At 71.6% G+C, this 55,521-nt stretch carries 56 protein-coding genes (2 of these 56 running past the window's edge); 25 read left to right on the top strand and 31 right to left on the bottom strand.

What is annotated here, in order from left to right; genetic code table 11:
• A protein-coding gene (locus tag ACMATS_RS36060; RefSeq protein WP_414170394.1) for a hypothetical protein crosses the window boundary here: on the bottom strand, positions 1-694 show its 5' portion. Its footprint begins 461 nt before the window's first position; 694 of the gene's 1,155 nt are visible here — the first part of the coding sequence; it begins with the start codon at positions 692-694; its stop codon lies off the left edge, out of view.
• 32 nt (positions 695-726) lie between these two features.
• Between ACMATS_RS36060 and ACMATS_RS36055 the strand changes: the two genes are divergently transcribed.
• Positions 727-1,062 (top strand): hypothetical protein, encoded by a 336-nt coding sequence (locus ACMATS_RS36055; protein WP_414170393.1) that lies wholly within the window; start codon positions 727-729, stop codon positions 1,060-1,062.
• 131 nt (positions 1,063-1,193) lie between these two features.
• Here the strand turns inward: ACMATS_RS36055 and ACMATS_RS36050 are convergent, their stop codons facing one another.
• The 4 genes from ACMATS_RS36050 to ACMATS_RS36035 form a co-directional block, all read right to left on the bottom strand.
• The gene (locus tag ACMATS_RS36050) at positions 1,194-2,480 is read right to left on the bottom strand and encodes a DUF2254 domain-containing protein (RefSeq protein WP_391153422.1); all 1,287 of its coding nucleotides are present in this window, start codon (positions 2,478-2,480) and stop codon (positions 1,194-1,196) included.
• A gap of 129 nt (positions 2,481-2,609) precedes the next feature.
• Positions 2,610-3,110, bottom strand: a complete 501-nt coding sequence (locus ACMATS_RS36045; RefSeq protein ID WP_390779532.1) for a nucleoside deaminase — start codon at positions 3,108-3,110, stop codon at positions 2,610-2,612.
• Positions 3,111-3,180: 70 nt separating this feature from the next.
• Positions 3,181-3,651: a cyanase gene (cynS, locus tag ACMATS_RS36040; protein ID WP_414170392.1), complete on the bottom strand. Its 471-nt coding sequence runs from the start codon at positions 3,649-3,651 to the stop codon at positions 3,181-3,183.
• A 66-nt stretch (positions 3,652-3,717) separates the two neighbouring features.
• Positions 3,718-4,323, bottom strand: coding sequence for a carbonic anhydrase (locus tag ACMATS_RS36035; protein ID WP_414170391.1), 606 nt, complete (start codon positions 4,321-4,323; stop codon positions 3,718-3,720).
• A gap of 126 nt (positions 4,324-4,449) precedes the next feature.
• Here ACMATS_RS36035 and cynR point away from each other — a divergent pair, with 126 nt between their 5' ends.
• Entirely contained in the window at positions 4,450-5,361 is a 912-nt protein-coding gene (gene cynR / locus ACMATS_RS36030) for a transcriptional regulator CynR (protein ID WP_390779535.1), read from the top strand.
• 25 nt (positions 5,362-5,386) lie between these two features.
• Here the strand turns inward: cynR and ACMATS_RS36025 are convergent, their stop codons facing one another.
• Positions 5,387-6,553: a copper resistance D family protein gene (locus ACMATS_RS36025; RefSeq protein WP_414170390.1), complete on the bottom strand. Its 1,167-nt coding sequence runs from the start codon at positions 6,551-6,553 to the stop codon at positions 5,387-5,389.
• Positions 6,554-6,640: 87 nt separating this feature from the next.
• Positions 6,641-8,149: a neocarzinostatin apoprotein domain-containing protein gene (locus tag ACMATS_RS36020; protein WP_414170389.1), complete on the bottom strand. Its 1,509-nt coding sequence runs from the start codon at positions 8,147-8,149 to the stop codon at positions 6,641-6,643.
• Between the two features lie 237 nt (positions 8,150-8,386).
• On the opposite strand from ACMATS_RS36020, the gene ACMATS_RS36015 reads away from it, so the two are divergent.
• On the top strand, positions 8,387-8,965 hold the full coding sequence (locus tag ACMATS_RS36015) for a methyltransferase family protein (RefSeq protein ID WP_414170388.1): 579 nt from the start codon (positions 8,387-8,389) through the stop codon (positions 8,963-8,965).
• Positions 8,966-8,999: 34 nt separating this feature from the next.
• Positions 9,000-10,400: a cytochrome P450 gene (locus tag ACMATS_RS36010; protein ID WP_414170387.1), complete on the top strand. Its 1,401-nt coding sequence runs from the start codon at positions 9,000-9,002 to the stop codon at positions 10,398-10,400.
• Here the strand turns inward: ACMATS_RS36010 and ACMATS_RS36005 are convergent.
• From ACMATS_RS36005 to ACMATS_RS35980, 6 genes are all read right to left on the bottom strand, one after another.
• Positions 10,330-11,412 carry a FecCD family ABC transporter permease gene (locus tag ACMATS_RS36005; protein WP_414170386.1) on the bottom strand — a complete coding sequence of 361 codons (1,083 nt, stop codon included), beginning with the start codon at positions 11,410-11,412 and terminating at the stop codon, positions 10,330-10,332. The two genes, ACMATS_RS36010 and ACMATS_RS36005, sit on opposite strands and share 71 nt — an antisense overlap.
• Positions 11,409-12,422, bottom strand: coding sequence for a FecCD family ABC transporter permease (locus ACMATS_RS36000; protein ID WP_414170385.1), 1,014 nt, complete (start codon positions 12,420-12,422; stop codon positions 11,409-11,411). The genes ACMATS_RS36005 and ACMATS_RS36000 overlap by 4 nt, the downstream gene beginning before the upstream one ends.
• Positions 12,419-13,483, bottom strand: a complete 1,065-nt coding sequence (locus ACMATS_RS35995; RefSeq protein WP_414170384.1) for an iron-siderophore ABC transporter substrate-binding protein — start codon at positions 13,481-13,483, stop codon at positions 12,419-12,421. The genes ACMATS_RS36000 and ACMATS_RS35995 overlap by 4 nt, the downstream gene beginning before the upstream one ends.
• Positions 13,484-13,572: 89 nt before the next feature.
• Complete coding sequence (locus ACMATS_RS35990; protein WP_414170383.1) at positions 13,573-14,250, bottom strand: LuxR C-terminal-related transcriptional regulator; 678 nt, start codon at positions 14,248-14,250, stop codon at positions 13,573-13,575.
• 327 nt (positions 14,251-14,577) lie between these two features.
• The gene (locus ACMATS_RS35985) at positions 14,578-16,299 is read right to left on the bottom strand and encodes an acyl-CoA dehydrogenase family protein (RefSeq protein WP_414170382.1); all 1,722 of its coding nucleotides are present in this window, start codon (positions 16,297-16,299) and stop codon (positions 14,578-14,580) included.
• Positions 16,300-16,354: 55 nt separating this feature from the next.
• Complete coding sequence (locus tag ACMATS_RS35980; protein WP_390779551.1) at positions 16,355-16,918, bottom strand: PadR family transcriptional regulator; 564 nt, start codon at positions 16,916-16,918, stop codon at positions 16,355-16,357.
• A gap of 322 nt (positions 16,919-17,240) precedes the next feature.
• Here ACMATS_RS35980 and ACMATS_RS35975 point away from each other — a divergent pair, with 322 nt between their 5' ends.
• Positions 17,241-18,098 (top strand): geranyl diphosphate 2-C-methyltransferase, encoded by an 858-nt coding sequence (locus tag ACMATS_RS35975; RefSeq protein WP_414170381.1) that lies wholly within the window; start codon positions 17,241-17,243, stop codon positions 18,096-18,098.
• Positions 18,099-18,309: 211 nt separating this feature from the next.
• On the top strand, positions 18,310-19,620 hold the full coding sequence (locus tag ACMATS_RS35970; protein WP_391153386.1) for a cation:proton antiporter: 1,311 nt from the start codon (positions 18,310-18,312) through the stop codon (positions 19,618-19,620).
• 21 nt (positions 19,621-19,641) lie between these two features.
• Here the strand turns inward: ACMATS_RS35970 and ACMATS_RS35965 are convergent, their stop codons facing one another.
• On the bottom strand, positions 19,642-20,553 hold the full coding sequence (locus ACMATS_RS35965) for an MBL fold metallo-hydrolase (protein WP_414170380.1): 912 nt from the start codon (positions 20,551-20,553) through the stop codon (positions 19,642-19,644).
• Positions 20,554-20,654: 101 nt separating this feature from the next.
• On the opposite strand from ACMATS_RS35965, the gene ACMATS_RS35960 reads away from it, so the two are divergent.
• Together ACMATS_RS35960 and ACMATS_RS35955 are read left to right on the top strand one after the other, a co-directional pair.
• Positions 20,655-21,221: a TetR/AcrR family transcriptional regulator gene (locus ACMATS_RS35960; RefSeq protein WP_414170379.1), complete on the top strand. Its 567-nt coding sequence runs from the start codon at positions 20,655-20,657 to the stop codon at positions 21,219-21,221.
• A gap of 23 nt (positions 21,222-21,244) precedes the next feature.
• On the top strand, positions 21,245-22,159 hold the full coding sequence (locus tag ACMATS_RS35955; protein ID WP_414170378.1) for a DUF4232 domain-containing protein: 915 nt from the start codon (positions 21,245-21,247) through the stop codon (positions 22,157-22,159).
• Here ACMATS_RS35955 and ACMATS_RS35950 read toward each other — a convergent pair.
• On the bottom strand, positions 22,150-23,043 hold the full coding sequence (locus ACMATS_RS35950) for a glycoside hydrolase family 19 protein (protein ID WP_414170377.1): 894 nt from the start codon (positions 23,041-23,043) through the stop codon (positions 22,150-22,152). The two genes, ACMATS_RS35955 and ACMATS_RS35950, sit on opposite strands and share 10 nt — an antisense overlap.
• 226 nt (positions 23,044-23,269) lie before the next feature.
• Between ACMATS_RS35950 and ACMATS_RS35945 the strand changes: the two genes are divergently transcribed.
• Complete coding sequence (locus ACMATS_RS35945) at positions 23,270-23,674, top strand: cysteine/serine endopeptidase inhibitor (RefSeq protein ID WP_390779558.1); 405 nt, start codon at positions 23,270-23,272, stop codon at positions 23,672-23,674.
• 79 nt (positions 23,675-23,753) lie between these two features.
• Here the strand turns inward: ACMATS_RS35945 and ACMATS_RS35940 are convergent, their stop codons facing one another.
• Both ACMATS_RS35940 and ACMATS_RS35935 read right to left on the bottom strand, forming a co-directional pair.
• Positions 23,754-25,133, bottom strand: coding sequence for an MDR family MFS transporter (locus tag ACMATS_RS35940; RefSeq protein ID WP_414170376.1), 1,380 nt, complete (start codon positions 25,131-25,133; stop codon positions 23,754-23,756).
• Between the two features lie 9 nt (positions 25,134-25,142).
• Positions 25,143-26,129 carry an aromatic ring-hydroxylating oxygenase subunit alpha gene (locus ACMATS_RS35935; protein WP_414170375.1) on the bottom strand — a complete coding sequence of 329 codons (987 nt, stop codon included), beginning with the start codon at positions 26,127-26,129 and terminating at the stop codon, positions 25,143-25,145.
• Positions 26,130-26,258: 129 nt separating this feature from the next.
• Here ACMATS_RS35935 and ACMATS_RS35930 point away from each other — a divergent pair, with 129 nt between their 5' ends.
• Positions 26,259-27,791 carry a flavin-containing monooxygenase gene (locus ACMATS_RS35930; protein WP_414170374.1) on the top strand — a complete coding sequence of 511 codons (1,533 nt, stop codon included), beginning with the start codon at positions 26,259-26,261 and terminating at the stop codon, positions 27,789-27,791.
• On the opposite strand, the gene ACMATS_RS35925 is transcribed toward ACMATS_RS35930, so the two are convergent.
• Together ACMATS_RS35925 and ACMATS_RS35920 are read right to left on the bottom strand one after the other, a co-directional pair.
• Complete coding sequence (locus tag ACMATS_RS35925) at positions 27,763-29,067, bottom strand: hypothetical protein (protein WP_414170373.1); 1,305 nt, start codon at positions 29,065-29,067, stop codon at positions 27,763-27,765. The genes ACMATS_RS35930 and ACMATS_RS35925 overlap by 29 nt on opposite strands.
• Entirely contained in the window at positions 29,051-31,036 is a 1,986-nt protein-coding gene (locus ACMATS_RS35920; RefSeq protein WP_414170372.1) for a hypothetical protein, read from the bottom strand. The genes ACMATS_RS35925 and ACMATS_RS35920 overlap by 17 nt, the downstream gene beginning before the upstream one ends.
• A 325-nt stretch (positions 31,037-31,361) precedes the next feature.
• Here ACMATS_RS35920 and ACMATS_RS35915 point away from each other — a divergent pair, with 325 nt between their 5' ends.
• Positions 31,362-31,835, top strand: a complete 474-nt coding sequence (locus ACMATS_RS35915) for a hypothetical protein (protein ID WP_414170371.1) — start codon at positions 31,362-31,364, stop codon at positions 31,833-31,835.
• A gap of 190 nt (positions 31,836-32,025) precedes the next feature.
• A complete protein-coding gene (locus ACMATS_RS35910) occupies positions 32,026-33,816 on the top strand; it encodes an FAD-dependent oxidoreductase (RefSeq protein WP_414170370.1) in 1,791 nt (596 codons plus the stop codon).
• Positions 33,817-33,941: 125 nt separating this feature from the next.
• On the opposite strand, the gene ACMATS_RS35905 is transcribed toward ACMATS_RS35910, so the two are convergent.
• Positions 33,942-35,444, bottom strand: a complete 1,503-nt coding sequence (locus ACMATS_RS35905; RefSeq protein ID WP_414170369.1) for a carboxylesterase/lipase family protein — start codon at positions 35,442-35,444, stop codon at positions 33,942-33,944.
• A 106-nt stretch (positions 35,445-35,550) separates the two neighbouring features.
• On the opposite strand from ACMATS_RS35905, the gene ACMATS_RS35900 reads away from it, so the two are divergent.
• Both ACMATS_RS35900 and ACMATS_RS35895 read left to right on the top strand, forming a co-directional pair.
• Positions 35,551-36,147: a TetR/AcrR family transcriptional regulator gene (locus ACMATS_RS35900; protein WP_391153359.1), complete on the top strand. Its 597-nt coding sequence runs from the start codon at positions 35,551-35,553 to the stop codon at positions 36,145-36,147.
• Positions 36,148-36,280: 133 nt separating this feature from the next.
• Positions 36,281-36,685 (top strand): hypothetical protein, encoded by a 405-nt coding sequence (locus ACMATS_RS35895; protein ID WP_390779569.1) that lies wholly within the window; start codon positions 36,281-36,283, stop codon positions 36,683-36,685.
• A 79-nt stretch (positions 36,686-36,764) separates the two neighbouring features.
• On the opposite strand, the gene ACMATS_RS35890 is transcribed toward ACMATS_RS35895, so the two are convergent.
• The 3 genes from ACMATS_RS35890 to ACMATS_RS35880 form a co-directional block, all read right to left on the bottom strand.
• Entirely contained in the window at positions 36,765-37,955 is a 1,191-nt protein-coding gene (locus ACMATS_RS35890) for a serine hydrolase domain-containing protein (RefSeq protein WP_414170368.1), read from the bottom strand.
• A gap of 108 nt (positions 37,956-38,063) precedes the next feature.
• Positions 38,064-38,486, bottom strand: coding sequence for a hypothetical protein (locus ACMATS_RS35885; protein WP_414170367.1), 423 nt, complete (start codon positions 38,484-38,486; stop codon positions 38,064-38,066).
• 118 nt (positions 38,487-38,604) lie between these two features.
• Positions 38,605-39,174, bottom strand: coding sequence for a hypothetical protein (locus tag ACMATS_RS35880; protein ID WP_390779572.1), 570 nt, complete (start codon positions 39,172-39,174; stop codon positions 38,605-38,607).
• Between the two features lie 227 nt (positions 39,175-39,401).
• On the opposite strand from ACMATS_RS35880, the gene ACMATS_RS35875 reads away from it, so the two are divergent.
• From ACMATS_RS35875 to ACMATS_RS35865, 3 genes are all read left to right on the top strand, one after another.
• Positions 39,402-40,250 carry an alpha/beta fold hydrolase gene (locus ACMATS_RS35875; protein ID WP_390779573.1) on the top strand — a complete coding sequence of 283 codons (849 nt, stop codon included), beginning with the start codon at positions 39,402-39,404 and terminating at the stop codon, positions 40,248-40,250.
• 112 nt (positions 40,251-40,362) lie between these two features.
• Positions 40,363-41,817, top strand: coding sequence for a glyceraldehyde-3-phosphate dehydrogenase (locus ACMATS_RS35870; protein WP_336412009.1), 1,455 nt, complete (start codon positions 40,363-40,365; stop codon positions 41,815-41,817).
• A gap of 114 nt (positions 41,818-41,931) precedes the next feature.
• On the top strand, positions 41,932-42,939 hold the full coding sequence (locus tag ACMATS_RS35865) for a DUF1259 domain-containing protein (protein WP_414170366.1): 1,008 nt from the start codon (positions 41,932-41,934) through the stop codon (positions 42,937-42,939).
• 21 nt (positions 42,940-42,960) lie between these two features.
• Here ACMATS_RS35865 and ACMATS_RS35860 read toward each other — a convergent pair whose 3' ends face one another.
• Positions 42,961-43,695: a TetR/AcrR family transcriptional regulator gene (locus tag ACMATS_RS35860; protein ID WP_390779576.1), complete on the bottom strand. Its 735-nt coding sequence runs from the start codon at positions 43,693-43,695 to the stop codon at positions 42,961-42,963.
• A 305-nt stretch (positions 43,696-44,000) separates the two neighbouring features.
• On the opposite strand from ACMATS_RS35860, the gene ACMATS_RS35855 reads away from it, so the two are divergent.
• A complete protein-coding gene (locus ACMATS_RS35855; protein WP_414170365.1) occupies positions 44,001-44,810 on the top strand; it encodes a methyltransferase domain-containing protein in 810 nt (269 codons plus the stop codon).
• On the opposite strand, the gene ACMATS_RS35850 is transcribed toward ACMATS_RS35855, so the two are convergent.
• Entirely contained in the window at positions 44,773-45,768 is a 996-nt protein-coding gene (locus ACMATS_RS35850; RefSeq protein ID WP_414170364.1) for a GlxA family transcriptional regulator, read from the bottom strand. The two genes, ACMATS_RS35855 and ACMATS_RS35850, sit on opposite strands and share 38 nt — an antisense overlap.
• Positions 45,769-45,838: 70 nt before the next feature.
• On the opposite strand from ACMATS_RS35850, the gene ACMATS_RS35845 reads away from it, so the two are divergent.
• Both ACMATS_RS35845 and ACMATS_RS35840 read left to right on the top strand, forming a co-directional pair.
• Positions 45,839-46,207: a cupin domain-containing protein gene (locus ACMATS_RS35845; RefSeq protein ID WP_414170363.1), complete on the top strand. Its 369-nt coding sequence runs from the start codon at positions 45,839-45,841 to the stop codon at positions 46,205-46,207.
• A 234-nt stretch (positions 46,208-46,441) separates the two neighbouring features.
• Positions 46,442-46,975: an N-acetyltransferase family protein gene (locus ACMATS_RS35840; protein WP_414170857.1), complete on the top strand. Its 534-nt coding sequence runs from the start codon at positions 46,442-46,444 to the stop codon at positions 46,973-46,975.
• On the opposite strand, the gene ACMATS_RS35835 is transcribed toward ACMATS_RS35840, so the two are convergent.
• Positions 46,947-47,732 carry a class I SAM-dependent methyltransferase gene (locus tag ACMATS_RS35835; protein WP_414170362.1) on the bottom strand — a complete coding sequence of 262 codons (786 nt, stop codon included), beginning with the start codon at positions 47,730-47,732 and terminating at the stop codon, positions 46,947-46,949. The two genes, ACMATS_RS35840 and ACMATS_RS35835, sit on opposite strands and share 29 nt — an antisense overlap.
• A 116-nt stretch (positions 47,733-47,848) precedes the next feature.
• Here ACMATS_RS35835 and ACMATS_RS35830 point away from each other — a divergent pair, with 116 nt between their 5' ends.
• The 4 genes from ACMATS_RS35830 to ACMATS_RS35815 all read left to right on the top strand — a co-directional run bounded on the left by ACMATS_RS35830 (position 47,849) and on the right by ACMATS_RS35815 (position 51,342).
• Positions 47,849-48,451: a TetR/AcrR family transcriptional regulator gene (locus ACMATS_RS35830; protein ID WP_414170361.1), complete on the top strand. Its 603-nt coding sequence runs from the start codon at positions 47,849-47,851 to the stop codon at positions 48,449-48,451.
• Positions 48,452-48,734: 283 nt separating this feature from the next.
• A complete protein-coding gene (locus ACMATS_RS35825; RefSeq protein ID WP_414170360.1) occupies positions 48,735-49,385 on the top strand; it encodes a PadR family transcriptional regulator in 651 nt (216 codons plus the stop codon).
• 182 nt (positions 49,386-49,567) lie between these two features.
• On the top strand, positions 49,568-50,569 hold the full coding sequence (locus ACMATS_RS35820; protein WP_414170359.1) for an ATP-binding cassette domain-containing protein: 1,002 nt from the start codon (positions 49,568-49,570) through the stop codon (positions 50,567-50,569).
• Complete coding sequence (locus ACMATS_RS35815) at positions 50,566-51,342, top strand: ABC transporter permease (protein ID WP_414170358.1); 777 nt, start codon at positions 50,566-50,568, stop codon at positions 51,340-51,342. The genes ACMATS_RS35820 and ACMATS_RS35815 overlap by 4 nt, the downstream gene beginning before the upstream one ends.
• A 111-nt stretch (positions 51,343-51,453) precedes the next feature.
• On the opposite strand, the gene ACMATS_RS35810 is transcribed toward ACMATS_RS35815, so the two are convergent.
• Both ACMATS_RS35810 and ACMATS_RS35805 read right to left on the bottom strand, forming a co-directional pair.
• Complete coding sequence (locus ACMATS_RS35810) at positions 51,454-52,260, bottom strand: SGNH/GDSL hydrolase family protein (protein ID WP_414170357.1); 807 nt, start codon at positions 52,258-52,260, stop codon at positions 51,454-51,456.
• Positions 52,247-52,816 carry a PadR family transcriptional regulator gene (locus ACMATS_RS35805; protein ID WP_414170356.1) on the bottom strand — a complete coding sequence of 190 codons (570 nt, stop codon included), beginning with the start codon at positions 52,814-52,816 and terminating at the stop codon, positions 52,247-52,249. The genes ACMATS_RS35810 and ACMATS_RS35805 overlap by 14 nt, the downstream gene beginning before the upstream one ends.
• A 119-nt stretch (positions 52,817-52,935) precedes the next feature.
• On the opposite strand from ACMATS_RS35805, the gene ACMATS_RS35800 reads away from it, so the two are divergent.
• Positions 52,936-53,361, top strand: coding sequence for a nuclear transport factor 2 family protein (locus ACMATS_RS35800; protein WP_414170355.1), 426 nt, complete (start codon positions 52,936-52,938; stop codon positions 53,359-53,361).
• 18 nt (positions 53,362-53,379) lie between these two features.
• Here ACMATS_RS35800 and ACMATS_RS35795 read toward each other — a convergent pair whose 3' ends face one another.
• The 3 genes from ACMATS_RS35795 to ACMATS_RS35785 form a co-directional block, all read right to left on the bottom strand.
• Positions 53,380-54,129, bottom strand: coding sequence for a nucleotidyltransferase domain-containing protein (locus tag ACMATS_RS35795; RefSeq protein WP_391157102.1), 750 nt, complete (start codon positions 54,127-54,129; stop codon positions 53,380-53,382).
• Between the two features lie 24 nt (positions 54,130-54,153).
• Positions 54,154-55,083 (bottom strand): LysR family transcriptional regulator, encoded by a 930-nt coding sequence (locus tag ACMATS_RS35790; RefSeq protein ID WP_414170354.1) that lies wholly within the window; start codon positions 55,081-55,083, stop codon positions 54,154-54,156.
• 118 nt (positions 55,084-55,201) lie between these two features.
• On the bottom strand, positions 55,202-55,521 hold the end of the coding sequence (locus tag ACMATS_RS35785) for an erythromycin esterase family protein (protein ID WP_414170353.1). It continues 1,069 nt past the right edge of the window; the window shows 320 of its 1,389 coding nt (coding positions 1,070-1,389); its start codon lies off the right edge, out of view — the gene reads right to left on this strand; it ends in the stop codon at positions 55,202-55,204.

Below are 55,521 nucleotides of genomic sequence, written 5' to 3'. Positions count from 1 at the left end.
GAATCTGTGCCGTGCGTCCGCTGCGCGGGTCGATCCGCAGCACCGTGCTCGCGCTGTCCTGGCTGACGTAGAAGTCCCCGCTGACCGGGTGCTGCGCGGCGAAGATCGGCTGGGGCCGCGCCTCGAAGAGCCGGTGGCGGCCCGGCCGGGTGTGATCCAGGGCGAGCACCTGGTTGCTCTCCTTCAGCGTCACCCACAGCATGTCGCCGTACTCGCTGATGTAGTGCGGTCCGTGGCCGCCGCCGGGAACGGCGATCTCCCTCTCGATGCGCGGCGCATCGTCGAGCGCGTCCGGCCGTGGGTCCACCAGGAGCAGCCGGTTCCCGCCCTCGTGCGTGGCCCAGATCCTCCCGGGGTGGCGCGACGAGACCGCCAGTCCGTGCAGCATCGCGTCGGAGGGCCCCAGGGCAAACGCTCTGATGCCCGTCACCTGCTCGGTGCGCGGGTCCAGACGCAGCTTGACCAGGCGGCTGTTGGACATCTGGGACACCAACGCCATCGGTCTGCCCGGCACTTTGACGATCTCGTGCGTCTCCTCGGCGGGCGGCAGCCCGTACTCCGTCAACGACCGCCGGCACGGCACCCCATGGGGCCCCGGACCGGCTGCTTCCCCTTCCGGCGCCCCGAGCAGCGCCCCGGCCGCGGCCAGACCGCCCAGTGCAAGCAGTCGGCTCTGAAACGTACGGCGATCCAAGCGGTCCCCCTGGTAGGCGCAGCGTCGTCGACATGTCCATGGAAGCGGTGCAGTCCGACCATCGGATGACAAACGGGGCAGATTCACCCGTCCGGGTGACAGGGGGAGCTGAAAACGCATCCCCGCGCCCCATTGGCAAACGCCACCCCGGACGCAAGATTTGCCGCGCGATTACAGGCGCGCAAGGTCGCCGCCAGTGCATCCGCGTCATGAACGGACACAGGCAACAACTTCACCTGCGCGACAATCTTCATGTAGAACACGCTAGAGACCTCAAGGAAGTTGAACAGCCTGAGGCCAAGCATTCCGGAGCGATGCTGCGGCGCACCGCGCCGCAAAGCTCGGGAGCCGACTTCCTCCAGGGCTGAAACCCCGGGCTTCCTCGGCAGAATCCGGTGAACGGGGAGAGCGGCGCGGTGCGCATCGCCACCGGCGGCACGACCGTACGGCACTTCATGGCCGATGCCGTCGCAGCCTTCCGCAGGCAGCAGGAAAGCGGCTACGCGGATGCCTGCAGCGACATGAGCCGGGCGCCGAGTTCACGGACCGCCGACCGGTCGTCGGGCTGGACGATGCGGGACTCGGCGGCGGCCAGGACGAGCCGGGCCTGATCCGTGACCGCGGCCCGGCGGCGGGCGTCGGTGACGGAGGCGGCGGCCGTGGTCAGCAGGCGCAACAGCGCCAGGCAGACGGCGGGTTCGCCGGCGCCGTACCGGCGGATCTGGCCGCACGCGAGGTCGAGGTAGTCGGCGAAGGCGGGACCGGCGACGGCCGCCCTGACCACGCCCGCCTTGTCCGTCCTGACGTCGTCGCCGAGGGTGCGTCTGCCCAGTGCGTCGACGATCACCGAGAGCCGGTCGAGCGTCTGGACGCCGGTGTACGGGTCGTTGACCGCGGGCGACAGGGCACGCAGTGCGATGTCGACGAGTTGCCGGAGGCCGAACATGACGTCCTGCTGCAGTGTGCGCTCGGTGCCGATCTGCACGGCGTGGTGCACCGCGCGGGCCAGCGCAGGGGCGTCGGCCGGCGGCCCGCCCCGACGCGACCAGACCAGGGCCAGGGGCGCCGTCCCGGCCACGATGTGGTCGCCCACCCGCGGGACGATCGCCACCACGGCGTCCTGCCCCGCCGCCGCCTCCAGCAGCAGGGCGGGCTGGACGGTCTGCACGTAGCCGGAGCGCATGGCGGCCAGCGCGAGCGCTCCCGGCGGCGGGACCGGCCCCGCGCGGTCGGTGCCGGGGCCCTCGGGGGTGTAAGCCCGCACCGCGCGGCCGGCGGCCTCGGCGACCGAGGTCATGATCGTGTCGATTTTGATCGAGTGCACGATGTGGTGCACGAAGAACACCAGCATCCCGAGGCTGAGGAAGATCAGCGCGATCGCCCCGGAGACGGCGAGCCGGGGGAAGTCCGCGCCGCCGACGGCACGGACGGTGTAGAGCCCGGCGGTGCTGTAGGCGAACGTGGCGACGAAGGTGGCGAGCACCACCTGGTTGGGGCGGTCGCGCAGGAAGTTGCGCAGCAGCCGGGGGGAGAACTGCGTCGAGGCCAGCTGGAGGGTGACGATCGTCAGGCCGAGGACCAGCGCGATCACGGTCACGATGGTCGAGGCGATCGTGATCAGCACCTGCCGGGCGTCGTCCGCGGTACCGGCGAACGCCAGCGGCCGGAACACCGAGCCCGGCGGGACCCGCACGCGGGAGAGGAGGCTGCCCGCCACCAGGGCCAGCGCCGCGGCCGCCCCCGGCAGGACCCACAGCGCACCGCGCAGGTACTCCCCGAGCGCCACGGCCCTGGCCCCCCGTCGCACCGGCCGCATCGTCGACCTCCCGCCGCGTGACTGCTGCTCCAGCGGCAAGCTTCCCCGCACCGCCCGGCCCCCGCGCGCGTGCCTCGACCGGACGGCCCAACGGGATGCTCAGGCGGTGGCGGGGGTGCCGGCCACGCGGCGCTCGCCGCCGTTGCGCTCCTGCCAGAACCGGTAGACCTCGACGGCGTCCTCGCGCGGCTCGTAGTGCATGGGCAGCCGGCGGTCCTGCCACGGCTTGGCGAACTCTTCGTAGAAGGTACCCAGTTCGAAGTACTTGCGGTCGTCGACGTAGTGCGGCTCGTAGGCGTCGCGGGTGGTGAGGAAGACGACCTCGTCCGGCGAGCAGTAGTACAGCGAGCCCAGGCACATCGGGCAGGGGTGGGCCAGGACGTAGATGGTGGTGCCGGTCAGGTGCTCCGTGCCCAGCTTCGTGCAGGCCTCGCGGATGGCGAGGATCTCCGCGTGCGCGGTGGGGTCGTTGGTCTGGGCGACCTTGTTGGGGCTCTCGGCGAGAACCTCGCCGTCCTTGACGATGACGGTCGCGAACGGACGGCCGCCCTCGGCGACGTTCTGGCGGGCGATGTCGATGGTGCGCTGGACGAAATCCATGAGCGGGCCTTTCCGGCGATGGTGGTGGGAGGGGGGAGGGCGGGGCCTGCGAGGCCCCGCCCGTACCGGATCAGAACGGCTTGGTGGGGAGGTACTTGCCGTCCAGGGTGATGACGGCGCGCTCGCCGCCGTCGGGGTCGGCGACCTTCTTCACGTCCAGCTTGAAGTTGATCGCGGAGATGACGCCGTCGCCGAACTCCTCGTGGACCAGGGCCTTGAGGGTGGTGCCGTAGACCTGGAGCATCTCGTAGAAGCGGTAGATGGTCGGGTCGGTGGGGATGCCGCCGGGGATCGAGCCGCGGGTCGGGACGGCCTGCAGCAGCATCGCCGCGTCGTCGTCCAGGCCCAGCAGCTCGGCGACCGCCTTGGCGGACTGCTCCGGCAGCGGGTGCTGGCCGAGGACGGCGGCGGTGGTGAAGGCGACCGAGAGGCCGGAGGCGTCGGCTATCTGCTTCCAGGAGAGATTCTTGCGGATCTTGGCGTCGACGGCCTGGGCGGCCAGGGTCTCGCGGGCGGTGGAGTCGAACTGGGCGTGCACCATGAGGGGCTTCCTTTCGGGGTGGAACCGTTCCGCGGGCTGCGGGAACGGCTGGTTCGGGGGTGGTGGTCAGGCAGCGAGCGGGCTGCCGGTGCCGGTGACGCCGAGGTCCTCGACGCGCCCGGTGGCGATGTCGAAGACCCAGCCGTGCAGGGTCACCTTCTTCTCCGCCAGCGCCCGGGCGACGGAGGGGTGGGTGGTCAGATTCGTCAGCTGCGCGTACACGTTCTGGCGGACCAGGGCCCCCACCTTCTCCGCGCCCGCCGCGACGTCGGCGATCCGGGCCACGGCGGCGTCCGCGTGCCGCAGCCAGTCGGCGACCACCGGCGCGCCGCTGAGGTCGTGGCCTTCGGCCAGGGCGGTCATCGCGCCGCAGGCGGAGTGCCCGCACACCACGATGTCGGTCACGCCCAGCACGGCGACGGCGTACTCGATGCTCGCCGTCACCCCGTTGGCGCCGGGGGTGTAGGCGGGGACGAGGTTTCCGGCGGTGCGGATGACGAAGAGCTCGCCCGGCTCGCCCTGGGTGATCAGCTCGGGTACGACACGGGCGTCCGAGCAGCCGACGAACAGCGTGTGGGGCTTGTGATGCGTGGCCAGGTGGGTGAAGAGGTCCGCCTTGGCCGGGAAGACGTCTCGCTGGAACTGCGCGACACCTTCGGTGAGGTTCTGCATGGGTCGCTCCCTTCGGTAGCCGTCGGGCCCCTTGGGGCCGGCGAGATCCACCATGCACGACCTGGACCTATAGTGTCCAAGACCCTGTATCCATGGAAGCCATAGATATGATCTATAGTTGCCCGCATGGCTCTGGAACTGCGTCATCTGCGCTATCTGCTCGCCGTGGCCGAGCACGGCAACTTCACCCGCGCGGCCGAGGACCTGCACATCTCCCAGCCCACGCTCTCCCAGCAGATCAAGCAGCTGGAGCGGACCCTGGGGGTGCAGTTGCTGGACCGCACCGGCCGCACCGTCCGGCTCACCGACGCCGGCGAGGCCTACGTGCACCACGCCCGGCGCGCGCTACGGGACCTGGCGGCCGCCGAACGCGCCGTCCACGACGTGCAGGACCTCTCCCGCGGCCACCTGCGGCTGGCGGTCACCCCCACCTTCACCGCCTACCTCGTCGGCCCCCTCACCGCCGCCCTGCACACCCGGCACCCCGGCATCACCCTGACCGTCAAGGAGATGACCCAGGACCGCATCGAGACCGGCCTGCTCGCCGACGAGCTCGACCTGGGCATCGCCTTCGCCGGTGCCCACCTGCCGGGCATCGCCGCCACCGGGCTCTTCACCGAGACCCTGAGCCTCGTCACCGGCGCCCACCACGCCGACGCTGCCGGCCAGGACGGCCCGTTGCCCGTGCGCGACCTCGCCGGACGCCAACTCGCGCTGCTCACCGGCGACTTCGCGACCCGCGGGCACATCGACGCCTACTTCGGCCGGCACGGCGTGAGCCCGCGCATCGCCGTGGAGGCCAACTCCCTCCAGGCCCTCACCGAGATCGTCCAGCGCACCGCACTCGCCACCGTGCTCCCCGACGCCGTCACCCACGACCACCCCCACCTCTCCCCCGTCCCCCTCGACCCCGCCCTCCCCACCCGTACCGTCACCCTCCTCAGCCGCGCCGACGCCTACCGGAGCGCCGCCGCCCGCGCCTTCGCCGGCCTCGCCCACGAGCACGTCCGCACCCGGCCGTACCCGCCTGCGCCGTGACGCGGCGGGCCGGCCCGGCGTCGGTTCAGGCCGCGGCAGCGACCTCACGCCGGGAGAGGGCGTCGGAGGCCTTGGCCGTCATCCAGAGCGAAGCAACGAGGGTGAGGACGAGCAGGGCACCGACGGCGAAGACGCTGCCGGTCGCGACGGGCGCCGGGCTGCCGGCCTGGGTGCGCGCCGAACCGCTCAGGAAGGGGACGACGGCCAGGACGCCGGCCCCGAGGGCGACCTCGGCCCAGACGACCTTCGGGAAGTGCCGCAGCGTCAGGTGCAGGAGCGAGGCCGTCGCATCGGCCCGGCGGGCTTGGGCGATGCGCGGCATCAGCCAGAACTGGTTGACGCCGCCGGCCGCGACCATGCCGAGCACCAGCAGGGTCTTGACGAGCAGGAAAAGGCCGTAGGTCGTCGTCCACAGCTGCCCGATGCCGCCCACATGCTTCCACGAGATCCACAGGCCGGACGTCAGCGCCGCCCCGACGCAGACCAGGGCGACGAAGCCGAAGCGCCGCCAGATGTCCGCCCACAGCAGACCGGCGTTCCCGCCCAGCCGGCGGCGGACGCCGGCGAGGGCGACGAGCAGGACCAGGCCCCCGGTCCACACCGTGCCGCTGACGATGTGGACCTGGTCGAAGACGAGGTCGAGCACGCGGTCCGCGTTCGCGGGAGCGGTGGCCGGTACGGCGGCGACGAGCGACACCGCGGCCGAGAGCGGCAGGGCGGTCAGCGCAAGGGCGTTCAGGTGGCGGCGTGCGCCCGGGCTGAACAGCGCGATGAGCGCGGCGGAGGCCAGGACGAGCACAATGTTCTGGACCAGGTAGATCGTGCCCTGCGGCACCCACGCGCCGCGCGCCGCCGGTGCGCACAGGAAGTCCCAGATCCGTCCCGGCGCGAGCGCGTCCCCGAACGGCATGCCCTTGCCGACCCGGGCCACCCGGGCCGCGAGCTGGAAGTAGCCCGCGACCAGCAGCACCACCCCGGCCCAGGCCAGGGACACCGCCGCGCGCTGCCGCAGGGCGGCGACGTCGCCGCGCTCGCTCCCCGGCGCGCGCAGCGCCGGGCGTATCGCCGCCGCGTACGTCACGGTGAAGCCGATGGCACCGCACAGTCCCACGAAATAGCCGGATTTGGTCAGGATCCGCCAGAGCGGCGGGGTGGTGTAGGCCGTGGACGCGGCGAGGTGCAGGAAATTCATGAAGGTGAGGCTAACCTAACATCAACCTCACGCGTGACCGGCGAAATCCCTTCGACCACGGCCGGGCGGCGGCGGAGCAGCCGTCGTTCAGCTGACGTCCGCCGGTTCGAAGCTCAGCGGGTGGCGGACGGATTCCGGTCCGTGGGCCCGAGTGCCGAAGACCACCAGCTCGCAGGCGTCTTCGGTACGGCAGTCGACGGTGCGGTTGTCGATGCTGGTGAACGTCGCCGACAGGGTGACCGTCTCGTCGATCCGGCCCTCGTCGGTCGTCGCCGGCGGCCTGCTGCGCGGGCGGCAGCCCAGGGTGTCGGCGGAACCGGCGGCGCACTCCATGACCAGCGCGTGGAACTGGGGTTCATAGCCGCCGCCCGTCGCATGCACCGACCGGCCGTCCACCAGGCCGTCGTCCGGGTCGGCATCCAAGGTGGGCGGTGCCTCCAGGCGGCCGTTCGGGCGGTAGCGCAGCGGGACGGTGGTGAGCAGGGCCCCGGAGTTGTCGGTGAGGGCCAGGGAGCACGGGGTGTCGGCCGGCGCCGTCCGGCAGTCGATGTCCCCTGCCTTGGTGGTCAGTTGGGCGTACGTTTTCTTCGGCGTGGCCCTGTACGTGCCGTCCGGGTACACACGGTACTGGCGGCCGGTGGCGTCGTCACAGGTGGTCACGGATGCCGAGGGGCCGCACTGCTTGACCCAGACGCGGTCCTTGGGCGGGCCACCGGCGATCGTGAAGGTGAGGATGTCGCCGTCCAGGAGGGCAGTGGTGCGGTTCACCTGCAGCTGCGGGCCGGTGGCGCCAACGGCCCTCGGGGACTTCGCCGTTCCCGGGGAGGCCGGCTGCCACGGGCCCCAGTCGCCGCCCGGTGCCGACTGCCGGGTCTCCCACGTGCGGTCCCTGTTCCACTCACGTGCCGTCAAGTGGATCCTGCCGTCGGGGAGTTGCTCCACGGTGGTCGGCTGACCCAGGCCCACGTTCGGGTCCGGGACCTTGCCCATGTCCTGGACCGGGCCCCAGCCGGCGTCCGCGTTCTGCTGGTGCCGCAGCTGCATCGCGACACCGGTCCGCGCCCCCGAGGCGAAGGCGTCGATGCTGCCGTCCCGCTCCTTGAACAGCACGGCTCCGCCGTGGTACGGCGCCGGTGAGAGGCCGAAGGCATCCGGTGTGCTCCAGCCGCCCTCGCTGTCGTCCTCCACCGCGTGACAGAACGCGCCGTAGGTGGCGAACAGCAGCTCCAGGTTGCCCGCCGAGTTCTCGACCGCCGTGACGGCGTAGCTCTTGGGACCCACGGTCGCGGCGCTCACCCGCTGCCAGGGCCCGTACGCGCCACCGGGCTCGTCCTGTTCGCGGTGCCAGACGAAGGGCAGGTGCCCGGTCGCCGTGGTGTCGTAGAAGAGCTGGAACTGGGCGATCCGGCCGTCCGCGCGGTCCACGGACACCAGGCTGCCGGCGACGGGGGTGCTCGCCAGGCCCTGCGCACCGGTGTCCGCACCGCACGCGGCTGCGACGGACCCGACCCCGGCGGGTGCGGCCGATGCCGTCGCAGGGACCGCCGCGGCTCCGGTACAGGCGAGCGCCAGCGTGACCGCGCCGCGCACCACCACCCCAACCCGCCCCGCGCGCAACCCTCTTCGCCGTATTCGCCGTATTCGCCGTATTCGCATCCGCTCCCCACCTTTCCGATGGGCCACATCCGGCCGTGAAGCATCCTCATCGCGCACCATGGCCGCTACCAGGCCGCATTTTCGGCCAGCGGCGGCCCGGTCCCGACCTGCCGGTGCCCCGCCGCGTCCGCCCGGTGCGATGCTTGAATCACGGACCGAGGGCCGGAGGCGAGAACGATGCACCACCCCGTGATCATGGCCCTGATCGCCACGGCCTGGGCGTGGGCGGCGGCCGAGTTCCTGCTGCAGACGCGGCAGCGGTGGCGCAGCGAGCGCACCGAGCGGACGGAGTGGCGCAGCTTCCTGGTCATCGTGGTGCTCTTCGCCGGCGGAGTCGCGCTGGCCCGGCTCGCCCGTCACGCGGTCCCGGCCGTGTCCTATTCCGTGCACGGCCCGGTCCTGCAGGGTGCGGTCCTGGCCGTCGCCTGGGCGGGCATCGCGCTGCGACTGTGGTCGATCCTGACGCTGGGACGGTTCTTCCGGGGGACGGTGCACATCCAGCACGGGCACAAGGTGGTGACCTCCGGGCCCTACCGATGGGTGCGGCACCCTTCGTACAGCGGCCTGCTGCTGGCCGCGCTCGCGTTCGCCGTCCTGTTCGGCAACGGACTGTCGTGGCTGCTGTTCGCCGCGTGCATCCTGGCTGCCGTGCTCTACCGCATCCGCGTGGAGGAGCGGATGCTGCTCGACGCACTGGGCGAGGAGTACCGCGTGTATGCGGCCCGCACACGCAGGCTCGTCCCCGGAGTGTGGTGAACCTGCGGTGATGCCGTGGTGAGGAGGAACGGTCGTGAACATCCCTGGTCCCGAGCCCTGTGCGGACGGCGGAGCCGGGGCCGTCGCGGCGGCGGGCGGACTGCACACGTATCAGTTACGGCTGCACGCCGAGTACGGGCCCGTCGTGCGGTTCCGGCTCCCGGGCGCGGAGACGGCCGTCTCGGTCGCCGATCCCGTGCTGCTGGAGGCCACGGCGCACCTCGACAAGCGGCCGGAGCAGCTTTTCTCCTTCCTGGACCCGTTGTTCGAGGCGGGGAACATCCAGGTGCTGCCGGTCGACGAACACACCCCGCTGCGGCGCCTGCTGCTGTCGGTGCCGGCCGGACGTCCTTCCCACGAGCGGCACTTCGGGCGGTTCGCCGCGCTGGCGACGGAGCTCGCGGACCGCTGGGCCGGGCGGGCGGCGGGAGGTGAGCCCGTCGAGCTGCAGAAGGACCTCACCGCACTGTCGCTGCGGATAATCTGCGCGTACGCGCTGGGGGGCGAGGCCGCGGACCCGGACGCCGCCGTCGCCGCGTTCGAGGAGGTGCTGACCGAACACCTGGGACGGCTCTACCAGGTGCCGGTCCCGGGTCCGCAGCAGGCGGAACGCGCCGAGCGGGCCGCGAAGGCCCTCGCCCACCTGCGCGCCATGGTCGACCGGGTGGTGGCGGCACACCGCTCCGACGGCCGCGCGGACCGGAGCGATCTGATCGGGGCGCTCGTCGAGGCCGGCGAACGGCCGGCGCGGATCCGCGACACCGTGATGATGGCGATGCTGGCCGCCCATCACACGACCGGGGTCGCCGTCTCGTGGACCCTGCACCTGCTGGCCCGGCACGCGGAGGAGACCGGACGCATCGGTGACGAGCTGGACCACGTGCTCGGCGACCGCGCCGCGCCCGCCTACGCGGACCTGCGCCGCCTCACCCGGCTCGACATGGCCCTCAAGGAGTCGATGCGGCTCTTCCCGCCCGGCCCGTACGGGGCGCGGGAGACGACCGAGGCCCTCGTCGTGGGCGACTACGAGATCCCGGCCGGGGCCACCGTCTTCTACCCCTTCTGGGCCGTCCACATGAACCCTCGATACTGGCCCGAGCCCGGGGAGTTCGTGCCCGGGCGGTTCACGCCGGAAGCGGTGGCCGGGCGGCCGCGGCTGGCCTACGTCCCCTTCGGCCTCGGACCGCGCAGCTGCGAGGGCGCCGGCCTGGCCATGGCCGGGGCGGAGCTGGTCCTGGCCGTCCTCCTCAAGCGCTTCCGCTTCCGGCCGGTCCCCGGGCACGAAGTGACCCCGGTCGAACGGTTCGTGCTCTGGGCGGCCGAGGACATCCGCATGATCGTGAGCCCGCGGGACCCGGGACCCGTCACACCCGGCGGGGCCGCCCCGACCGCCCCAGCAGCCACAGCAGATAGGGACCGCCGACCAGCGCCGTGAGCGCTCCCACCGGGATCTCCAGCGGAGTGAGCAGCGTACGGGCCGCAAGGTCGGCGGCGACCACGACGACCGCTCCCGTCAACGCGGAGCAGAGCAGAGGCAGTTGGGGGGTGCGGGCGGCGCGCCTGGCCAGTTGGGGGCTGGTGAGGGCGACGAAGCCGAGCGGGCCGGCCGCGCCTGTGGCGCTCGCCGCGAGGACGACGCCGAGGACGGTCAGGCCCAGCTGGGCCCGCCGGACCCGGACGCCGAGCGCGGCCGCGGTGTCCGGGTCCAGGGCGAGCGGCCGCAGCACGCGGCCCGCCCACAGCAGTCCGGGCAGGCACAGCAGCAGGACGCATCCGAGCGGGCCGGCCTGGGCCCAGCCGCGCCCGTTGAGGCTTCCGGTGAGCCACAGCTTGACCTGCTCGGCGGCGTCCAGTTCGGAGTCGGTGAGGTAGAGGTGGACGACGGCGGAGAGCGCCACGCCGATGCCCACGCCGGCGAGCACGAACCGGCTCGGCTGCATCCCGCGCCGCCAGGCCAGGGCGTAGACCAGGCCTGCGGCGGCCAGGCCGCCCGCCACGGACACGGCGGGCAGGGCGCCGGGCGAGGCCACGGTCCCGGTGGCCAGGGCCAGTACGGTCGCGGCCGCCGCGCCGTGTCCGACGCCGATGACGTCGGGGCTGGCGAGCGGATTGCGCGTCACGCTCTGCACGAGCGCCCCGGCGGTCCCGAGCGCGGCGCCGACGAGCGCTCCGAGCACGATGCGCGGCACCCGCAGTTCGCCGACGACGAGCGTGTACGGGCCGGTGCCGCCGCGGACGACGTGCCAGACGTCGTACGGCGTCACCACGGTCTGCCCCAGGCAGGCCGAGGCGAGCATGACGGCCGCGAGCACGGCCAGCAGCACGCCCGCCACGGCTGCCGAACGGCGGTGCACGAGAAGGGAGATGGGAGGTCGGCCGCCGGGCAGGCGCAGGACGGACAGTCCGGCCGAGCGGGGGTAGGACCTCGCCGTGGTCGTGGTGGTCACGTCGGCATCCCCTTGCGGCGTACGAGAACGATCAGCACGGGCGCTCCGACCAGCGCCGTCATCACCCCGGCCGGGACCTCCCCCGGGGCCCGCACCACCCGGCCGGCCACGTCCGCCGTGAGCAGCAGTGCCGCGCCGAGCAGGGCGGAGAGCGGGAGCAGCCGGCGGTGGGTGCCGCCGACGAGGCGGCGGGCCAGGTGCGGGACGGCGAGGCCCACGAAGGCGATCGGGCCCGCGGCGGCGACCGCGGCGGCGGTGAGCACGGTCGCGCCCAGTGCCGCGCAGGCCCGGACGAGCCGGACGCGGTGGCCGAGGGCGCGGGCGGTGTCGTCGCCGAGGGCCAGCGCGTCGAGGCTGCGTGCGCAGGCCAGCACCAGCAGGGCGCCCCCGACGAGGAACGGCAGCATGCGGACGACGGTCTGCGCGTCGCGCCCGCTCAGCGAGCCCACCTGCCAGAACCGGAACTGGTCGAGGGCCGCCGAACTCGACGTCAGCACCACGGTGGTGGCCCCGGTCGTCATCGCCGCGCAGGCCGTCCCGGCCAGCGCCAGCTTGACGGGGGTGGCCCCGCCGCAGCCGCGGGAGGCGATCGCGTACACGACGCATGCGGCGGCGCAGGCACCGGCGAAGGCGTACCAGACGTAGCCGCCGAAGCCGTTGGCCAGGCCCAGGGCGATGGCCAGCACCACTCCGGCCGCCGCGCCCTGGCTGAGCCCGAGGATGCCCGGGTCGGCGAGCGGGTTGCGGCTGACGGCCTGCAGCGCGGCCCCGGCGATCCCGAGCGCGGCCCCGGCCGCGAGCCCGGTCTCCGTGCGCGGCAGCCGCAGCGAGCGCACCACCAGCGCGTCGGGGTCCGTGGAACTCCCGCCGGACAGCAGGGCGTCGAGGACGGACGGCAGCGGGACAGGCCGGGTGCCGACGGCGAGGCTGAGGGCGGCGGCCGCGGCGACGAGGACGAGGGCGGCGGCGGTCCAGCCGGCGGCGCGGGGCGTCGCGGTCCGTGCGGTCACGTGCCGAGCTTCCCGGCGAGTTCGCCGACGACCAGGCGCGCGGCGGCGGGACCGGCGTTGAGGTACCAGGGGTCGTCGTCGACGCGGACGGCGTGCCCGGCCTTGACGGCCTTCAGCGACTGCCACAGCGGCCCGGCGAGCACGCTCCCGGCCTCGGTCTTCGCCTCCTTCCCCTGTACCGAGTAGAAGATCCAGTCCCCGTCGGCGACGTCGATGCTCTCGGCGCCGATGTCCTGCGAAATCGCCGTGAACCGCTGTGACTTGGGGCGTCCGAGTCCCATGTCGGCGGCGATGGAGCCGGTGAAGGAGGACACGCCGAACATGCGCGTGCGGTCGGGCGTGAAGCGCACCATGGAGACCGTCGTCCCCGCGCCGCCGAGCTTCCTGCCGCGCATCGCGGCGTCCTCGGTGATGTCCGCCAGGAGCTTCTGCGCCTGTTCGCCCTTGCCGACGGCCGCGCCGACCAGGAGCAGGTCACGCTTCCAGTTGATGCCCTGGCCCTTGGTCACGACGGTGGGCGCGATCTTCGACAGCTTCGGGTAGAGGTCGCCGAGCGTGTCGTTGACCAGGATCAGGTCCGGCTTGACGGCGGCCAGGGACTCCAGGTTGGGGGCGGTCCGCGTCCCGGCGTCGGCCATCCCGGCGAGCTCCTCCCCGTACTGCGGGAAGGCGTCCCGGAGGTAGCCGGGGACGAGTCCGGCGTTCTGGGCGCGGGTGGAGGCGGCGGGGACGACACCCAGGGAGAGCAGGTCGTCCAGTTGTCCCGTGCTGAGCACGGCGATGCGCGTGGGCGCGGCGTCGAGCCGGGTCGTGCCCCGGTAGTGGCTGACGGTGCGCGGGAACTGTCCGTCCTTCGCGGCGTCCGAGCCCATCCCGTCGGCCAGGGCGCTCGGGGCGGCGGACGGCCCTTCCGAGGCGCCGGCCACGTGGTTCCTCGCGCCGGCGGCGGGGCGCTCGCTCGTCGGTGCACCACCACTCGTCCCCGAACCGGACGAACAGCCGGCCAGCAGACCGCCGACGACGGACACGGCCAGTACGGCCCTCAACCCCAACGTGCGCACAACAGCTCCGATCGCTTACAAAGGTAAGCCTCACCTTAGTGGATCGGTTTGCGGGGGTATACACACGGGCCTCCGTCACTTCACGAACGTCACTTCACGAAGTCCTCCACGACCTCGGGCGGCCAGATGCCGACCTTGAGCACGCCCATGGAGTAGGCGCGGGAGACCAGCGCGGCACGGTTGGGCACCTTCAACTTCCGCATCAGGCAGGTCACGTGGTACTCGACACCCTGTCGGCTCAGATAGAGGCGCGAGGCCAGGGGGATGGTGGAGACGCCGGCGGCTATCCCTTCGAGGATGCGGGCGTCCATCTCGGAAAGGATCTTCTTCCGGTTGGTGACCACGCGCGGCTCCTCCGCCTCGCGGGACGTGGGCATCATGACCAGGATCGCGGTCGTGCCGGGCAGGCCGCCGCGCACGGCGACCGCGGTGAGGGGGACGGTGAAGGCCGATTCCTCACCGGGCCCGACGGCGATGACGGGGCTGACGAAACGCTGGTGCTTTCCTTCCAACAGATGCGAGAACTGCCGCATAAGCGGCTGCCGGACACTCGGGTGCACCACATCGCGGAAACTGCGGCCGCACAGTTCCTCGGACGAGCCGTTGAACTGCCGGAAGAATTCCTGATTCGCCTGCTGAATGGTCAGACCCGAATCGAGACTCGCCATGCACAGGCCCGCCTGATCGAAAGAGTTGTCGCGAGCCACGGGGCGCGCCGGATCAAGGGCAATGAGCGCTGCATTCGACAAGAGGGAGTTCCCCTTCATGAATCTACTGTGGAGGGTGAAACTGTTTGGAAGGCTAGTTAACTACCGCTCGGGCGGTCAACGACCGCCCCCTCGTGGGCACTTAAGACTGCGGCTCCGCATCAATGGTTCGGTTTACAGCAGGTAGCGGTCCCGACGGGGTTCGGTACGGTCGAAGTCAGGCCAGAACCAGCGGTTTTGCGCCACCCGCGGCGCGCCCCCGCGCCCTTTGACTCACCCTCCGCGCACGCGCGGATGCACAGCAGATGCACAAAGGTCCGCGACCGCTCGTCGCGGTCGCGGACCCTGCGTCCTCGATGATGCCGGCAGCTGATGCCGGCAGCGCGCTTACGGCGCCATCTCGTACGCGCCCGACAGCGCCTCGACGCGCTCCCACACGCGTGCCGAGCGGGCGGCGTCGACGGCCGGGCGGCGGACCGCGCCGAGGGCCCAGGCCTGCTGCTCCTGGGTGGCGGAGTCCTTGCCGTGCAGCTCGACGGCGTAGGAGGAGAAGTCGCGGACGAGGACGGCGAACAGCTCGTCGAGGACGTCCTCGACGGTCCCGGTCAGGGCGGCCTGCTCCAGGATCAGCTGGCCGTGCACGACCAGGGCGAAGAGCTGGCCGACGGCCAGGAGCAGGTCGAGGTCGCGGCTCTGCTGCTCGTCGGGCGCGGCCGTGGTGACGAACGTGCACAGGGCGTCGGCCTGTTCGCGGAGGCGGGCGACGTTCGGCAGGTGGGCGTAGGCGTCGTAGGCGGCGCGCCAGTCGTGGAAGCGCACCGAACCCAGGCCGCGGGCCGGTCCCTGCCGGAAGAGGAAGGCGTCGTCCGCCGCGTCGAGCCGCGTCGGCACGGCCGGGTACTCGACGGGGGCCAGCAGGTGGTTGCCCATGAACTTCAGGATGAGCGCGAGGTTGACGTGGACCGTGCCCTCCAGCTTCGGCAGGCCGCGGATCTCACCGGCGGCCTGGGCGAAGTAGGTGTCCTTCTCGAAGCCCTTGGCCGCGATGACGTCCCACATGAGGTCGATGACCTTCTCGCCCTCGGTGGTCACCTTCATCTTCGTCATGGGGTTGAAGAGCAGGTAACGGCGGTCGTCGGGACCGGCGGTGCGGAAGTAGTCGACGGCGCGATCGCTGAACAGCTTCATGCCGACGAGGCGGACGTACGCTTCGGTCAGCTCGCGGCGCACGTGCGGGAAGGCGGTGACGGGGCGGCCGTAGAGGATGCGGTTGTGCGCGTGGGTGACGGCCTCGTACATCGCGTGCTCGCAGATGCCGACGGAGGCGGTGCACAGGTTGAACTTGCCGACGTTGACGGTGTTCAGCGCGGCGTCGAACGCGGCGCGCCCGGTGTGCAGGACGTCGCCGGGGGCGACGGGATAGTCGGCCAGACGGAATTCGCTGACGTACTTCGAGGAGTCGACCACGTTCTTCACCAGGTGGTACGCCTCGTGACGGCTGTCGGCGGCGAAGAAGACGTAGCCGTCGGGGCCCTCGACGTCGGTGCGACGGCCGAAGACGGAGACGAGGCCGGCGGCGTTGCCGTTGCCGATGTAGTACTTGGACCCGGTGGCCGTGAAGCCGCCCTTCCCGTCGGGTTCGAGCAGCATGTCGGTGGAGTAGATGTCGGCGCCGTGGGTCTTCTCCGACAGGCCGAAGGCGAACACCTCGCCCTGGTCGAGCAGTTCGGCGGCACGGGCGCGGGCGGCGGCGTTGTCGCTCTGCCAGACCGGGCCGAGGCCGAGGATGGTGACCTGCCACGCGTACCAGTAGTCGAGGCCGTAGAAGCCGAATATCTCGTTGAGGGCGGCGATGCGGGCGGTGTCCCAGCGCTTGTCCGCGTGGCCGGGCGCGGCTGCGGCGGGGGTGAGGAACGTCGCGAACAGGCCTTCCTCGGCGGAGAAGGCGAGGAAGTCCGCCAACCAGGCACGGGAGCGGTAGTCCTCGATCAGCTTGCGCTTGCCGCGGGTCTCGAACCAGTCGACGGTGGCGCGCAGCAGCCTGCGGGTCTCGGGGTCGAAGTGCGCCGGGTCGTAGGTGCGCGGGTTGAAGAGAAGCGGGTCGGCCATGGTGGTCCGCCTTTGCGGCTCGGTGTCGGAGTCGGGAGGTGTGTACGGCGCGGTGTCAGCGAGCGGGGCGCTCGCCGATCCGGTGGAGGGTGACGAGCACGTCGTCGAGCCAGGCGAGCGTCATCCGCTCGTACGCGATGCCGCCGCGGAGCACGACGTGCTGCAGTTCCTGCATGGTGTCCGGCTCGGCGGGGGCATCGGGTCCGGTGAAGTCGCGCACTTCTCCGGCGAGGTAGTGCGTCAACCGCTCGGAGTGCACCTCCCGGTACCGCTCGACCTCGTGCAGGAGGGCGGACAGGTCGCCGAAGGCCGCCCCGCGGATCTTCACGGCGAGGTCGTGCCGGACGCTCTCGGGCTCGATCGGCTCGTGCAGCCACGCGGAGAGGGCGGCCCGCCCGGCGGAGGCGACCGCATAGTGCTTCTTGTCCGGTCTGCCCTGCTGCGCCACCTCGCGGGCCTCGACCCAGCCGTCACCCTCCATCCGCTTCAGGACGCGGTAGATCTGCTGGTGGGTGGCGGTCCAGAAGTAGCCGATCGACCGGTCGAACCGCCGGGCCAGCTCGTAGCCGGAACCCGGCTTTTCCAGCAGGGAGACGAGGATCGCGTGCTCGAGCGCCATACCGCGGATCCTCTATGCAACTCGTTTCATAGGCAAGAGGCTGCCGCCACGGTGAGACGCGGCTCACGCACACAGGGCGAGCGCCTTCCGGCGCTTCCGGCGTACCTGCACCGCGGATCGCGGCGATAAACACACACCCCTACGTACGGATGAACGTGCGCCGTTCTTGCTGTGCCGGCACCCCCGGGTCCGCAAGGCTGCTGCCCGGCCTGAGCGTTCACGACGACCGCAGGCGTAGCGAAGGGGTGGCACGCCACCAGCTCCCGGTACCACGGCACACCGACCAGTGAATCCCTGATCCTGATCAGAAAGAGGACACACGTTGACCGTCCAGGACACCTACGCCCCGGTTCTCGCCAGTGCCTACCAGCGGTCCGTGGCCGAGTACTGGAACCGCGAGAAGAACCCCGTCAACCTCCGCCTCGGCGAGGTGGACGGCATCTACCACCACCACTACGGGATCGGCGACGCCGACTGGTCCGTGCTGGAGGGGCCGGAGGAGACGCGGGACGAGCGGGTCACCGCCGAGCTGCACCGCCTGGAGTGCGCCCAGGCGGACCTGTTGCTGAACCACCTGGGGAACGTCTCCTCCGACGACCGCCTGCTCGACTCCGGCTCGGGCCGCGGCGGCGGCAGCCTCGTCGCCAACAAGAGGTTCGGCTGCCACGTCGACGGCGTGTCCATCTCCGAGACCCAGGTGGCCTTCGCCAACGAGCAGGCGGAGAAGCGCGGTGTTGCGGACAAAGTGCGCTTCCACCTGAAGAACATGCTGGACACCGGCTTCGAGTCGGGGCGCTTCCGGGCGATCTGGAACAACGAGAGCACCATGTACGTGGACCTCTCCCAGCTGTTCCCGGAGTACTCCCGCATGCTGCGGCACGGCGGCCGGTACGTGACCATCACCGGCTGCTACAACGACACCTACGGGCTGCCGTCCCGGGCCGTGAGCGAGATCAACGCCCACTACATCTGTGACATCCACCCGCGCAGCAGCTACTTCAAGGAGATGGCGCGCAACCGCCTCGTCCCGGCCGCCGTGGTGGACCTCACCGAGGCCACCATCCCGTACTGGGAGCTGCGCGCCCAGTCGCCGCTGGCCACGGGCATCGAGAAGGCCTTCCTCAGCGCGTACAAGGACGGCAGCTTCCAGTACCTGCTCATCGCCGCCGACCGGGTCTGACCCGGCCGGCGCCCGGGCCCCCTCGGCCGGTCACGGCCGAGGGGCTTCCGTCTCCCCTGCCGGCCCTGCCGGTCGGCGCGGGAGCAGGAGCCATCCCCCTTTATCCCTCAATCAGGTGGAACACCGGACATACCGAACACGGCAGAGTAAATGCCCCCTACAGTCTTCCTGGCTCGCGCTTCTCCCCCGACCCCCAGGAAGGCACAGGGCCGTGAAGGGTTCCTCACTGGACGCGGTGGTCCTGGCCGACATCGCCCTCGTCCTGCTCGTCGGAGTCGCACTCACTCCCGTACGGGCCCGGCTGCGGCAACCGGCCGTCGTCGCCGAGATCGCAGCCGGGATCCTGCTCGGGCCGAGCGTGCTCGGTCTCCTGCCGGGCGATCTGCCCCACGCGCTCTTCCCGGAGGAGGTCCGCTCGCACCTGTCGGTGGTCGCGCACGTGGGCATCGCCCTGTTCATGTTCGCCGCCGGCTGGCAACTCGACTTCCAGGCCCTGCGCGGACGGGGCCGCTCCGTCCTCGCCATCACCGGCGCGTCCCTGGCCGTGCCGTTCGCCCTCGCGACGGCGCTGGCCTACGTCCTCCTCGCAGTGCGACCGGAGCTCACCGGCTCGTCCGGCTCCCCGCTGCTCTTCGCACTGTTCCTGGGGATCGTGCTGTCGATGAGCGCCCTGTCCGTACTGATCCGCATCGTGGGCGAGAACCGCCTCCAGGCCACTCCGGTCGGAGCCATCGCCACCGCAAGCGGAGCGATCACCGAAGTCCTCGCCTGGTGCGCCCTGATCGCCCTGATCACCGTCGCGCAGGGGCTGGGCACCGACAGCCTGGCCCTGACCCTGTCCCGGCTCACCTCCTACGCACTGGTCATGCTGCTCGCCGTGCGCCCCGCCCTCCACTCCTTCCTGGCCCGCCAACGGCTGCACGGCGGACGGTCCCTGATGCCGATCCTGGTCGTCAGCAGCGGCGTCTTCCTCTCCTCGTGGTGCACCGCGTGGGCGGGCATCCACGCCGTCATCGGCGCCTTCGTCTTCGGCCTGGTCATGCCCCGCGACCTCGACCCCGACCTGCGCCACGCCGTCGAGAACCCGCTGCACCACACCGGCGCCCTGCTCGTCCCCGTCTTCTTCGCCCTCACCGGACTGACCGTCGACGTCACCCGGCTCGGCCGGCACGGAGTGCTCGCCCTCGCCGCGTTCCTGGTCGTGGCCTGGGGCGGCAAGTTCGCCGGAGCCGCCCTCACCTCCCGTGCCCTGCACCACTCCTGGCGGGACGCGGCGACCCTGGGCGTCCTCGTCAACACCAAAGGCCTGAGCGAGATCATCATGCTCACCCTCGGCCGCGACGCGGGCTTCATCGACGACCGGCTCTTCACCGTACTGCTGCTGACCGCGCTGACGGCCACGGTTCTGGTGAACCCCCTGGTACGGCACCTGACCGGGGAACCCGGCCGGCCGGGCCCCGCCGGCCCCGTCCCCGCCCAGCAGCGCCCGGCCCTGGAGATGAGCGAGGAACAGGGCAGTTGAGCCCAACAGCGGACAGTACCGTCACGACGCGGGGACGAGCCGGTAGCCGCCGCCGTCGGTGACGACGAGCCCACCGGTCGGGGGCGGGAAGTGGGTGCCCAGCAGCAGCGTGCCGGTCCCGGCGAGTGCGGCGAGGAGGTCGCGGCGGGTGCGGACGGCGAGGTCGGGGTCGATGTCCACGCAGCTGGTGACATCCGGATCGGCCAGCTGCACGGGGTGGTGGATGCAGTCACCGGTGATCACGGCCGAGTGCCCGGCGCTGCGGAGTTCCACGGCCACCTGGCCCGGCGTGTGTCCGGGCGTGGGGAGCAGCCGGATGCCGGGCGCGACCTCGACGGGCCCGTCGTGCACGTCGACCAGGTCGAGGAGCCCGGCGTCGCGGACGGGATGGACGGAGTCGCGGAACATCTGCAGGCGGCCCTCCTCCATCTCCCCGGCCCGTGCGGCCCAGTGGTCCCATTCGGTGCGGGAGGTGAGGTAGCGGGCGTTGGGGAAGGTGGGGGTCCACGCGCCGTCGCCCGTGGCGACGGTGTTCCAGCCGACGTGGTCGGTGTGCAGGTGGGTCAGGACGACCAGGTCGACGCTCTCGGGCGGGAAGCCGGCGTCGGCGAGCCGGCGGAGGTAGTCGGTGTCGAGGTGGTGCCAGGCGGGGTTGGCACGGGTCTTGCCGTTGCCGATGCCGGTGTCGACGAGGACGCGCAGGCCGTCCGCCTCGAAGGCGAAGGTGTGGCTGGCCAGTTGGAGGGTGCCGTCGGGGGTGGCGAAGTCGGGCCGGAGCCAGGGCCGTTCGGCCACGGCCTCCGGGGTGGCGGCGGGCAGCAGCCAGGCACCGGTCTGCGGCGGGAGGGCGATTTCGTCGACGCGGTGCACGACGAGACCACCCACGGTCCAGGTGCGGCCGGTGGACTGCTGGAGCGAGGCGGGCCGGTCCATCGAGGTTCCTTCCAACGAAGCCAAAAGCAAACTCTTTGCGTTAGGAGACCGTAACCCGTACAGACCCTCTAACGCAACGACTTCGCGTTAGAGTGAAGGACATGAACCCCAGACCAGCGGTCCGCCCCGGGGGACGCAGTGCCCGGGTCCAGGAGTCGGTGCACCGCGCCGTGCGCGAGCTGCAGGCCGAACAGGCCGCTCTCACCGTGCCGTTGGTCGCCGCCAGGGCAGGGGTGACCCCGTCGACCGTCTACCGGCGCTGGGGCGATCTGCAGGAACTGCTCTCGGACGTCGCCGTCGAGCGGCTGCGCCCCGACTCTCCCCCGGCCGACCACGGGAGCCTGCGCGCCGACCTGGAGCACTGGGCGGCCGCCTTCCTGGAGGAGATGTCCTCCCCGGCGGGCCGCTCCTACGTCCGGGACGCCCTCGCCGGCGACCCGGACGGGCCCAACGCCGGGCAGTGCTCCGCGTACGCGCGCGAGCAGGTCGAGGCGCTCCTCGCCCGGGCCACGGATCGCGGCGAGCACGTGCCGGAGACCGAGACCGTGATGGACCACGTCGTGGCTCCGATGATGTACCGGGTCCTCTTCCGCCCGGGACCGCTCGACGCGGGCTACGCCCGCGACCTGGTCGCCACCGTCTTCTCCCGGCTCATGCCCTTGCCGTGATCCGGGCGTGATGGGATGTTCGGATGCATACCGCCGCCCGCACTCTTCCCGTCATCGCCATAGCCGCGTCCGCCGTGCTCCTGACGGCGTGCGGATCGCAGAGCACCGGCCCGTCGGGCCGCGGCGCGGAGCACCCCGAGGCGCCGCGCGCCGCGGACGCTCCCGGTGACCCCGCCGGCCCGGAGCAGGACGGCGTGAGAATCACCGGCGCGGGCAAACGCCCCCACGGTGAACCGTCCGTCGCCTCGGCCGAGTTCACGGTCACCAACCGCGAGGCCGTACCGTTCACCTACACCGTCACGTTCACGGTCACGTCCGCCTCCGGGGCTGCACTGGAGACCTCGCAGCAGACGGTGCCGTCAGTGCCCGCCGGCCGGACCGTGCAGCGCACCGTCCGCGTGGACGTCGCACAGGGCGGTACGCACGACGGGAAGCAGGTGCGGATCAGCAAGGTCAGGCGCGTCCCCGCGGACGAGGCGCCGTCCGCCACGGGCCCCTGCCCTCCGTCCGGGATCCGCATCACGGCCGACGACGGTGACGCCGCCATGGGACTCCGCGTCGTAGGACTTCACCTGACGAACTGCGGAACCGGCACCTATCACCTCGACGGCTCGCCGCTCGTCGAGCTCCTGGACGAGGGGCGGAAGCCGGTCTCCGGCATCGACATCCTGCACGATGCCAAGGGCATCACCTCGGGGACCGGCTTCGAGAATCCGCCCGGGCCGGTGGACCTGGCTCCGGGCGGATCCGCGTCCGCCGGTCTGGTGTGGCGCAACACCACCGGCGCGGGTACGGCCGTGAACGTTCCGTACGTCAGGATCAAGGCCGGGCCCGATGCACGGCCCGTGACCGTGACTCCGGAACTCGACCTCGGCACCACGGGAAAGCTCGCCGTCAGCCCGTGGAAGGCCGTCGACCGAGCGGCCGTTCAGCAGTAGAGACTGCCGCCCGGCGCCACGCCGAGAAGCTGGGTGAAGCGCTGGTAGTTCGCCACCCGGTTCTGGACCTGGCCGGGATTGCCGCCGTTGCACTCCACGGCACCGTTGATGCTGCGGATCGTCTCCCCGAATCCCCGGCCGTTCACCATCGCCTCGTGCGGCGTCATGCTGCCGGGACCCCGCTGGGTGTTCCAGTACCACAGCGCGGTCTTCCAGGAGACGGCCGCGTCGGTCTGCACGAGAGAGGGGTTGTGGAGCAGGTCGATGCCGAGGGCGTCGCCCGCCGCCTTGTAGTTGAAGTTCCAGCTGAGCTGCATCGGCCCGCGACCGTAGTACGCGGACTGGCCGGCCGGGCAGCCGTAGGGCTGGTTCCGGTCGCAGTAGTGGGGGTAGTTGGCGGTGTTCTGCTCCACGATGTAGACCAGCCCGCCGGTCTCATGGCCGACATTGGCGAGGAAGGCGGCGGCCTCCTGCCGCCTGGTCTCCGCGCTGCCGGTGTTGGCGAAGCCCGGGTAGGCGCCCAGGGCGGCGACCAGACCGCTGTAGCTGTAGAAGGAGTTCCGGCTCGGGAACATCTGCCGGAACTGGTCCTCGCTCACCGGGAAACCGCCCGGCTGCGGTGTTCCGCCTCCCTGGCAGGTGTAGGGGTCCCAGTACCAGGTGCTGATGACCGGGTCGTAGCCGGGATTGTCGTGCTCGGCCACGTAGTACCGGCCGTCGCTGTACCGGACGACGGTTCCTGCGGGATACCAGGTGCCCGCGGCCCAATTGGCTGCACTGTCACAGGGCCCGGCGGCGCTCGCCGTGGCGGAAGGACCGACGAAAACCGTCCCGATCAGGGCCAGTACGGCCGCCAGCAGAGTGGCTGTGCGGATTCTTTTCACGGCGACTCCAAGGGGGGGTTGAGTGCCTGTTGCCTTCGCGCAGTGAATAGCGCCGAGTGATTGCTGTCAACGACTTGGATCATGTCCGGCCTAACTCGGTTCACATATCAACGAGTTCAGGACAACTGTCGCCTCAGGGGGTTGCGGGGCCAATGCGACACATGGCACTCATGTGCGAGTAAGACTCCCCCCTGAACAAGGAGACACCGTGCGTGAATTGAGACGCGTGAGATACGCAACCACCGCCCTGGTCGCCGCCGTCACCGGCATAGCCCTCGGCACGGGAACGGCATCCGCCGACGTTCCGATCGGCCGGCAGATGAACGGCAAGATGACCTACTACACCGACAAGGGTTACGGCGCCTGCGGAACGCCCATCGACGCGACCTCGCAGGACCTGGTCGCGATTCCGGCCTCGTGGTGGACGTCCCCGAACCCCAACAACGACCCGCTCTGCAAGGGCGTTTCGGTGGAGGTCGGCTACAACGGCAAGACCATCAGGGTGCCGGTCCGGGACAAGTGTCCCTCGTGCGACCCGACCCACATAGACCTCAGCCGGACGGCGTTCCAGAAGCTGGCGCCGCTCGACCGGGGCGTGGTCAACGGAATCACCTGGAAGTTCGTCCGCTGACCGACGCCCGTCCGGATCGGTCGGGGCCGGTCCGGACGCGGCAACAGCTGCACTTCACCGGGGCCGTCCCCCCTGTCGGTCACCGCCTGTCCGCCGTTCCGTCCCGCAACGGCTCCTCCCGCATCACGAGGGCCAGAACGAGTGCCAGCATCATGAAGGGCACGGCCCACAGGAAGACGGCCCGGAACGCCTGGGCGCTCTCGGCGGGGGACGGCCGACGGGAGTGCAGGCCCGCGGCGAGGACCGCGCCGAAGAGGGCGGCGCCGAAGGCTCCGCCCAGTGTTCTGAAGAAGTTCAGCACGCCGGTGGCGACGCCGATGTGCTCGTGGTCCAGCGCGTTCTGGCCGGCGAGCAGGCAGACCTGGACGAAGAAGCCGATGCCGACGCCCGCAACGGTCAGCGGGACGATCAGGGCCGACGCGCTCGTACTCTGGCCGGCCCGGCCGAGGAACGCCATCGAGGCGCCGACGAGGACGGCGCCGACGACGGGATAGAGCTTGTACCGGCCGGTCCTGGTGATGAGGGGACCGGACAGCACGGCGGCCGCCACCAGGCCGAGCAGCAGGGGCACGATGAACAGGCCCGCGGCGAAGGCCGACTTGTGCTGGACGGTCTGCAGGAACATCGGCACGTACAGCATGCCCGCGAACAGGGCCAGTGACGCGAGCAGGAACTGCGCTGCGGCCAGAGTGAAGGTGGCCGAGCGGAACAGGTGCAGCGGCGTCATCGGCTCGGCCGCCTTGTGCTCGACGACGAGGTAGAGGGCCAGCGCGGCGACGCCGACCGCGGCCAGGCCGACGATGACGGGCGAGGCCCAGGGGTACTCGTGTCCGCCCCAGGTGGTGACGAGGACCACCGACGTGGTGAACACGGTGGCGGTCAGGGCTCCGAGCACGTCGACCCGGCCGCGGGCCGCCGGCCGGGGCAGGTGGAGCTTCGCGGCGATCGCGACCAGGGCGAGCACGCCGACGGGCAGGTTGACGTAGAAGATCCACCGCCAGGACAGGCCGTCGGCGAAGGCACCGCCGAGCAGGGGCCCGGCGATGAGGGCGAGCGCGGCGACCATGCCCAAAGCGGCCTGGAGCCTGGCACGTTGCCGCGGCGACGCCAGGTCGCCGGTGATCGCCATGACCAGCGAGGTGATGCCTCCGCCTCCGATGCCCTGCAGGGCCCGGGAGGAGGCCAGCAGGGGCAGCGTCCCGGCGATGCCGCTGAGCAGCGAGCCCGCAAGGAAGACCGCCACGGAGAACTGGAGAACCCTCTTGCGGCCGTGGAGGTCGCCGAGTTTGCCGAGGACCAGGGTGGCGACGGCGCTGGTGAGCAGATAGGAGGTCGCGATCCAGGAGATGCCCGCGCCGGCGTGCAGGTCCCGGCCGATGTCCGGCAGGGCGGTGGCCACGATCGTCTGGTCCAGGTTCGCGATGAACAGGGCCAGCATCAGGGGGACCGTCAGCATCATCGCGATTCCTCAGCCGGGCGGGTAGAACTGCCGGGCCCAGTGGCGGTACAGGCCGATGCCCTCGTCGCCCGCGGCGAGCCGCGGACGCGGTTCGTAGCGCTTGGCGTTCCAGATCCGCACGTCGTCCTGCACCTTGCGGACCGCGGTCCACAGCATGCTGCGGGCGATGGCACGGTGGACGGGACGCTTCACAAGTGCCGTTCCGATGGGCCGTGTCTGCCGGTCGTCCGTGCAGGCGGATGCGATGAGCAGACGGGTGCGCCGGGGCCCGATCGGGACGTGCATGACCCAGACGTAGATGACAGATCCGAGAAGGGGCAGAGGGAGTTCGATGCGCAGCCAGCCCATCCCCGCCAGCAGGAACGTGTGGTCCCACTGGATCTTTCTCAGCAGGGCAGGACCATTAGGCCCCAGGCGCAAGTGCGTGCGCAGGTAGGGGCCTTCGGCCTTCGGCGGGTCGGCCTTCCACACGGTCACGTGGTGCACGACCGGCACGTGCCGGAGGTCGGTCGTGTTCTCGGTGAGCTCCTGCACATGGGCGTGGACGTCGGTGGCCCAGCTCGCCGTGGGGACGGCGCCGGGCGGCGAGGTGTCGGGCACGTCCCAGTCGGGCAGTGATCCGTCGTGCCCGCGCCAGACGAAGAGGAAGCCGTTCTGCTCGCGGACGGTGTGGTGCTCCAGCCGGGCGCGCGGCGGCGGGCCGTCCGGAGTGGCGACGCAGGCGCCGTCGGGCGCGAAGGCGAAGCGGTGGAAGGGGCACACCAGGTTCCGGCCCTCGACGGTGCCGCCGGCGCCGAAGTGGGCGCCGAGGTGCGGGCAGTAGGGCCGCACCGCGTGCGGCTGCCCGTCGCGGGTGCGGTAGAGCACGACGTCCTCGCCGGCGAACCGCCTGGTCAGGACGGCGCCGGGGGCGAGCTCGTGGGAGAGCGCCAGACCGAACCAGCCGCTCGGGTAGGGGAGTTCCGGCCCGCGTTCACCGGAGGCCCGGTTCGTCATGACGAGGAGCCAACCACACGAAAGAGCCTCGACTATCGCTTATCCGGAAAAGTCACTCGTATGAGGCATGTTCTGGTCGTATCCCCTCACTGCACACATCCCTGACGCTAGACTCCAGCGTCCTGAGGGATGGGGGCGCCGGTGGACGGGGAGCGCACCGACAGCAGTCACCACGAGGTGGGCGTCGTCGTCATCGGGGCCGGCCTGTCCGGCGTGGCCGCCGTGATCGCGCTGCGCCGGGCCGGGTTCGACGACGTCGTGGTGCTGGAGAAGTCCGGCCGCCTCGGCGGGACATGGCGCGACAACACCTACCCCGGGTGCGGCTGCGACGTGCCGTCCGTGCTGTACGAGTACTCCTTCGCACCCCACCCCTGGACCCGGTGCTACGCCGGCCGGCCGGAGATCCTCCGGTACCTGGAGACCACCGCGGCAACGCACAGCGTGGACAAGGCGATCCGCTACGACACCGAGGTCCTGGCCGCCCGCTGGGAGCCGGGCACCCACCGCTGGAGCCTGCGGACCACCACGGGCACCTGCACCGCCCGCGTGGTCGTCGTCGCCACCGGCCCCTGGCACCGGCCCCGTTACCCCGACATCCCCGGCCTCGACGGCTTCCCCGGCGCCGTCTTCCACTCCGCCCGCTGGGACCACGACGCGGACCTGACCGGCCGCCGCATCGCCGTGGTGGGCACCGGGGCCTCCACCGTCCAGTTCCTGCCCGAGATCCAGCCCCTGGCCTCCCGCATCGACGTCTTCCAGAGCACACCGCAGTGGGTGCTCCCGCGACCGGACTACCCGCTCCCCCAGGGCCTGCACCGCTTCCTCGGGCGGCACCCGGCGGCCCGGCGCGCGCTCCGCGGACTCCACCACTGGACCCAGGAGGCCATCGGCGTCCCCCTGCGCCACCCCCGCCTCCTCCGTCCGCTGGAGACCGCGGCCCGTCTGCACCTGCGCACCTCGGTACGGGACCGCGCCCTGCGCCGGGCCCTCACCCCCCGCTACCGGCTCGGCGGGCGCCGCCTGATCGCCTCCGACGCCTACTACCCCGCCCTCACCCGGCCCAACGTCCGCCTCCACCCCACCCGGGTGACCGCGGTGGAGGGCTCCCACGTCATCGGCGCCGACGGCAGCCGCACCCCCGCCGACGTCATCGTCCTCGCCACCGGCTACCACATCGGCGAACTCGCCCTCGCCCACGGCCTGTACGGCACGCACGGCACTCCCCTGGCCGACGCCTGGGCCGGCAGCCGCCGCGCCTACCTGGGCACCAGCGTCAGCGGATATCCCAACCTCTTCCTCCTCGTCGGCCCGAACCTGCTCACCGGCACCACCGCCGTCCCCACCGTCCTCGAGGCCCAACTCCGCTACGTCACCGCCGCGCTCACCCACCTGCGCGCGAGCGGATACACAGCGCTGGACGTCAAGCCGGAGGTCGAGGCAGCGCACCACCAGGCCCTGCACCGGGCGCTGCGCACCACCGTCTACAACACCACCGGTGGCTCCAGTTACTACTTCGGGCTCCCGGGCGTGAACACCTTCTGCTGGCCCTGGTCCACCCGCCGGCTCCTCCGGCGCCTGCGCGCCTTCATGCCCGAGGCCTACGTGTGGTCACGGTCCCCGTCCGAGGCGCGCCTCAGTGACGGCGGTTCCGGCTGCGGGTGAAGTCGCCGTTCAGGATCCGCTCCGTCATGCCGAGCGCGCCGCCCGGTGCGACGAGTGAGCCGTACCCGGTCGCGGCCCACACGCTCGCGTCCGCGGGGAGCTCGAAGTACGGGACCCGGCGGCCGTCGGGTGTGCAGTCGGTGAGGACTTCCGGGGCGCGGCGGGCGCGTACCGCCTGGGCGCAGTTCCGGCAGGCGGCCACGTCCAGCTGGTCACGCCGTCCCAACGGCCGCCAGGTGATGCGGCGTTCGGCGCGTCCGTGCACGGGGTGGAAGAAGCACAGGGGCAGGGCAATCGGGTTGCCCCGCAGTGCGTCGCGGCCCAGGGCGGTCAGTGCGAGCACGCCTGCCAGGTCCGGCAGTCCGCGGGCGCCGTCGAGCACGGTGCCTGCTGCCGCGTAGGCGTCCAGTGCCTGCGGGAGCCCCGGGGCCGTGTCGGCGTCCCGTGCCTGGACGGCCTCGCCCAGTGCAAGGACTTCCTGCTCCGCGCGGTGACGCAGCGCGTCCTCGTCCGCCGCCCGATGGGCGGCGAAGACCGCCTGCGGGAAGGTGAACGGCGAGGCCTGGCGGCGGCGCGCCCGGCGGCGTACCAGCCACAGGGCGCAGAGCGCCGGGACGGCGATCGCCGCGGTGATCGGCAGCCATGCTCCGCCGCCGGATGCGGCCTTGTCCTTGGCGGCCGGCTTCCCCGATGCACCCGTCGAGCCGCCCGTGCCCTTGTCCAGGCCGGCCGTCGCATCGTGGTAGACCTTCGTGCCGTCGCCCTGGGCGATGAGGTCGACGGCCTTGTCGAGGCGGTCGGCGAGGCCTGCGTCCTTCATCGGGGCCAGGAAGCCCACTGCCGCCACTGCGTCCCGCGCCTGGTGCCGGTCGTCCGGCCACTCGTGGCCGGAGAGCGCATCGGCCCAGCGGTCCAGCGTGATGAGGACGATCTCCTGCGAACCGAGCCGGTCGTGGAGGACGTCGGCGAGCACCTGGGGGTCGCCGTCGAAGGCGTCACCCTTGGCCAGGGGCACCAGGGCCACCTCGATGGGCAGTCGGGTCCGGCGGATGTGCTCGACGAGGTCCTTCTGCCGTGCGGCCGGGACGGCACCGGTGTACGCGGCGTCCACATACACGGGTGAGTCGCGCAGCGCGTCCGCGATCTTCTCCCCGGGACCGGGACCCGGGCCGGTTCCGGGGCCGGCCGGGGCCGCGACTGCGGGCGGCACCATGAGGAGGACCGACGCGAGGGCGGCCACGAGCGCGGCGAGCGGGCGCCTACGACGACTGGACACTGACGTATTCCCTTGTCTTGCCGATGAGTTGAGGCAGGCCCCGGCGTACGGCCGGAAGCGGTCCGGGAGCCTTTTCGTACGGCACGCCGCCGCCCTTGCCCGGCAGGCGCAGGCGCAGGGGGCCGATGCGGTGCGGTGCGCTCCGGAGGAGCGTGCGGCAGCTTCCGCACACCCATGCGCGGCGCGTGCCGTCCTTCTCTTCGGTGACGCCGGGTCCGTGCAGCGGGTTCACGGTGCAGCAGTGGCCGATGCGCTCTCCGCGGAGGGCCGCGCGGCCCGCTCGTGCGAGCACGACGGCGGCGGCCAGGTCGGCGGGGGTGACCGCGGCGCCGATCCGGCCGTCCGGGGCGCGGTCGGTCAGCAGCATGGCGGCGTCCAGGCAGTCCCAGACCTGCTTCCGCACCCCGTCGTCCGGCTCTCCGGCGCCGAACTCGGTAGCGAGCGCTTTCAGTTCTGCTGCCGCCGTGCGCCGGAGCCAGGTGGCGGACGGTGCTGCGGGGCTCTGCGCAGCGGCGGTGCGGCGGATGCGCAGGACGAAGCGTGCGACGCGCAGGCCGCCGGCCGTCAGCCCGAGGAGCAGTCCGGCCGTGAGCGCGCCCACCAGCAGCCCCGGCCAGAAGTCGCCGGAGTACAGGGGCGGCAGCGCGTGGTCCTCCAGCGGTGCCGGGGCGGCGTCGGGCCGGCTGCTGTGCTGTGCGGCCGCGCGCGGGGTGCCGTCGAGGAAGGTCATCAGCCCGTCGAGCCGCTGCCCGAGCCCGTGGTCCTCGGAGGCGTGGTCGTAGTCCTCGTGGCTCAGGGTTCCGGGGAGTTCGAAGGCGAGCCGGCGGTCGTCCAGCGGCAGGCCGTAGTTGACGAGGTCGATGCGGCCCGACAGCGGATCGGCGACGACGTAGACGCCGTCCTTGCGGAGGCGCTGGTGCAGTGCGGTGGTGAAGGCGGTGACGTCGCCTGCCGATTCGTCCTCGGAGCGGAGCGGCACGACGGCCATGTAGACGGGTCCGGGGGTGAAGTCCCCGATACGCCGGTGGAGTTCCTGCCGGCGCGGGCCGTCCAGCAGCTGGGGGCTCTCCGGGTCCGTGTAGAGCGGGTCGTGCTGCAGGCCGGTGACGACCCGGTCCAGGCGGGCGGTCAGGTCGGCGTGCGTGGGGGCAAGTGCCGCGCTGTCGGTGGTCTGGTGGAACAGTTGCGGGGCGCCGACGGCGACGACCGCGGCGAGGGCGGCCGCGACGGCCGGTTCGACCAGCCGCACCCTGCGGCCGTCCGACCGTTGTCCACGTCGTCGGCGCCGCACGTACGCACCGGTCAACAGCACCGACAACGGCGCCCCGAGCAGTACGACGCCCGTGAGGAACGACTGCCCCGCCCGGTCCTCCTTGGAGAGGTAGAGCGCCTTGACGTCCTTGCCTCCCCCGCCGTGACGCCGGCGCATGTCGTCGGCGAGCCGGGCGGCCCGGTCGCTGCCCTGGCCGACGACGTCGACGAACGTCCGGAAGGAGCGCAACGGGCCCGCGTCGTAAGGAAGGGAGTAGAGCGCGACGGTCTGGGCGTCCGCGGCCGGGGCGCGTACCCCGAAGGCCCGCGCGTCGGCGACCCCCATCGCGTCGACCAGGACGTACAGCCCGTCCCTCCCGAGCCGGTCGTGCACGGCGCCGAGCAGCGTCCTGGCACCGTTTCCGGGCAGGACGAGGACGTACGTCGGGACTCCGGTGCGTGCGGCGAGCGCCGCGAAGTCCGGTGCCGTGGAGCGCGGGACCGTGCGCGGCATCTGGTCCGTCACGTACACGGGATCGGCCCGCAACCGGTCGGCGAGCAGGGCGGCCTGCGAGGCAGGGGCCGGCGCAGCCGCCCCGTCCGCGGCGACGGCGGGATGGGCGGCGAGCACCGTGAACAGCGTGCAGAGCAGCGCCGTCCAGAGGCGCACGACGGTGCGCCGCCTTCGGTGATGCGGCCACTCGGTGGCGACGCGCATGGCCGAAAACCCCCGTTCTGTTGTGCGTGCCCAGGGACCTTACTCAAGACCTGCCGGCGGCGCCCACCGGGGGGGGTGCGGGCGACGGCGAGTGCGCCGGTCTCGTGCTGACGGCAGGGGTATGTCTCAAGTCTCTTGTGATGCCCGGGGGACTTGCCGCCGCACGCAACGCATGAGGCACCAATGGGGTCTTGGCCATAGGGGTGGTGGAAACGCGTCAAAGCGGCGGATTCCGAGGATCCGTTCAGGTGTGCGATGCCAGACTCTGATCGCCGTCCCCTCCGGGGACCGGTGGACGATCGTCCCGGCGAAAGGAGACCCTTCCGTGAGGAAGAGGATCAGCAAGGTCAGCACGCTTGTTGCCACCGCCGCGCTCGCCACTCTGGCACTCGCCGGCCAGGCCGGCGCCGCCTCGCCCGCGCACGCCCCAGCCGCAGCAAGAGGCACGGCGAGCGCGGCAAGAACCCAGGCCTCCCAGGTGCTGTACGCGCCCGCCACGCTGGAGCGGGGGCAGTCCTGGACGTCCGACACCGCCCAGCTGGTCATGCAGACCGATGGAAACCTGGTCATCTACGACGAGTTCGGCCACGCCCGCTGGGCGTCCAACACGGTCGGCAGCGGCTGGCGCGCCGCCTTCCAGACGGACGGCAACTTCGTCGTCTACACCCGCTCCGGCCACGCGGTCTGGGCCTCCGGCACCGCCGGGCACCCCGGCTCCCGGCTCGCCGTCCAGGACGACGGCAACGTCGTGATCTATGACGGCAGTCAGGCCGTCTGGGCCTCCGGCACGAACCACTGATCCAGGCCGTCGGCAGGCCGGTCGCCCCGGCCTGCCGACGGCGCCGGTTCCAAACCCTCCTCCGGTCCACTCGACCCGATCGACGGAGTTCGGCAGCCGTCCCGCATCGGAGCCCCCGCGCGAGCGCATGCATGCTGCATGACTGCTTTGCGCGGACCGCCGCAAGGCGAAGGGTGAGGTAGGCGGGGAGATGAGCGAGAGCAGGAATCCGGAGGGGCTTCCGCGCCGCGCGGTGTTGCGGTACGGAGCGGCAGCAGCAGGCGCAACGGGGCTCGCCGGGCCCGCACGGGCCTTCGGCGGGGGCCGGTCCCGCCGCCGGGTCGCCGTGCTCGGTGCCGGCGTCGGCGGGCTGACCGCCGCGCACGAACTCGCCGAGCGCGGCTTCGAGGTGACGGTCCACGAGCGCCGCTCCGTCGCCGGCGGCAAGGCGCGTTCGCTGTACGTCCCGCACAGCGGCACCGACGGCCGGCGCGACCTGCCCGGCGAGCACGGCCATCGGGGCGTTTTCGGCTTCTACCACAATCTTCCGGACACCCTGCGGCGCATCCCGCTGCCCGGCGGCGGCAGCGTCTTCGACAACCTCACACCCGTGTCCTGGATCGAGCTCGCCCGCAGCGGAAACCGCCCGGCCGTCCCCGTCCCCGTCCGATCGGGCCGGCTCCCCCTCGCCGACGCCGGCCTGCTCGTCGCCTCGGTCGCCGGTCTCCTGTCGGAGAGCCTGCGGCTGCCGCCGTGGGAAGCGGCCTTCTTCGCCAAGCAGGCGGTCATGCTGTTCACCAGCTGCACCGAGCGCCGGTTCGGCCAGTGGGAACACGTGGGCTGGTGGGACTACATCGAGGCCGCCCGCATGTCGCAGGACTACCAGCGCCTGTTCGGCGGCGGCGTCCAGCTCCTGCAGGCCCTCAGACCCCCGACCGCCAGCGCCCGCACCTCCGGCCAGGGCCTGGAGGCCATCGTCAACGACCTCGCCGGACGCGGCAGCGACGGCCCGGCCGACCGCATCTTCAACGGCCCCACCAGCGAGGCCTGGATCGACCCCTGGGTCGCCCACCTGCGCGGCCTCGGCGTCCGCTTCGCCTTCGAGCAGCACGTCGAGCACCTCGAACTGCACGGCGGCCGCATCGCCGCGGCCCATGTCCGCACCGCACAGGGCGGCTTGGACCGCATCGACGCGAACTGGTTCGTCGCCGCGGTCCCCTCCGAACGCGCGACCAGGCTCTGGAACGGCGCGCTCCGCGCAGCGGATCCGCGGCTCGCGGCCATGGACGGGCTCCAGCAGATCTGGTGCAACGGCGTCCAGTTCTTCCTCCGCCGCCCGGCACCGGTCATCGCGGGCCACATCGTCCACGTCGACTCGCCGTGGAAACTGGTGTCGATCAGCCAGTCCAAGCTCTGGCGCGCACCGTTCGCCCACACCTGGGGCGACGGCCGGGTGCGGGAGTCGCTGTCCGTGGACGTCTCCGACTGGGAGACGCCGGGCATCCTCTACGGCAGACCCGCCCGGCAGTGCACCCGGGCCGAGATCGCCCGCGAGGTGTGGGCGCAGATGCAGGAGCACCTGGGGCGTACGAGCCAACACGGCCTGGACGACGCGCTGCTGCACTCCTGGTACGTGGACGAGGCGATCACCGACGCCCCCGGGGGCGGGACCCGCAACGACGACCTCTACCTGACCAACACCACCGGTTCCTGGGAGCTGCGCCCCGACGCGTCGACGGCCGTCCCGAACCTCTTCCTCGCCGCGGACTACGTCCGCACGTACAGCAACGTCGACTTCGCGTCGATGGAGACGGCGAACGAGGCCGGGCGCCGGGCTGCCGCGGCGGTGCTGGTGGCGGCGGGAGCCTCGGAGGCGCCCGCGGTTCGGACGTTCAAGGGGTACGAGGCCCCGGAGTTCGCCGCGGCCAAGGCGGAGGACCGCGAGCGGTGGCGGCGCGGCCTGCCGCATGTGCTGGACACCGCGCGGCGGGGCGCCCCGTAAGGGGCGCGGGGAACTGCGCGACCAGCCCCCACCGGCCTGCAGCCGACGCGCCGCCCGGAGCACAGCACGCCATCTGCGGGCGCGTAGTGGCTGATCGCGCAGTTCCCCGCGCCCCTTACGGGGCGCTAGGCAAGATCGAAAGGCGCCGGTGCGCGCCCCTCCCAGATGTGGCGGGAGGCCTGTTCGGGGTAGGGCACGGTCCTCGACTCGGTGTCCAGGACGCGCGTGAGCTGCCCGTCGGGCTCGTAGGCCGCCCAGCCCGGGTCGCCCGTGGTGGCGAACCGCACCCACGCCTGCCGGAGTTCGTCCGACACCGCGACCGCCTCGGGGGCGGGGCGGTCACCCCACAGCTGTCTGCCGGTGGGGCTGTCCAGCGTGCCGAACGCCAGGGGAACGTCGAGGCTGTGGCAGGCACCCAGGACGCCCCCCAGGGCCGGGGAGGCCAGCCGCAGCTCGAACAGGAACGAGGAACCGCCGGCTGCGGCGTTCGCCTCGGCCAGCAGCAGTGACGGCATCCGGAAGCACGCATCGGCGTACACCGACTCGAACAGTTCCTCCGGGCCGGCCTGCGGGAGGGCGGCCCGGTAGGCCTGCGCGCCGTGCGGGAACGGGGCGAACAAATCCAAGGCGGTACGGGCGTCCTCGTCGGTGATCCGGCCCAGTCGCCCGGTCATGACGGTGAACAGCCGGAACTCGTCGCGGGTGTGACCGACGAGGAGTTCGGTCCCGCTCGCCCGGCCGCCGTCCAGCGCGGACCACGGTGTCTCGGAGAGCACGTCGCCGTCGACGACGGGGCACACGGCGATACCGGCCTGGGAGAACCGTCCCCAGCGCTCGCGGTGGGCGGGGAGCTCGGCGCTGAGCGAGGTGAGCGCTTCGGCCAGGCGCCAGGGGTCGACGTCGGAGAGGGCCGCGGCGGTGGGCACGGTGCCGAGCCGGTCCGCCAGCGCGGCGGCGGCCTGTCCGGCCAGGGCGCGGGAGCAGTGCCAGCCCGGTACCGAGTGGGTGATGGCCCGTCGGAACAGCCCGCGCTGCTCCTTCATCGTCAGCAGTGCGGCGATCGATCCCGCCCCGGCGGACTGTCCGGCCACGGTGACCCGGCCGGGGTCTCCCCCGAAAGCCGCTACGTTCTGCTGTACCCACTGCAGCGCCGCGATCTGGTCGAGGAATCCGCGGTTGGCCGGGGCGCCTTCGAGGAGGGCGAAACCCTCGGCGCCCACGCGGTAGTTGATGCTCACCACGACGAGCCCCGCCGCGGCGAGCGCGGCCGGATCGTACATCGGGTCGGCGGAGCCGCCCGCGACGTAGGCGCCGCCGTGGATCCACACCAGCACCGGCAGCCCCGCCGCGCCCGGATCCGGGGTGCAGACGTCGAGCGTCAGCCAGTCCGTTCCGGACGGCGACGTCGCGGGAGCCGGCCCGGAGTGCGGCACGGACTGCGGGACCGCGGGTCCGGACTCCACCGCCTGCCGCGTCCCTTCCCAGGGCCGGGGCGGGGCGGGGGCGGCGAACCGGAGCGTTCCCACCGGCGGTTGGGCGTACGGAATGCCGCGGAACGCGGCGTGACCCTGCCGCCATCGGCCTTCGACCACTCCCTCGGCAGTACGCACCGTCGGCTGTTCGGGCATGTCGGCTTCCTTCCTCCACAGGGACCGGACCTCCAGAGTTATCGGCCAGTTGTATTATGTCAACCGTATGAAAACGTGAGACACGGAGAACGGCGGAGAGACGACGATGCCGAAACAGGTGGACCACCACGAACGCCGCCAGGCGATCGCCCGAGCGCTGTGGCGGGTCGTGGAGCAGCGCGGCGTCACACATCTGACGGTGCGTGAGGTCGCACGGGAAGCGGGCATGTCCCACGGCCAGTTGCAGCACTACTTCGCCACGCGGGAGGCGATGCTTTCGTTCGCCATGGACTTCGCGTCCGAACAGACCTCGCTGCGCGTCGGCCGGGGCCTCCAGGAGCTCGGCGACGAGCCGCACCCCCGCGACGTGCTCCGGCTGATGCTCACGGAGATGCTCCCCCTGCATGCCGACGCCCGCGCGACCAGCCGGATGAGCGCCGCGTTCGTGCTGGAGGCGCTGCACAACGAGAACTTCCACGCACGGGCGCGCGACGGGATGACCCAAGGGAAGCTTCTCGTCGAGCAGTTGATCCGGCAGGCGATCGCCGACGGGCACATCGGCTCCGACCGCGACCCGGTGACCGAGGCCCACCTCCTCCTCGCCCTCACGGGATTCACCACCCTGCTCGAACTGGGCGTGATCGAGCCCCGGGAGGCACTCGCCGCCGTCGATCACCACCTGGACCGGCTGTTCCAGGTCTAGGGGAACAACTGGCATTCAACGGACCTTATGGCCAATGCAGTTACTCCTCGCCCATCATGGTGGTGATCGCGAACGGGCACGCTCCACTCCCGTTCGCGGTAAGGGAATGCAGTCGAACATGAGGGGGCACCACATGAATTCCAGCATCCGGACCGGGCTCGTCGCAGTGCTGGCTGCCGGAGCGGTCGCCACGGCCGTCGCCCCCGCCTCCGCCGCGGTCACGGCCGGCGCCTCCCACGCGGTGGCGGGTGCGCATGCGGTGGCGGCCAATCCGAAGACGATCAAGCCGGCCGCGTACAACCAGGCCCGGAGCATCCTGGCCAATGCCGGCAGCCAGACGGCGGCCAAGTCGCACGTCATCCACGGCAAGGACGACGTTCCGGTCGGCTACGGCACAAGCCTGCTGGCCGCCGCGCGCGACGAGTTCCGCGCGGCCGACAAGAACCTCCCGGCGAAGGACAAGAAGGCCGACATGTCGATCGCGCACTACAACGCGATCCACAGCGCGGCCAAGACTATGGGCATCGACACCTGGTGATGCCGTAGGAAGCCGTGATCGACGGCTACGCGTGTGCGGCCCTGCTCGGCAATCCTGAGCAGAGCCGCACACGCACCTGTCACGACCGGCCGGCGCACAGGGCATGGTCGACCATGCCGGTCATGGCCCGGAGTTGGCGTGCGGCAGCTCCCTGGTCAGCGGGGCGGCTGTGCGCGGCGACGGTGACCGCGGCCCGTCCGTCGGCGGTGGCGGCGGGCCACACGAGGTAGCCGAAACCGCTGCCGCTGTGTCCCCAGTAGCCTCCGCCGCAGGACAGGGGCGTCCATTCGAGTCCGAGGCCGTAGCGGCTGCCCGGGGGGTTGTCGCGGCCGTCGGGCACGGCGACGGTCCGTTGCATGTCGGCGAGTTGTGCGGGGGCGAGCAGCCTGCCGCGCAGGAGCGCGGTGAAGAAGGTGTTGACGTCCGCCGCCGTGCTGATCACGGCGCCGTCGGCGTCCCCGTCGAAGGGCAGGTACGCGATCGTGGTGTCGGTCATCGGCCCGGCCGGCGCGAACTGCTGGTAGTTGCGGGCGTGAGGGCCCCGCAGCAGCGGGTCGTTGCCCGGGAGGACGGTGCGGTCGAGGCGCAGCGGCTGCAGGATCCGGCTCCGCACCTCCTTCTCCCAGGAGCGGCCGGTGACGGCCTTGATGACCATGCTCGCGAGGATGTAGTTGGTGTTGGAGTACTTCCACTCCGTCCCGGGTGCGAAGAGGGGCCGGTGCCTCATGGCGAAGGCGACGCGCTGCTCGGGGGTGTAGGTGGCCGCGCGGTTCCTGCGGTAGCCGTCGGGGCTGAGGTCGGGAACGACGTCACCGGTGTAGTCGGGCAGCCCGCTGGTGTGCTGGAGAAGCTGGCGCAGGGTGATGCGGCGGCCGTCGTTGCCCTGCCCGCGGACCGCTCCCGGCAGCCACCGCTCCACGGAGTCGTCGAGGGACAGCCGTCCCTCACCGGCGAGTTGGAGCATCACGGTCGCGACGAAGGTCTTGGTGGTGCTGCCGATCCTCAGGTACTCGTCCTGCGGTACGGGCTGCCGTGTGCGGAGGTCGGCGACCCCGCTGCGGGCGGTGCGGACTCCGCGAGGTGTGGCGAGTCTGGCGGACACTCCCGTGACGCCGGTGGCACGCAACGCGTCGGCGTCCCGCTGCAGTACGTCCGGCCGTCCGCCGGCAGCCGCTCCGACTTCTGCGGGAACGGAGACGAGTACGGCAAGGACTGCGGCAGCGCAGGCGGTTGCGGCCCGGCGGACGGCTCGGCGGTGCGTGATCGGCATGAGTCGACCGTACGAAGACACGGGCCGGGGCGGCCATCCGGCCGCCCCCCGGCCCCGGCTTCCGGTTTCCCCCCGTTCGGCCGGCGAGCACACTCGCCCCTCCTTCGGCTACTTCCGCACCTTCACCGTGACCTGCCACTGGACGACCGCGTGGGAACAGATCTCACCAGAACTGCGGGACCTGCAGCGGAAACGGGAGTCGAGCGTGGTCGTCCCGTCGGCGCGGGCATGGAAGACCGCGGTGGCATCGCCGTTCGGCAGCATCTTGGCCTTGTCCCGGTGGAGCAGCGTGCCGTCGGCGGCGGTGGGTTCGCTCCATGCCCACGTCGAGCTCTCGTTCTGCTCCCCCGAGAGGTGGACGTCGATCTCCTCGCCCTTGTGCACGGTGAAGGACTGTCTGTTGTCCTTGTTCCCGAGGTCCAGGTGCTTCGGCTTCGCATGCCCACCCCCGGGCATCGCGGACGCCAGGGGCGTCGCGGTCAGGGCCAGCACCGCGACCAGGGCCGCCACCGTCAACCGGGCAGTCTTCATTGCTCCACCTCAGCAAGCCTGTCGTGTCGGATCGGTTCGGATGTCACCGTCCTCTCTCCCTGCCCTGCGCGCGGGCGGGCCAATGCGAATGTCGCCGGTGTGGGTGACCGCCTTGTTCCTAAAGCCGGTTGTACGCTCCCTGGGCCTCCGCCGACGGGATGTGTGCCCGGAACTTGTGCTCCAGGTCCGCGCCCCGGACCACCCCCATCGTGTGGTACGCAAGCCCCCACTCGTCGATGGCCGAACCGTCCGCGAACATGCACATGTTGTGCAGGTTGTCGCGGCTGACGGCGTCGCCCTCCCTGATCCAGCCGCCCACTTCGAGCTTGTTGATGCCGAACTGCGAGGTGCCGCCCAGGTGGGCGCAGTACACGGCGGCCGGGTTGGCGCCTCCGGTGACGTGGGGCAGTGCGGGCTTGCGGATGTAGGCCAGGCCGGCGAGCGTCGGTTTGTCGGCGTCCAGGGTGTCGGCCGGGATGACGATCTGGCTGCCGTCCTCCGCCCGGAAGTGACACAGCCCGCGGACGGTGCCCAGTGCCGTGAGCCGGGCCTGGTTGTCGTAGTACGCGCGGTAGTCGCCGGGCGTGCCGCCCTGCCGCTGGCACCAGCCCGCAGGCGTGTCCGGCTTGTCGGGCTGGGCACTGGCCTGCGTCGTGACCAGGAGCGCGGCGCCGGTCGCAAGGGTCATGACTGTTGCTGTGATGCGTGCTCGCATTGCGTCCTCCCGAGTTCGGAGTTCTCCGAGTCCTGTGCTGGGACGGCGGACAGCCTCCGAGCACGGACGGGGTCCCGTCAACAGCTCCGTACACCAATCGGACGAAGCAACTCCGCGTCGGAAGAGACTTGACGGACAGTCGCACCCGGCATGTTCGGCCCTAGAATCCTTCCCCAGGGCTTTTCCCGGGGGAGGCTGTCGTGCGGAACGTCGAACTGCCCGCCGGAGTCATCGAGTACGACGTGACCGGATCGGGACCCGCGGTCGTACTGCTGCACGGGCTGCTGATGGACCACACGGTGTGGGACCGCGTACTGCCGCTCCTGCCGAAGGAGTTCACCTATGTGCGTCCCGTTCTGCCGCTGGGGTCCCATCGCCGGCCGATGAAGGACGGCGCCGACCTGACCCTGCCCGGGCAGGTCCGCCTCGTCGCCGACTTCCTCGACGCCCTCGACCTGGAGGACGTCACCCTGGTCCACGCGGACTGGGGCGGATCGCTGTTCCTCACCGCGCACGGACTGGACCGGCGCGTCGCCCGCACGATCATCCTGCCGTGCGAGGCGTTCGACAACTTCCCGCCCGGCCTGCCCGGCAAGACCCTGGGAGTGGCCATGCGCATACCGGGCGGCTTCCGGATCGCCGCCCGGCAATTGCGCATCGCCCGGCTGCGCCGGCTGCCGGTCATGCTGGGCCTGATGGCACGGCGCCCGCTGCCCGACGATCTCGTCCGCCGCTGGACCCAGCCGCTCATCACCGACCCCCGCATCCAGCGCGACCTGATCGCCTACTGCCGCGATCCGTTCGACAAGCCGGAGCTCGTCCGCAACACCGAAGCGCTGCGCCGGTTCACCGGAGAGGCGCTCGTGCTGTGGTCGCCCGACAATCGCGTGATGCCGGCCGAACACGGCCGCCGCCTGGCCGAGTTGCTGCCCGCCGGGCGCTACGCCGAAGTGCCGGGTGCCTACGTGCTGTCCATGCTGGACGAGCCCGGGGCCGTGGCACGCGAGATGGGCCGTTTCCTCACCACGTCCGGGACCCATAACGACTAACCGGTCATTTACGGACAAACACCTACAATCAGCACCGACCGGGGGTGCACCCCTTGAACGAACAGAGGAGCGAGTTAGCATGTGAGCGCTACCTAGCTCGAAAGAGAAGCCTGTGACTGTCAACGACGACTCGTTCACGAACTGGAAGATCCGCGAGGAGATCGCGGAGTCGATGATCCCGATCATCGGGAAGCTGCACCGGGAGCGGGACGTCACCGTCCTCCTCCACAGCCGCTCCCTGGTGAACAAGTCGGTGGTCAGCCTCCTCAAGACCCACCGATTCGCCCGGCAGATCGCCGGCGAGGAACTCTCGGTCACCGAGACGCTGCCGTTCCTGCAGGCTCTCACCACGCTCGACCTCGGTCCTTCGCAGATCGACATCGGCATGCTCGCCGCGACGTACCGGGCCGACGACCGCGGCCTGTCGGTGGAGGAGTTCACCGCAGGGGCCGTCGCCGGCGCCACGGGCGACAACAAGATCGAGTGCCGTGAGGGACGCGACGTCGTCCTCTACGGCTTCGGCCGCATCGGCCGCCTCGTCGCCCGCCTGCTCATCGAGAAGTCCGGCTCCGGCAACGGCCTGCGGCTGCGTGCCATCGTCGTCCGCGGGGGCGGCGGCCGGGCCGCCGAGGACCTGGTCAAGCGCGCCTCGCTGCTGCGGCGCGACTCCATCCACGGCCAGTTCCAGGGCACGATCACCGTCGACGAGGCGAACAGCACGATCGTCGCCAACGGCAACGAGATCAAGGTGATCTACGCCGACGACCCGTCGTCGGTCGACTACACGGCGTACGGGATCAAGAACGCCATCCTCATCGACAACACCGGCAAGTGGCGCGACCGCGAGGGCCTGTCGAACCACCTGCGCCCCGGCATCGACAAGGTGGTCCTCACCGCGCCGGGCAAGGGCGACGTCCCCAACATCGTCCACGGCGTCAACCACGACATGATCAAGCCGGACGAGCAGATCCTGTCCTGCGCGTCCTGCACCACCAACGCGATCGTCCCGCCGCTGAAGGCGATGGCCGACGAGTACGGTGTGCTGCGCGGTCACGTGGAGACCGTCCACTCGTTCACCAACGACCAGAACCTGCTGGACAACTACCACAAGTCCGACCGCCGCGGCCGTTCGGCGCCGCTCAACATGGTCATCACCGAGACCGGTGCCGCCTCCGCCGTCGCCAAGGCGCTGCCCGACCTCGAGGCGAAGATCACCGGCAGCTCGATCCGCGTCCCGGTGCCGGACGTCTCGATCGCCATCCTCAACCTGCAGCTGGCGCGCGAGACCACCCGCGAGGAGGTCCTCGACTACCTCCGCAACGTGTCGCTGACCTCGCCGCTCAAGCGCCAGATCGACTTCATCACGGCCCCCGACGCGGTGTCGAACGACTTCATCGGCTCGCGCCACGCCTCGATCGTCGACGCCGGCGCCACCAAGGTCGAGGGCGACAACGCGATCCTCTACCTCTGGTACGACAACGAGTTCGGCTACTCCTGCCAGGTCGTCCGCGTCGTCCAGCACATCTCCGGGGTGGAGTACCCGACCTACCCGGCCCCGCTGGCCTGATCCCCGGGTACGGGTGCCGCGGCAGGGCCGCGGCACCCGTACCCCGATGGGCTACGCCGCCTCGGCGGAAATGTCCACCTTCGGTCCTATATTCATGCCGGAGGTGACTGGCGGATGACCAGCAGCAGACCGCACACCACGGAAGAGCCGTCCAGAGCCCCGCGACGCCTGGTTCTGGCCACGGCCTTTTCCTCCCTGCTCGCCGGAGCGACGCCGGCTCACGCGGATGCGCCGTCCCCCGCTCTGCGCGGCGTGCGCCACCGGCCGAGAGCCAGGGGGCCGCTCCGGGCGGTGTCGACCGCGACCACGGACTGGAAGAGCGTCGGCAGTGCGCTGGGGCACCCGGGCAGAATGATCGGCCGCGACGTGTACGGGGTGGGGTTCACGCGCAACGATGCGCACGTCGTCTCCCAGGGCCACGCCATCAAGGCCATCGGCTCCTTCGTCTCCTTCGTCCGCTACGAGGACGGGCGGACCCTGATGATGGGCGAGCTGGCCGTCACGGAGACCGAGTTGCAGCACGTGAACGACGTGGTCAGCGCCCACGGGATCACGCTGACCTCGCTCCACAAGCACCTGTTCACCCAGGAACCCGCCATCTGGTGGGTCCACATCCACGCCATCGGCTCCGATCCCGCCGAACTGGCAAGAGGCCTGCGGGCGGTGCTGGACGTCACCAGGATCTCCCGGAGTTCCGCGGGCCCCGACGATGTCTCCGTCGATCTGGACACCGCGGGCATCGACCGCGCCCTCGGCGCCAAGGGCCGCAAGCAGGGCGGGGTCTACAAGGTCACCTTCGCCCGCAACGAGACCGTCGTCGAACACGACCGCGCGCTGCCCAAGATGACCGGCTCGACCACCGCCCTCGTCTTCCAGCCCATCGGCAGCAAAAAGGCCCTGCTCAGTGGCGACCTGGTCATGACCGCCCGGGAAGTCCCCGGCACCCTCAGGGCACTTCGCAAGGGGCGGATCGACATCGTCTCGCTCCACAACCACATGCTCGCGGACAGCCCGCGGCTCTTCTTCGTCCACGTGTGGGCAGTCGGTGACGCGGTCAGGCTGGCCGGATCCCTGCACCCGGCCGTCGCCGGCACGAACGTCTCGCCTGCGGATTCGATCTGACCGGGACGGCGGGACGGGCGGTCACCCTTCTGCCGTGAGCCCGTTGATCATCCTGTCGAGGAGCCGGTCGAAGACCGCCTGCGGGGACGGGTCGCCGGGCGCGGCAAGCGCCTGGGCGAACTGGGGATAGCTCCCGTCGGCCGTGACGGTCCGGAGCCAGCGGGCCTGCGCGTCGCGCAGCTCGCCGGACGTACGGCCCGCGGTCTCGCTCGCCTGCTCCTGGCCGAGCTCGTACGACACGCAGCTGACGACGAATCCGGTGACCAGACTGAAGGTCTCCAGCCGGGCCCTGGCGTCCGCACCGGTCGGAGCGAGCGCCGCGAGCGCGTACTCCACGACGGCGAGGGTGTTCGGGCCGAGGGTCTGCCGAGCGGTCAGCGCGGCGGGCAGCCAGGGGTGGCGCCGCATCATGGCGCGCTGCTCCTGGGCGATCTGCCGCAGGTCGGCACGCCAGTCCCCGGAGGGCTCGGCCGGCAGCCGGTGCTCACCGCTCACCTGGTCGATCATGAGCTCCAGCAGCGTCTCCTTGTTGGGGACGTAGCTGTAGAGGGACATCGTCCCGGCCCCGAGCCGGGCCGCGACCGCGCGCATGGTGACCGCGGCGAGCCCTTCCGCGTCGGCGATGGCGACCGCTTCGGCGGTGATCGTCGCGCGGCTGTGGGCCGGCGGCCTTCCCCGGCGCGGCCGTTCGGCCTGCGCCCAGAGCAGCTCCGGGTCCACTCCGGCCTTGCGCCCGGGTGAGCCTGCACGGGCCACGACGACCCCTCCCTTCCTCTGCTTCCATCCAAGCACGAGCCGTAATCGTACAGAGTACGAGAAGCGTTGCGGAACCGTGGCCGTGACGGCCCCCGGGGCCCTAGGGCGTGTCCGATGGGTCGGTGCAGGCCCTGCGGTGTCTGGTGCGGTGGATCGCAAGGCGGAGCATCTCCCGCGTACTGGGCGTACTCGGGTGATGCGACAACGCGGCGAGGCGCCGTACCTGGGGGCACCTCCCAGCGGTAGCTGGGGGAGCGCCGCAGGGCCTGTGCCGACCCATCGGACACGCCCTAGAGTGACCTCTCATGGCTGCCGACCACTCTTACGTGCCGCATGCCTTCTCCCACATCGATGCCCACCCCGACCCGGCCCGCCTGGTCCGGACGTTGTACCGGCTCGACGCCGAACCGTTCTTCGCGTCCTACAAACAGCGCCTTCGCCACCTCCTGCGGGCCCGGCCCGGCCAGAGCTTCCTCGACGCGGGGGCGGGAACGGGCCAGGCGGCATGCCGGCTCGCCGACGAGACCGGTGCACGGGTGACCGCATGTGATCTGTCCACCGTCATGTGCAACGAGATGAGCAGGAGCGGCCTTTCCCGCGTCGCCGTCGCCGACGTGCAGCAACTTCCCTTCCGTGACGCGGCGTTCGACGGGGCCTGGGCGGACCGCATCCTCCAGCACGTCGGCGACCCCGACCGGGCCCTGTCCGAGCTGGTGCGCGTCGTCCGGCCCGGAGGCCGCATCGTCGTCTGCACCCCCGACGCAGGCACCCAGGCCCTCGACATCGCGGACCACGAACTGGCCGCCAAGGTGCTCGGACTGCGCCGGACGAGGAACGTCCTGCACGGCACCGTCGCCCGCAGGGTGCCCGGCGTCCTGGCCGGACACGGCCTCCGGGAGATCGAGATCGAGGCCCGGACACTCCTCGTCCGGGACCGGCGGACCATGGACGGCACGATAGGCATCCGCGACTGGGCCGACACCTTCGCCGAGCACGGCTACCTCGACCGGTCCGAGGCGGACCGCTTCAACGCCCTCCTCGACGACGCCGTACGGAGCGGCCGATTCCTCTATGCGGTCACGTACTTCCTGACGTCGGCGACAGTGCCGGCCTGACGGGCGCCCGCCCCGGCCCGGCCCGGAACGCCCGGCGGTACGCGCCCGGCGTCGTCCCCAGGGCGCCCTGGAAGCGTCTGCGGAGGTTGGTGGCCGAGGAGAGGCCGACGCGGCGGGCGACGGTCTCCAGGGGGAGGTCGGTCGACTCCAGCAACTCGCGCGCTGCCACGACCCGTTGCGCGAGCAGCCACTGTCCGGGACTGGCGCCGAGCTGGTCGATGAAGCGCCGGGTCAGCGTCCGTGCCGAGACGCCCGCGTGCGCGGCCAGGTCCTCGACGGTCACCGGCTCGCCGAGCCTGCCGGTGACCCATTGCAGCAGCGGAGCGAGCGAGCCGTCGATCTGCACGGGATGCGCCGGCGCCGCGTACTGCAGCTGCCCGCCTTCGCGGTGGGGCGGCATGACCATGGTCCGTGCGACGTGCGCGGCGTACCCGGCGCCCTGGTCGGAGCGGACCAGGTGCAGGCACAGGTCGATGCCGGCGCCGCCGCCGGCGCTGGTGGCCACGTCGCCGTGGTCCACGTACAGCACGTCCGGGTCGACCAGGACGGAGGGGAACCGCTCGGCCAGTTCGCCGACTTGGGCCCAGTGGGCGGTCGCCCGCCGTCCGTCCAGCAGGCCGGCGTGCGCCAGTGCGAAGGCACCGGCGCAGATGCTGACCACCCGCGCCCCACGGGAGTGCGCGCGGCGCAGGGCCCGGACGACCGCGGGCGAGGGCGGCTCCTGGACGGGCATCCAGCCCGGGACGACCACCGTGTCCGCCCGGCCGAGCGCGTCCAGGCCGTCGGTCACGAGCATGTCGTACCCGGCGGGCGTCGCGACGGGGCCGGGGTGCTCGGTGCACACGCCGAACGTGTACCGCGCGGGCAGTCCCCGCCGTTCGATCCCGAACACCTGGGCCGCGCAGGCGAGCTCGAAGGTTGACTGCGGAGAACGGACGAGAGCCACGACACGATGCATGGCGGGAAAGTACCGCAGGATGTCATTCCTGACACTGGGCGGGTCGGCGATCACCCACCAGGCTGGCCTCATGACGACAGACATGACGACAGACGTGACGGCAGACATGACGACAGGACAGAACATGCCCGGATACGTGTGGCACACCGTGCAGGACGCTCCGGTGCGCGAGATCTTCCCGGGCATCCGCGTGCGCCCGCTGTGGAGCGGGGACAACGGCGCGAAGGCCCAGGTGGTGGAACTGGACCCGCAGGCCTGCTGGCAGGGAATCGACGTCCACGAGCCGGGCCCCGAGGAGGTCTTCGTCGTCTCGGGCGTCTTCAACGACGGGATACGGGACTATCCCGCGGGCTCCTTCATCCACGCCCCCGCGGGTTCCTCGCACGTCCCACAGACGACGACGGGCTGCACGCTGTTCGTCTTCTACCCGGAAGGCTAGGGTGCGTCCGATGGATCGTCGCCCCGAAGGAGCGCGGGGAACTGCGCGATCGGCCACAACGCGCCCGCAGCCGACCCCGGACCCCTGGGGTGGTGCGTCGGCTGCAGGCCGTCGGTGGCTGATCGCGCCCCCGCGGCGGAGCCGCAAATCGAAACAGCCCCGCGCCCCTGACGGGGCGCTGCAAGACCCGTCGGACACGCACTTGGGGGTGGCACAGTGTGGTCCGTGCGCACGATGACGGAGACCGACATTCCAGCCGTCTCGGCCGTACGCGTATCCGGCTGGAAGGCCGCCTACGCCGGCATGATTCCGCAGTCCTATCTGGACGGTATGACGGTCGAGGCGGACACCGCACTGCGCCGACGGCAATTCCCCGGTTCCCGGGGGCGGATGACCGACCTCGTGGCGGTCGACAGCCGTGACGAGGTCGTGGGGTGGGCCTGCCTCGGTCCCGACCGCGACACCGGGGGCCGGGAGCCGGCCACGGGCGAGCTCTACGCGCTGTACGTCCACCCCTCCCTCACGGGATCCGGGATCGGCCGTACGCTGCTCGGCGCCGTGCACGCCCACGCCGGCAACCAGGGCCTGGACAGCATGCTGTTATGGGTTCTCCGGGACAACGTCACCGCGCGCCGCTTCTACGAGCGGGCCGGTTACACCTCGGACGGTGCCGTGCAATCCGACGACTACGACGGCCTGTCCGTAACCGAAGTCCGCTATCACCGCGCGCTGGACCGGATCACGCAGCGCCCGCCCGTACCACGGTGACCGCCACCGTCGTATAGCGCATCGTGAAGCCGCCGCCCATCGCGTCGATGACGGTCCCGACACCCTCCAGCACTTTCCCCATGCGGTCCGGCGGGAGCCGGGTGAAGGCGCCCGTGGTGGGCATCAGGTCCAGCCATGCATCCCGGGTGTAGAAGAATTCCCAGTCGAATTCCCAGTGTTCCGGTTCGCTGAATTCTCCCGACTCCCGCATCCCGTCGGCCACTTTGGCGAAGGGCGTCCGGCACACGTCCCGGGATCCGTTCGTCATCGCCCGGAAGTCGAACGGCGTGTCAGGGAGCGCCCGTTGACAGGCCACGGCGACGGCTTCCGCGACGTCGGGCGGGAACCGGAACACGTTCCAGAAGGGGGCCAGCAGACCGCCGGGGCGCAGCACCCGGGCGGCCTTGGCCGCTCCCGCGGCCGGGTCGACCCAGTGCCAGGCCTGGCCGGCGACGACCGCGTCGAAGTCCCGGCCGGCCGGGTCCCACTCCTCGAACCTCGCCACCTCGACCTCTCCGCCGAACTGCCGCGCCAGGCCGGCCATGCGTGCGTCGGGGTCGATGCCGAGCACCCTGCACCCGGCCGCCTGGAACTGCCGCGTGACGATGCCCGTACCGCAGCCGACGTCGAGGACGTCGGGCCGGGGGCCGGCCGGGGCAGCGGCAGCGACAGCGGCGATCCGCTCGATCAGGGCTTCGGGGTAGCGGGGCCGGGCGCGGTCGTAGCGTTCGGCGTCCGTGCCGAACGACTCGGCCATCTCCCGGTGTTGATGGGGTTCGTTCCCTGGAGGCCGTACAGTGGGCATGCGCCCACTATGGTGGGCACATGCCCACTCGTCAACGGGTGGAGCAACAGGCGGGAGGAGCAGGCGACATGCCGACAGGAGTGGCCCTGCGCGACGCGCGGGAGCAGTTGTTCGCCGCTGCCGAGCGCATCCTGCTCCGGGACGGCCCGAACGCGCTGACCAGCCGGGCGGTCACCACGGAGGCGGGTTGCGCCAAGGGCGTCCTGCATCGGCACTTCGCCGACTTCGACGCCTTTCTCGCCGAGCTCGTCCTGGACCGCATCGCCCGGATCGAGGACCGGGCCACCGTCCTGTGCGCATCCGCCGGGACCGGCACCGTCACCGGCAACCTCACCGGCGCGCTGACGGACCTGTTCGGCTCGTCGGTCGCCGTGGGGATCGTCGCGCTGATCACCTTCCGCGACGACCTGCGCGCCCGGCTGCGCCGGAGCAGACCGGCGGGCGTCCCGGTCCTCACCGAGGCCACGGCCATGATCGCCGCGTACCTGACCGCCGAGCGCCGGCTGGGCCGTATCGCGGCCGATGCCGACGTGGACGCCCTCTCCCCCACCCTGATCGGCGCCGGGCACCTGCTGTTCGCGGACCGCAGGGGCGTCCCGCCGGAGACCGAAGCCGTCCGGAAGGTCGTGGCCACGGTCGTCGCGGGTGTCGTGCGGGATCCGATGCCGTGAACGGCATGAGCGGGGAAGCCTGTTGACCGACGGCCTACCGCACCGCCCCCGCACGCCAGGTGGCCGTGACCCCGCCAGCGATGAGCAGAGGATCGACGCCGCGCACGCGGCCGCGGCACTGGAGCGGGGGCGTGGACCGGCCACCGTCACGGGTCCCGAGGGCAGGGGCCGCACACGACAGCCCACAGAACGCGATACATCGCGGTCTGGTGCAGTCGCGACAGTCGCGATATAGTCGGCCACGGATATACGGAAGCGGGGACAGCGAGGACAGGGAGGGGCCATGCCGAAGCGGCGCAAGCTCAGCAATCCTCTGGCACTGGCCGTCCTGGTCACGCTGCAGGAGCGGCCCCGGCATCCGTATGACGTCGGACGTGTGCTCCGGCACCGCGGCAAACACCACAGCATCAAGATCAACTACGGCTCGCTGTACACCGTCGTCCGGAACCTGGAGAAGCACGGCTTCGTCGAGACCTCGGACGTCGAGCGGCAGGGCAACCGGCCCGAGCGCACGCTCTACCGGCTCACCCCCGCCGGACGGGCGGAGCTGCACGACTGGCTGTCCGAGCTGGTGGCGGTCCCGGCCAAGGAGTTCCCGCTCTTCGAGTCCGCGCTCTCCCTGCTCCCCGCGCTTCCCGCCGACGAGGCGATCGCACTGCTCGGGCAGCGGCTGGCCGCACTGGAGGAGCAGGCGGCCGGGATGCAGGGCGAGTTGGAGAAGTGGTCGGGGCTGCTGCCCCGGCTGGTGCTGATCGAGGCCGAGTTCCAGCTCCACAGGATCCGGGCCGAGGCGGCCTGGGTGCGGGAGTTCCACGCGGAGCTGGAGCAGGGCTCGTTCGAGGGCATCGCCCAGTGGCGCGAGATGGGCAGGACGGGCGGCGTGCCCGAGGAGCTGCAGCGACTGGAGGAGCACCTGGACCAGGACCGGACCTGACAAACCCGGCGAACGAACCCCGGCGGCGCTGCGCCAACAGCCCCGCCGGGGTCCTCAGCCCCGAACGGACCTGCGCGAGGCAGGCCGGGCGCCCAAGGTGCGGCACACCCAGAATAGCCCGGTCCCCTTCCGTAGATCGGTTCGGTACACATCGAACACCGACACACGGAGGACGCTCAGTCATGAGCACATCCCCGCACGCCGTCGAGGCGCGCGAACTGACCAAGACCTACCCCGGCGACGTCACCGCCCTCGCCGGGCTCAGCCTCACGGTGCGGCCCGGCACCGTCTTCGGGCTGCTGGGCCCCAACGGCGCCGGCAAGTCCACCACCGTCAAGATCCTCACCACCCTGGCCCGGCCCGACTCCGGCACCGCCACCGTGGCCGGTCACGACGTGCTGCGCCACCCGGACCGGGTGCGGCGCGCCATCGGGGTGGTGGCCCAGCGCTCCGGGGCCGACCCGGTGGCCACCGGCCGGGAGAACCTGCTGCTGCAGGGACGGCTCTACGGTCTGCGCGGGGCCGGACTGACCTCCCGCGTGGACGACTTGCTGGCCCGCTTCGCGCTGGCCGACGCCGCCGGCCGCCCGGCGAAGAGCTACTCGGGCGGCATGCAGCGCCGCCTGGACGTGGCGCTCGGCCTGGTGCACCGCCCCGAGGTGCTGTTCCTCGACGAGCCGACCACCGGCCTCGACCCCGAGGCCCGCACCGCCATGTGGCAGGAGATCGGCCGGCTGGCCGGTGCCGAGGGCCTGACGGTCGTGCTCACCACGCACTATCTGGAGGAGGCCGACCACCTCGCCGACCGCATCGCCATCGTCGACCGCGGCCGGGTCGTCGCCACCGGCGACCCGGACCGGCTCAAGGCCGAACTGCGCGGCGACGCCGTGCAGGTGGAGCTGCGCGAAACATTGGGCGAGGTGGATGCGCGCCTGCTGGCCACGGCCGTCGGCGAGTTCGCGGGCGTGCGCGAGGTGACGCTGGAGGGCCGGCTGCTGAGCGCCCGGGCCGACGACGGGGGTGCCGCGGTGCCCGCCGTGCTGGCCGTGCTCCAGCGCGAGGGCGCCCGCGTGGCCACGGTCACCGTGGCCCGCCCGTCCCTGGACGACGTCTACCTGCGTCACGCGGGCCGCCGGTTCGCCGACGCGGACGCCGCCCCGGCGCTCGCCGGAGGTGCCCGGTGACCGAGACCCTGCGCCAGACCTGGTACATGACCGGGCGCCGGCTGACCCCGATGCTCCGGCAGCCCGCCTTCCTGCTCATCACCCTCGTCCAGCCGGTGGTCTGGCTGTTCCTCTTCGGGGCGCTGTTCCGCAAGGTGGTGGAGCTGCCCGGCTTCGGCGGCGGCAACTACCTCGACTACCTGGTGCCCGGAGTGGTCGCGATGAGCGCCCTGTCCGGCGCCATGTGGGCGGGCATGGGCACGCTGGAGGAGATCGAGCGCGGCACGCTCAACCGCTTCCTGACCACTCCGGTCAGCCGCAGTGCGCTGATGAACGCCAATGTGGTCCAGCAGGGGGTGAGCACCACCGTCCAGTCGGTGCTCATCGTGCTGCTCGGCAAGGCGGGCGGGGCGACGTACCCCGGCGGCGTGGGCGGTCTCGCGGTCCTGGTGGTGGCCTCGGTGCTGCTGGGCACCTGTGTGGGGGCGGCCTCCAACGCCCTGGGCATGCTGGTGCGCCAGCGGGAGTCGATTATCGGGATCAACACCTTCCTGCTGCTCCCGATGACCTTCCTCTCCTCGGCGTTCATGAAGCCCGCGCTGATGCCGTCCTGGATGCGGCACATAGCGGACGTCAATCCGCTCGACTGGGCTCTGGTGGCGGGCCGTTCGGCGATGTCCGCCGCCCCGGACTGGGGCCTGGTGCTCGGCCGCGGCGGGGCGCTGCTGCTGGCCGCGACGGTCGCGGTGTGGCTGTCCACCCGGACCTTCCGCGCGTACCAGCGCTCGGTGTGAGGGCAGATTCTGCGCAGCCCCGTCCTGCGCGTGTCCTGGTGCACATGTCCCATAGAGGCGAAGCGAATTACTTGTCCAGGTTTCTCCCTTCTTCCAGCTTCCGCTGGTCCGTCACGTCGCGTCAAGAACCGGGAGCAGTTGCGGTCGTTTGGCGATCCGGCCGTCACCCGACGAGTGGCCCCGGAGCCGGCGGACGAGCCAGGGGGCGAGGAACGAGGCGGCCCAGCGCAGTTCGGCCGTGGCGGCGTGCCACCCGGCGGGGCCGGGATGCACCGGAGGGGGCAGCGGGTGCGTCCACGAGTCGTCGGTGCCGGGGAGCCCGAGGGCGTGGGAGAGGGCGGCGGCGATCCGCTGGTGGCCGAGCGGGCTGGCGTGCAGCCGGTCGGGGCTCCACATGCGGGCGTCGGTGACGACGGGGTGATGGGCGGCCTCCGCGACGGTGACGCCGTGGCGGCGCGCCGCCTCGCGGATGCGGTGGTTGAGGGCCGTGACGCGAGGGCCGAGGGGACGGGCCAGCGGGACGATGCGTGCCGGGTCGGGGAAGGTGAGGGTGGCGACGCGCGCCCCCTGGGCGGTGAGTGCGGCGAACATCGCCTCCAGGTGGCCGGCCGGCTCGTCGGCGTCGAACCGGGGTCTGAGCAGGTCGTTGAACCCGGCGACCACGGTGGCCAGATCGGGGCGCAGGGCCAGGGCCGGGGCGAGCTGCTGGGCGTGGACCTCTTCCGCGATGCGGCCTCGTACGGCCAAGTTGGCGTAGCGGAGGCCGGGGTTGTGGTGCGCGAGGTGCTCGGCGAGGCGGTCGGCGAAGCCGCGCAGGCCCATGGTGTCGTCGCCGTCGCCCAGCCCTTCGGTCTGGCTGTCGCCCAGGGCGACGTACCGCGCGTACCGCGTGTTCGGGGGGTGCTCAGTGCCGGACATGTGCTGCCCGCCTCTCCCTCAGGACCGTGATCGTGCGCTCGCACCAGTCGCGATTGCCCTGCTCGAAGGCGAGGCCGCGCAGGCAGGTCAGGTACGGGCCGATACGGTCGCCGTGGCGCAGGAACGCCTCCTCGGTACGGTCGCCCCGCATGCTGCGCAGCAGCTTTCCGAACAGGTCGATCTTGGCCTGGGCGAAGGCGGCACGCTCGGCGAGCTGCGCGACCAGGGCGGCGGCGTCGACGTGGTCGACGGCGCGGACCTTGACGAGCAGGTCGTCACGGATGAACGACGGCTTGGCGGAGGCGACCGCGAAGCCCTCCAGTTCCGCCAGACCTGCGCCGGTCACGTGGAACAGGCGCTTGGTGGGCCGGGTCTCCTGGACCACCTCCCGGCCCGTGACGAGCCCGTCCTTCTCCAGCCGGGTGAGCTCGGCATAGAGCTGTTGCGGCTGGGCGTACCAGAAGTTCGCCACGCCGAGGTCGAACGCCTTGGCCAACTCGTAGCCACTCAGCTCCCCGTCGAGCAGCGCCGCCAGAACGGCGTGCCGCAATGCCACCGGACCGCCTCCTCCCTTTCCGGGTCCGCTCCCCTGTTGTCGGACGCCTTCCGCATGCTACTCATAAACATGACTAGTCACTTTCATGACTATGCAGAGGCTATGCAGAGGAGTGCGCCATGACCACCGCAGACCGCTTCCGCGCCGCCGTCGAGCATCGCGATCTAGCGACCCTGGAAGACCTGTTCACCGAGGACATCCGCTTCTACAGCCCTGTGAAGTTCACGCCGTTCGAGGGCAGGCCGATGGTGCTGGCGCTCTTCCGGGTCCTCCTGCGCACCTTCGAGGACTTCCGCTACGCAGGGCAGTACACCGGCACGGCGGAGACCTGCACCGACGGCACGGTGTCCCCGTCGGCGGTCCTGCTCTTCCGCGCCGCCGTGGGGGGCAAGCAGATCCACGGCATCGATCTGCTGCACTTCGCCGACGACGGCCGGATCAAGGAGTTCACGGTGATGGTCCGGCCGCAGTCCGCCGTCCACGCCCTGGGCGAAGCGGTGTTCGCCGGCCTGGCGGCGGACGGCCTGGTGCCGGACTCCCGTTGACCGGCGCCGGAGACCGGCTCAGACGGCGGACCGGAACAACTCCTGTGCCGTGGCGAGAGCTTGCCGAAGAGCCTCCGGCTCCGGCTGCAGGCCGGCCACGATCGCGTCGACACCGCGCAGATCCGCCCTGTCCAGCAGCCGCTTCTCGTTGGTGACCCACTCGCCGCGCGCCGCCAGCACCGCATGCGCCGTCTGCAGGGCGGCGGTGGCCAGCGCGCCCGCCACCTCCGTGGCCTGGCCGCGCCGGACGTAGGCACCCTCGGCGTACTGGAGCGTCACGGCTGCCCGGCCCCGCCACACGGGCGGGGCCGCGGCGCGCAGCGCATCCGGATAGCCGGGGCGGGGCAGCGTGCCGCGCAGCACCCGGTTGACGGCGAGTTCGGCGACCACCAAGTAGCTGGGGATGCCCGCGAGGTGGAACATCAGCGGCTCCCAGTGGAAGCGGCCCTGCCGGGCCTCGCCGAGTTCGTGTTCGACGACGTCCAGGTCGCGGTAGTGGACGTCGACCTGCCGGCCCTCGATCGTCAGCCAGGCACCCCCGTTGAAGACTCCACCGCCCCAGCCGCCGATTTCGGACACCTCCCCGTCCCAGCCGACGGCGCGCAGGTCGGCCGGATCGAAGCCGCCTCGGTAGTACACGGCCATGTCCCAGTCGCTGTCAGGGGTTTCGGTTCCCTGGGCACGCGAGCCGCCGAGGGTGACGGCGTGCACGGCGGGGAGGGCGGCGAGTGTGTCGGCGACGCGGTCGAGGAAGAGGTCGTCGGTCACAGGGCTCCCATCGGGTCGTGGTGGTCACTGCGCCCACCTCGGCACCCACGTCTCGATGCCGTGGTGGCCGGGCCGTACGGAGGCGAGATGGGTGCGGAGTTCGGTGAGCGCGGGATGCGGGTTGTCTTCGTGCCAGATCAGCGAGTGCGGGTAGACCGGCGTCGGGTGGTGCAGGGCGATGCGCCGCAGGTCGTGGCCGACGGGCCAGGCGAGGCGGGTGTCCTCGCCGACGATGGTCGCCAGCGTCGCGGAGTCGGCGACCGCGTCGAGGAGCGGCTCGGTACCGAAGTTGGGGCCGATCGTGTCGATGGTGAGCCCGAATGCGTCGGCGAGTTCGGCATAGTAGGCGGCCCACTCGGTACCGGCGATGATGCCGGGCATCCAGATCCTGAGCCCGGCGAGCTGGTCGGGGGTGACCGCGCGGGCGGCGGCGAACTCGTGGGCCGGGCCGGTGAGAAGCTGGAGGGGCTCGTCGAAGACCCGGGCGGCCACGATGCCGTCGGGTAGCTGCCGCCCGGGCATGGTGACCGCGCGGAAGGACGCGTCGATCGTGCCCGCCCGGACGGCGGCGACGGCCGCATCGGCGTCGAACAGGGTCACCACGTCGAGTTCGGTCTTCGGATACGCGCGGTGGAAGGCGCGCAGCAGACCTGCCGGCGCGAGCCGCCGCCCGATGACGTCGACACGCAGCGCCCGGCGCCCGGGCCGCACCGAGGCGGTGGCCCGCTCCTCGACCCGCAGGAGCTCGCGGGCGTGGGGCAGGAACGCCTGCCCGTCGATGGTGAGCCGGGCTCCGCGCGCGGAGCGGGTGAACAGCTGCACACCGAGTTCCCTCTCCAGCGCGGCGATGCGCTTGGAGACGGCCTGCTGAGTGATCGACAGATCGGCGGCGGCCTCCCGGAACTGTCCCGCGTCCGCTACGGCGACGACGGTGCGAACGGCGTTGAGATCCACAGCGGGCATGGTACGTGCACGACTCAGGGGCATGTGATCGCGCCCCAAAGGGGCGCGGGGAACTGCGCGACCAGCCACGACGAGCCCGCAGTTAACGCACCGCACTCCCGCGGAGCGCCTAGCGCGCCGGTGCCGCTTCCACCGACGGCACCAGGACCGACGCATGCACCTGGTGCAGGTGGACGACCGCGTCGAAGGCACGGCCCAGCGCGAGCGGCGGCGCCGGCTGGTTCGGGTACCGGCCGGGGATGACGAACGTCGGACGGGCCGTGTTCAGCCAGTCGCGCACGGCCGGGTCGTGGCCTGCCGCACGCAGGTCGACGTAGAAGTCGCGGTAGCGGACCTTGTCGAGGGTGTGCTCGTTGCTGCCCGGCGCGGCGGGGCCGACCGAGAAGACCCCTTCCGCATCGGCCGACGTCCGGGCGCGGTAGTCGCCTT

This window comes from Streptoverticillium reticulum (assembly GCF_047456005.1).
In the GTDB taxonomy this organism is placed as follows: Bacteria; Actinomycetota; Actinomycetes; order Streptomycetales; family Streptomycetaceae; genus Streptomyces; species Streptomyces reticulum.
This window is presented reverse-complemented; position numbering and strand designations above follow the sequence as displayed.

Coding starts and splice junctions, on each gene's coding strand:
- ACMATS_RS36055 (WP_414170393.1), top strand. CDS start 727: ATGTCCATGGAAGCGGTGCAGTCCGACCATCGGATGACAAACGGGGCA.
- ACMATS_RS36045 (WP_390779532.1), bottom strand. CDS start 3,110: ATGGATTTCGTCCAGCGCACCATCGACATCGCCCGCCAGAACGTCGCC.
- cynS (WP_414170392.1), bottom strand. CDS start 3,651: ATGGTGCACGCCCAGTTCGACTCCACCGCCCGCGAGACCCTGGCCGCC.
- ACMATS_RS36035 (WP_414170391.1), bottom strand. CDS start 4,323: ATGCAGAACCTCACCGAAGGTGTCGCGCAGTTCCAGCGAGACGTCTTC.
- cynR (WP_390779535.1), top strand. CDS start 4,450: ATGGCTCTGGAACTGCGTCATCTGCGCTATCTGCTCGCCGTGGCCGAG.
- ACMATS_RS36025 (WP_414170390.1), bottom strand. CDS start 6,553: ATGAATTTCCTGCACCTCGCCGCGTCCACGGCCTACACCACCCCGCCG.
- ACMATS_RS36015 (WP_414170388.1), top strand. CDS start 8,387: ATGCACCACCCCGTGATCATGGCCCTGATCGCCACGGCCTGGGCGTGG.
- ACMATS_RS35990 (WP_414170383.1), bottom strand. CDS start 14,250: ATGAAGGGGAACTCCCTCTTGTCGAATGCAGCGCTCATTGCCCTTGAT.
- ACMATS_RS35985 (WP_414170382.1), bottom strand. CDS start 16,299: ATGGCCGACCCGCTTCTCTTCAACCCGCGCACCTACGACCCGGCGCAC.
- ACMATS_RS35980 (WP_390779551.1), bottom strand. CDS start 16,918: ATGGCGCTCGAGCACGCGATCCTCGTCTCCCTGCTGGAAAAGCCGGGT.
- ACMATS_RS35965 (WP_414170380.1), bottom strand. CDS start 20,553: ATGGACCGGCCCGCCTCGCTCCAGCAGTCCACCGGCCGCACCTGGACC.
- ACMATS_RS35960 (WP_414170379.1), top strand. CDS start 20,655: ATGAACCCCAGACCAGCGGTCCGCCCCGGGGGACGCAGTGCCCGGGTC.
- ACMATS_RS35955 (WP_414170378.1), top strand. CDS start 21,245: ATGCATACCGCCGCCCGCACTCTTCCCGTCATCGCCATAGCCGCGTCC.
- ACMATS_RS35940 (WP_414170376.1), bottom strand. CDS start 25,133: ATGATGCTGACGGTCCCCCTGATGCTGGCCCTGTTCATCGCGAACCTG.
- ACMATS_RS35935 (WP_414170375.1), bottom strand. CDS start 26,129: ATGACGAACCGGGCCTCCGGTGAACGCGGGCCGGAACTCCCCTACCCG.
- ACMATS_RS35930 (WP_414170374.1), top strand. CDS start 26,259: ATGGGGGCGCCGGTGGACGGGGAGCGCACCGACAGCAGTCACCACGAG.
- ACMATS_RS35920 (WP_414170372.1), bottom strand. CDS start 31,036: ATGCGCGTCGCCACCGAGTGGCCGCATCACCGAAGGCGGCGCACCGTC.
- ACMATS_RS35910 (WP_414170370.1), top strand. CDS start 32,026: ATGAGCGAGAGCAGGAATCCGGAGGGGCTTCCGCGCCGCGCGGTGTTG.
- ACMATS_RS35905 (WP_414170369.1), bottom strand. CDS start 35,444: ATGCCCGAACAGCCGACGGTGCGTACTGCCGAGGGAGTGGTCGAAGGC.
- ACMATS_RS35900 (WP_391153359.1), top strand. CDS start 35,551: ATGCCGAAACAGGTGGACCACCACGAACGCCGCCAGGCGATCGCCCGA.
- ACMATS_RS35895 (WP_390779569.1), top strand. CDS start 36,281: ATGAATTCCAGCATCCGGACCGGGCTCGTCGCAGTGCTGGCTGCCGGA.
- ACMATS_RS35890 (WP_414170368.1), bottom strand. CDS start 37,955: ATGCCGATCACGCACCGCCGAGCCGTCCGCCGGGCCGCAACCGCCTGC.
- ACMATS_RS35885 (WP_414170367.1), bottom strand. CDS start 38,486: ATGAAGACTGCCCGGTTGACGGTGGCGGCCCTGGTCGCGGTGCTGGCC.
- ACMATS_RS35880 (WP_390779572.1), bottom strand. CDS start 39,174: ATGACCCTTGCGACCGGCGCCGCGCTCCTGGTCACGACGCAGGCCAGT.
- ACMATS_RS35865 (WP_414170366.1), top strand. CDS start 41,932: ATGACCAGCAGCAGACCGCACACCACGGAAGAGCCGTCCAGAGCCCCG.
- ACMATS_RS35855 (WP_414170365.1), top strand. CDS start 44,001: ATGGCTGCCGACCACTCTTACGTGCCGCATGCCTTCTCCCACATCGAT.
- ACMATS_RS35850 (WP_414170364.1), bottom strand. CDS start 45,768: ATGCATCGTGTCGTGGCTCTCGTCCGTTCTCCGCAGTCAACCTTCGAG.
- ACMATS_RS35845 (WP_414170363.1), top strand. CDS start 45,839: ATGACGACAGACATGACGACAGACGTGACGGCAGACATGACGACAGGA.
- ACMATS_RS35840 (WP_414170857.1), top strand. CDS start 46,442: ATGACGGAGACCGACATTCCAGCCGTCTCGGCCGTACGCGTATCCGGC.
- ACMATS_RS35835 (WP_414170362.1), bottom strand. CDS start 47,732: ATGGCCGAGTCGTTCGGCACGGACGCCGAACGCTACGACCGCGCCCGG.
- ACMATS_RS35830 (WP_414170361.1), top strand. CDS start 47,849: ATGCCGACAGGAGTGGCCCTGCGCGACGCGCGGGAGCAGTTGTTCGCC.
- ACMATS_RS35825 (WP_414170360.1), top strand. CDS start 48,735: ATGCCGAAGCGGCGCAAGCTCAGCAATCCTCTGGCACTGGCCGTCCTG.
- ACMATS_RS35820 (WP_414170359.1), top strand. CDS start 49,568: ATGAGCACATCCCCGCACGCCGTCGAGGCGCGCGAACTGACCAAGACC.
- ACMATS_RS35810 (WP_414170357.1), bottom strand. CDS start 52,260: ATGTCCGGCACTGAGCACCCCCCGAACACGCGGTACGCGCGGTACGTC.
- ACMATS_RS35800 (WP_414170355.1), top strand. CDS start 52,936: ATGACCACCGCAGACCGCTTCCGCGCCGCCGTCGAGCATCGCGATCTA.